The following is a 57352-nucleotide window of genomic DNA, read 5'->3' as shown; positions in this document are numbered from 1 at the left end:
CACGGCAACCCAAGCTCCGACCAGTCCAGCTCCACGCCGATCACCGAACGCTCGGCCGCGAACTGCACGGCCAGCGTCACGGCGACGCAAGGCCGTCCGCTCGCCAGCGAAAGATAAGGATTACTGGCGACCGCCACACCCGGCAACAGCACCGCATTGCGGAAGTACGGCCGATGATCCCATCGCGCACCCCGCGGATCCGCCACCGGATGCAGGGATGCGCCCTCCTTGCTCCAGGCCGGCCCCGGCACCTCGTGACCGATCTGCCGGCCTGAATCGTCGAGGATGAAACAGCTGATGCAGCGCTCGAACGTCGCGAGCGTCGCAAACGCGTCGTCCGCCACGGCGCCGGCCAGCAACGCGTCGGCGGCGAGCCGCAACGCGACCCGGTACGGCTCCACTTCGGATTCGAACAACGCATGCTGATGCGCGCGCCCCTGAGCAATCACGTCGAACGCGTCGTCGATCTGCCGATGCACGAACTCCGGCGGCGCGATCTCGACCGCGGGCCGCCCGAGCAGATAGCCCTGCGCGAAATCCACATTCGATTCCACCGCGAGTATCAGCTCCTCGGTCGTCTCCACGCCTTCGACCACCACCAGCATCCCCGCCTGATGCAGCAGCGAGACGAGCTTGGGCAGGATCGGCTGTTCGGTGCCGTGAGTGGTCGCGCGAATCAGTTCGCCGTCGAGCTTGACGAGGTCTGGGCGGATGCGCAGCAAGCGGTCCAGATTCGACTGCCCGGCACCGAAGTCGTCGACGGCGATCAGGAAGCCGTGCTCGCGGTACGCGGCCGCCGCCCGCGACATATCGTCGACGCTGCCGCCATGCGATTCGAGAATCTCCAGGATCACGCGCTCGGTGTCGAACCCCGAACTGCGCACGAGGGCGGCGAGCTGGTCGGCGTATCCATCGGCGATGAAGGTGGCGGGCAGGATGTTGAGGAATAGCCACGCATCGCCCGGCAGCGACCGGCACGCGTTGCCGAGATGCACGGCATGGCTCGCGCGGTCGAGCGCGCCTTCGTCGTTGGACGGCTTCGGCGCAAACATCACCACGGGCAGCACCAGCGTGCCGTCGTCCTGCTCGCCGCGCAGCAGCGCCTCGAACCCGACCTGCTTTTGATGCGACAGACTGTAGAGCGGCTGGAAGTGCGAGATCAGGTAAAAATCGTCCCACCGATACCGCCGCCCCGCGCCACCCTCGATGGCCTGCGCATCGGCCGCGAACGGCTGCAGCGCGTCGAGCGGCAGCGCGCGTGCGGCGCACACGCGGTTCCTGCCCGAGTGTTTCGCGCGCAGCAACGCTTCGTCTGCGCGGTCGAGCAGCACCATGATGCTTTCGCCGCGCCGATACTCGGCCACGCCGAAGCTCGCGGTCAGATTGCCGTCCGGGCGCTCGATCGCTTCGATCGCGCCGCGCAGGCGCTCGGCCAGGTTCAGTGCGCCGGCCAGGCCGTCGTGCAACAGCACGGCGAACTCCTCGCCGCCGATCCGGCTCACGCTGTCTTCCGTGGTGGTCTCGTCCTTCAGCACCTGGGCGACCCGGTGCAGCGCCCAGTCGCCGAGCGCATGGCCGAACCGGTCGTTCAAGGACTTGAAGTTGTCGATATCGACGAAGATCGCGCTGATGCGCGCTTCGGGCGCAAGCGCGCCGAGGCGGCGCTCCGCCTGCTTGACGAAGGCGCGGCGGTTTTGCAGGCCGGTCAGCGGATCGGTCGCGGCAAGCTGCGCGAGCTGGCTTTCGAGCAGGAAGTGATTGCGCCTGAAGCGGTAAAAGCCGAAGTGAAACACCATCGCAGCCGGCACGCCGATCGCCACGACCCACATCCACACGGCGATGTCGACGTCGTGCGCGAGCGGCTCGCCGAGCAGCAGCACGAAGGCCGCCGCATAGAAGAGCGCGCTGCCGGTGAAGAAGTGCGTCGGCGTGAGCCACAGCGGCGCCGCGCAAACCGGGATCACCACCAGCGCGGGCAGCACCCACAGCAGCGGCTGCGCGAGGCCGGCGGTGTTCAGCGCGAGGCCCGCCACCAGCACCTGCATGTACACGACGCCGATCGCGCCGAACACCCAGGTCGATTTCGCATTCGGAATCGCCAGCACCAGCAGCACGAGCACCAGCGCGCAGAGCAACCGGTAGGTGAGCGGCGCCGCCGGTCCGTCCACCAGATTGCGCGCGCCGACCATGCACAGGAACGCGACCACCGTGAATGCCATCGTCACCGTGGACAGTGGGCGCTGTTGCTCCAGCGAGCGCTCGTGAAAGCGATCGCGCAGACCGGGATCGGGCAGGTGCTGCGTTGAGGTGGCAGACATATCGAGGGTTATCAGCTGGTGGTTCCAGTTACTCCGCCAATGGTTATCGGCAAATGACTCGCGAATATTTATGCCTGCCGCGCAAATAGAGGTAAAAAATTCCGCGGATGCCCCCGTCGATGCCTGTTACGCCGCCGCCATCACGCGATTGCGGCCCGATTCCTTGGCGGCGTACAGTGCACCGTCGGCGCGCGCCATCAACTGGGCGAGCGACTCGGTGCGCCGATGCTGATCCACACCGACACTGAAGGTGTAGCGCAGTCCGCGCGGCAGGCAGGCCGGTGTGGTCGCGACGAGCCGGCCGCGCAGGCGTTCGAGCAGCGCGACCGCGTCGGCGGCGGTGGTCGCCGGGCACAGCACGCCGAACTCCTCGCCGCCCAGCCGGCCGAATACGTCGCCGTCCCGCAGGTTGTCCGCGACGAACGCCGCAAAGTGCACCAGCACCTGATCGCCGGCGGCGTGGCCGTAGGTATCGTTGACGGCCTTGAACGAATCGATGTCGATGATCGCCAACGTCAGCGGCGAGCGGGTCCGCAGCGACGCCTTGAGCAGCGCTTCGCCGATCGCAAGGAAAGCGCGGCGCGACAGCGCGCCCGTCAGGTCGTCGACGTTCGCGAGCCGCTCCAGCCGTTCGGCGAGGCGGTCGTGCGCCAGCATCACGACGCCGATCGACAGACACGGCGGCGCGAGAATGCCGAGCGCGAGAAAGATGATGTTGGAGGGGGTGACCTCCATGAGGCCGGTCTGCGTAAGGATGCCGAAGCCGTACATCACGCCGCGCGACGCATGCCCCGCGCACAGCAGCGTGGCCGCCACCGCGAGGAAGTAGTAGCTGTAGCGCGGCCGGTGCGACGGGCGGCCGCGCACCATCAGCGCGGCGAGCAGCGCATAGAGTCCCGCGTGATACACCGATACCAGTGCGACGCGTGCATTGAAGTCCGGCGCGGCGAAGGTCCAGTACGAAATGCCGATCAATACCGCGACGAGGCCCGCGTACGCCGCCCATGGCCGCGTGCGGCGGCCGAGAAAACGCAGGCAGCCTTCGATCACGAGCAATAGCGACATGGCCAGCAATTCGTTGGCCGCGACGAAGGTCAGCCAGCGCGACGCATGTCCCTGCAGCGCGAATGCGAGCAGCGCGACGATTGCGACCGCGTTGGCCGCGATCCAGTAGCCGACGCCGGGAATCGCCGCGCGCCATAACGACCCGAGCACGGCCATCGCCATCGCGCTGGATAAAACGGTGACCAGCAGAATACTGAGTGGATTGAGCATGGCAAGTGAATGACTCGAACGACGTGACAACGGCACGGACGCTTGTAACGCGTGCCCGCGCACGCGCTTCATACGCGTGATTAATACGCACCCTCCGCACACTCGTGCGCCATTGCATGCGCGCGGCGAGTCGTAGCGTATTCGTCAGCTTATACGGTCTGCGTAAAAATTACTGCACGCTATGGCGAAGCAAGATTTTGTAAGCTCCGCGACGGCGAATCCCCGCGTTGTCTGCAAAGCGTTGCATTTACCACGAAATGTCGATGTTAAAAGAACGGCGCAATGATCCGTTAATGCATCCGGAGCAGACGAATTCCAGGTGCCGCATAGGCCGTGGCACCGTGCGTCCTGCGATGGAATCAGCAAAAATTACGTAATCGCAATGCATCCATTACTCACGTTTTTGCGTATAAGCTGACGAATGGAAAGTGGCTAAAAGCTTATGTCTTAAGTAGACTTCCCCCGAATGTGTCGGACAGACTAGACAGCTTTGTGAAAGTCACTTATGGACGCGTGCAACGCGCGATTTTCCCGAACACTTTGATATCACCCGGCCGTCGCGTCCTTTGTGCGCATCGAAGCAACGGCCATTCCCCGGAAGCCATGGTCCCCATTCTCGATTACCTGCTGGAACGCCAGATCTCGCCACAGTGGCGCGGCATGCTGACCGCGCTCGCCTCCGAGTTCGAAACGCAGATCGGCCGCGACGAACTGCGGCAACTGATGCACCGCGTCGGCAGCCGGTTCGCGGCGGCGCATCCGCTGCCCGCCTGCGGATCGACGGCCGAGCTTGCGCACGCGTTGAATTTCTACTGGCAGGAGATGGATTGGGGCTATGTCGAACTGGCCGACGAAGCCGAGTCACTGCGCATCGTTCACTACTGTGCACCGCTGCAGGCATTCGGCGACGCCGCGCTGACATGGACCCCGGCGTTCCTCGAAGGCGTCTATCAGACGTGGTTGAGCGCGCTGGGCGCGCAAGGTCTGTCGGTCGCGCAAACGAGTGCGTACGGCGAGGACAGCGCGATCGAGTTTCGTCTGGGCCGTCATCCTGCATGAACGGCGTGAACGATGCGGCTCGCGGATCGAGCGAGCGCGACGGGTGCGACGGGTGCGCGTGTCAGGCACGCGCCGTGCCGCCCGCGGCCGGCGCGCCGGGCGAAGCAGCGCAACGACTCCGGGCACAAGACAGGGAAGCAACTCAGTCAAGCAGACGCGCCTGACCGGGGCGCGTGCAGTGCAGTGGCAGCGGCAAGAAGGGTTTAGCGCCGCAAGCAAGCAAGGATGGGGGGCAAGACAAGTCATGAACAAGACGGCGGCATTATGAGTTCATCGAGCGACATCGAAAAACTGTTCGATCATTTTGGCGGCGACGCCAACGCGTACCAGGAAATCGGCCGCGAAAACGAAGCACGTTCGGCGCGCACGCGTTGGCCGCTTCTGGTGACGCTGGATCTGACGCAACCGACGATTCCGGCGATCGGGCAAGCTCGGGAGGCGAGGCCGCAGGCGCCGCCGAGCGCCGCGGCGACGGCCGTCGATCGTCAGGACGCGACGCCCAAGGACGTCGCCGCGGTGACGCGCGCGAAGGCGCCGTTGTTCACGCGCTCGCATCGACGGGATATTCCGCCGGTGGTGGTGGCGGCCGCGCAGCCGGCTGCGCCGAGCGGCGCATCGCGGTTCGGCGCGCTTGAAGCGGAAGATGAAGGCACGGCGCGGGATGCGTCTGCTGGCGGAAGGCTTGGTGAGGCACAGCATGCAGCTTCGGCGTCGTCTGCGCCCGCTGCCGCCGCGACTGCGGCTTCACCTGTCGCTACGCCGGCCGGGCTTGCATCGCTCGCGGCCGTGTCGCACACCGCGCTGGCCACGCCGGTTGGCGGCGGGTCGCCCGCGTTCCTGTTGCGCACGCCTGCTACGCAAACGCCTTCTGCCGCGTCGACGTGGGCGCAAGCGCCGGCACCTGCATTCGCTCCCATGCAGCAATTCGCAACAGCACCTGCACCGGCATTCGCAGGCACTTACGCACCGGCAACCCCGGCCGCCCAACCCACCCCGCCCGCATCCATCCTCGGCAAACTCTTCGCCGCGCCCCGGCAACCCGCGCCGCCGCAAGCCGCCGCGCCCGCCAATGAATCCGCGCCGCTGCAATCGGTCTTCGACCGTCTGCGCGGCGCACCCGCTCCCACTCCCGCCATGCCGGCCGGCGCATCGCGCGCCGCCGCGCCCGGCGTCGCCAATTCATGGCTGGTCAACGGCCCGCGTCGCTCATGAAAGTCATTGCGGTGGTGTCCGCCAAGGGCGGGGTCGGCAAGACCACCCTCGCCGCCAATCTCGCTTCCGTGCTGGCCACCAGTGGCCGGCGCGTGATCGCCCTCGACCTCGACCCGCAGAACGCCCTGCGCCTGCACTTCGGCGTGCCGCTCGACAGCATCGACGGTCTGTCGCGCGCGACGCTCACCGGCGACCCGTGGCAAACCGTGATGTTCGACGGCGTCGACGGCGTGACCGTGCTGCCCTACGGTGCGGTGCTCGAAGACGACCGCCGCCGTTTCGAAGCGTATATCGACCAGGAACCGCGCTGGCTCGCGCAGTCGCTGCAGAATCTGCGGCTCGACGCGTCGGACATCGTCATCATCGACACGCCGCCGGGTTCCTCCGCTTACGTGCGCGCCGCGTTGTGCGCGGCCACCTTCGCGCTGAACGTGGTACTCGCCGACGCCGCCTCGTACGCGGCGATTCCGCAAATGGAGCGGCTGATCGCGACCTACGCGGCGCCGCGCGCCGAGTTCGGCGGTGACGGCTACGTGATCAACCAGATCGACCAGTCGCGCCAGTTGACCAAGGACGTGCTCAAGGTGCTGCGCCAGATGCTCGGCGCGAAGGTCTTTCCGGGCGTGATCCATCTGGACGAAGGCGTGAGCGAAGCGCTCGCGTGCGACACCACGCTGATCCACTACGATCCGCTCAGCCAGGCCGCCGCGGATTTCCGCGCGTGCGGCACATGGCTGATGGCGGCGCTCGACGCGATCGCCGTCTCGCCGAGGAACGTCGCATGAGCACGCAGGAATCGCCGGAATCACAGCAGGCGCCGGGCGGCGAAGGCGCCGAGCCGTCGCGCTTCGAGCGTTTCGTCGACGCCGGCTTCTGGAACAGCCGCATCGTCACCGTGTTCGTCACGGCGTTCGCGCTCGGCATGCTGTACTTCGTGTTCACGGTGCCGCTCGAGTTCTACCAGCAACTCGCGTTCGCGACCTGCTGCTTCCTCGTCGCGCTGCTGTTCCGCCGCCTGCAAGGCCGTTACGCGACGATGGTGATGATCATGCTGTCCGTGGTCACGTCGGGCCGCTACATGTACTGGCGGCTCACCGCGACCACCTACTGGGAGCATCCGCTCGATGCCGCGTGGGGCATGCTGCTGGTGTCCGCGGAAGTCTATTCGACCATCGTGCTGCTGCTCGGCTACTTCCAGACCGCCTGGCCGCTCAAGCGCACGCCGCTGCCGCTGCCCACCTCGCGCGGCGAGTGGCCGAGCGTCGACGTGCTCATTCCGACCTACAACGAGCCGCTGTCGGTGGTGAAGCCGACCATCTACGCCGCGCTCGCACTCGACTATCCGCCCGAGAAAATCTCGATCCACGTACTCGACGACGGCCGCCGTCCCGAGTTCAAGGCGTTCTGCGAGGAAGTCGGCGTCAACTGGACGATCCGCACGCACAACCGCCACGCGAAAGCCGGCAACATCAACGAAGCGCTAAAGATCACGAGCGGCGAGTACATCGCGATCTTCGACTGCGATCACATTCCGACCCGCTCGTTCCTGCAGGTCGGCCTCGGCTGGTTCCTGCGCGACAAGCTGCTGTCGATGTTGCAAACGCCGCACCACTTCTTCAACGCCGACCCGTTCGAGCGCAATCTCGGCACCTTCCGCAAGGTGCCGAACGAAGGCGAGCTGTTTTACGGGCTCGTGCAGGACGGCAACGACTTGTGGAACGCGACCTTCTTCTGCGGCTCGTGCGCCCTCCTGCGCCGGACCATGGTCGAAGAGATCGGCGGCATCGCCGTCGAGACCGTGACTGAAGACGCGCATACCGCGCTCAAGCTGCACCGCCTCGGCTACACCACCGCGTATCTGGCGGTTCCGCAAGCCGCGGGGCTCGCCACCGAAAGCCTGTCCGGCCACATCGGCCAGCGCATTCGCTGGGCGCGCGGCATGACGCAGATCTTCCGGATCGACAATCCGCTGACCGGCAAGGGCCTGAAGTTAGGCCAGCGGCTGTGCTATCTGAACGCGATGATGCACTTCTTCTACGGCATCCCGCGTCTCGTGTTCCTCACCGCGCCGCTGTCGTATCTGTTCTTCGGCGCGCACGTGATCGAAGCCGCCGCCAGCACGATCGCGATCTACGCGCTGCCGCACATGATGCACGCGAGCATCACCAACTCGCGCATGCAGCGCTCGTTTCGCCATTCGTTCTGGGCCGAAGTGTATGAATCGGTGCTGGCGTCGTACATCACCGCGCCGACGCTGCTCGCGCTGATCAACCCGAAGCTCGGCAAGTTCAACGTGACGGCCAAGGGCGGCCAGATCGAGAAGAACTATTTCGACTGGGCGATCTCGCGGCCGTATCTGTTCCTGCTGTTGCTGAACCTGATCGGCTTCTGCGTGGGCCTCGCGCACATCTATCTGAACTGGCACGTGCGCAGCGTGGTCGAGACCACCGTCCTGAATCTGGCGTGGACCACCTACAACATGCTGATTCTCGGCGCGAGCGTGGCCGCCGCGAGCGAGCGGCGCCAGATTCGCGCGGTGCACCGCGTGGCGATGAAGATGCCGGTGATGCTCAAGTTCTCGACCGGCCGCACGCTCGCCTGCGAAACCATCGACTACTCGGAAGGCGGCGTCGGCGTGGCGCTGCCGGCCGCGATCCAGGTGCCGATGCACGAGCGCGTTACGGTGTCGCTGTTTCGCGGCGACGAGGAATACGCGTTTCCCGCGAGCGTCGGCTTCACCGCGCCGGGGCGCGTGGGCCTGCGTTTCTCGGCGCTGACGCGCGAGCAGGAGTATGAGTTCGTCAAGACCACTTTCGCGCGCGCGGACGCGTGGACCGGCTGGGCCGAAGGCCGTCAGCAGGACACGCCGCTGCGCGGTCTGTCGCACGTGCTGAGGGTCGGCGCGCGCGGCATCGGCGGGCTGTTCGAACATCTTTATGCCGACCTTCGCAGTTCGATGAAAAGCCGTCCGGTGGACGTCAAGAAGCTAAAAACCAAAGATTGATCAATGGGCAACAGGATGGCGAAGGACAAGATCGAACGCTCGAAACACGAGCGCGGCAGGACCGGATTACACACGTTGGCAACGCGCCGCGTCGGACGCTCCGGCTCGCGACGGCTGATGCGCGGCCTCGCCTGCTGCCTCGCGTTGCAGACCGCGCTGGCCGCGCCGCTGGCGTCGGCGGCTGAAGTGGTCGCGGCGACTGGCGCAAGCGCCGCGCCGGCCACCGGCCAGGCCGCCGCGCGTGCCGCCACCGGCGTCGGCAGCGTGCCCGCCCCCAGCCCTGCCGTGCTCTTCGACCCGAACGCGATCCAGCAGCCGCAACTCGCCACGCCGACGCCCGCGCTCACCGCGGCCACGGTGAAGGCGTTGGGCGCCAGGACGCCGACCACCGCCGAACCCGGCACGCTAGTGCCGGGCGGCCGCCGCCAAACGCTGACCTTCGCCGACCTCGGCGCGCTCGACCCGCTGCAACTGCGTGGCACCGACGGCCAGAACGGCGTGGCGTTTTCCGTACGTGGCGACGAAGTGGTGACCGGCGCGGTGCTGCATCTGATCTACAGCTACTCGCCCGCGCTGCTCGCCAACCTTTCGCAGCTGAAGGTGCTGGTGAACGGCGAAGTCGCCGCCACGCTGCCCGTGCCGAAAGAACAGGCGGGCATGCTGGTCGCGCGCGACGTGTCGATCGATCCGCGCTTCATCACCGAATTCAACCACCTGAACGTGCAGTTGATCGGCCATTACACGACGAGCTGCGAAGACCCGGCGAATTCATCTCTGTGGGCCACGGTCAGCAATGCGAGCTCGCTCGACCTGACCTATGCGTCGCTCGCCAGCGCACCGGATCTGGCCGCGCTGCCGGCGCCGTTCTTCGACCGGCGCGACGTGCGCCGCCTCGAACTGCCGTTCGTGTTTGCGCAAAAGCCGGGCGCGGGCACGCTCGAAGCGGGCGGCATCGTCGCGTCGTGGTTCGGCGCGCTGGCCGGCTATCGCGGCGCGGTATTTCCCGCGCAACTGGACAATGCGCCGCTGTCGGGCAACGCCGTGGTATTCGCCACCGACGACCAGCGCCCCGCCGGCGTGACGCTGCCGGCGATCTCCGGCCCGACCATCGCGGTGGTGGATCGCGCGGCGCCCGCGCGCGGCAAGCTGCTGCTCGTGATGGGCCGCACCGAAGCCGAACTGAAGACCGCCGCGAAGTCGCTCGGCATCGGCCAGAACACGCTCTCCGGCCAGAGCGCGACGATCACGCAGCTGACCGAACTCACGCCGCGCGCGCCCTATGACGCGCCGAACTGGCTCGCGACCAACCGCCCGGTGCGTTTCGGCGAACTCGCCAATCCGCGCGACCTGACCGTGCCCGGCTACGACGCCGACGCCGTCCACATCAACATGCGCGTGCCGCCCGATCTGTTCATGTGGCACACACGCGGCGCGCCGCTGGACTTGCGCTACCGCTACACCGTGCGGCCGGCGCGCGACCGCTCGTCGCTGAACGTGAGCGTGAACAACGGCTTCGTGCAGGCGCTGCCTATTCCGGCCGAGTCCGCGTCGGTGTTCGAGTTGAGCCATTACTTCGGCCGCATCATGCCCGAGCGCACCGCCGAAGCGCGCCGCACCGTGCGCATTCCGCCGTTGCTGCTGACGCCGCGCGCACAACTGCGTCTGCATTTCTACTACGACATTCCGAACACCGGCGAATGTCATGGCCGCCTGCTCGACAACGTGGTCGGCGCGATCGATCCGAACTCGACCATCGACCTGTCGTCGTTCCCGCATTACATGGCGCTGCCCGATCTGGCCGCGTTCGCCAATAGCGGCTTCCCGTTCACGCGCATGGCGGACCTCTCCGAGACCGCCGTGATCCTGCCGAACGACGCCGGTTCGAGCGACTACAGCCTGTATCTGCTGACCATGGGCCGCATGGGTGAATCGACCGGCTACCCGGTGACGGGCGTGACGGTCGGCACAGCCGACGACGCTGACAAATATGCGAGCAAGGACCTGCTGATTTTCGGTGCGCCGGGCAAGCAGCCGCTGTTGCAGCGCTGGGCCAGGTCGATGCCGTTCTCGAGCGACGGCAACGCAAACACCTTCCGCCTCTCCGACATCGCCTTCTGGCTGCAGGACTGGTGGCATGGCGAACGCGGCGTCGAGCGCACACCGGCGCGCGCCGACCTGACGCTCGTGAGTTCGAACGGCGCCGCCTTGCTGACCGGCTTCGAGTCGCCGTTGCAGAAAAGCCGCAGCGCCGTCGCGCTGGTGAGCGCGGCCGGACAGTCTGACGCCGACCTCTCGAGCGCGCTGCTCGATGCCGACGTGCTGCCGAAGATTCAAGGCGCGATGGCCGTGATCCACGGCCGCGACGTCACCATCACGTCGAATGGCGATGCGTACTACGTCGGCCATCTGTCGCCGCAGGAGTATCTGCGCTGGGCGCTGTCCTCGCATCCGCTGCTGTTGATGCTGGGCGGCGTGCTTGCGGCGCTGATCATCGCAGGCCTCTTCTACCGGACGCTGCGCTCGATCGCCGCGCGCCGCCTGAAGGACTGACAGGACTGATATGCGGGTTCTTCGAATCAACCAGACAATGACCGTTGCGCTGACGCTCGCATTGGCGGCGTCGGCGAGTTTCGGCGGCATCGTGAAAGTCGCGCAGAGCAACGCCGCGCCGGGCGCATGCGGCGAATGGAGCGGCTATCGCACGTTCGTCGAACGCTTCGTACAGGCCGACGGCCGCGTGATCGACTTCTCGACGCCGGCTGAGCAGACCACCTCGGAAGGCCAGTCGTACGGGCTCTTCTTCGCGCTGGTCGCGAACGACCGAGCAACCTTCGACCGGCTGCTCGCCTGGACTCGCAGCAACCTCGCGGGCAATCAGTTCGACGTGCACAATTTGCGCCTGCCCGCCTGGCAATGGGGCAAGAAACCGGACGGCTCATACGGCGTGCTCGATCCGAATTCGGCGTCCGACTCTGACCTGTGGATCGCCTACGATCTGCTGCAAGCCGGCCGCCTGTGGGGCGACGCGAGCTACACGCAACTTGGCGAGGCGCTCGCCGCGCAGATCGCGCGTGAAGAGATCACCACGCTGCCGGGCGTCGGGCCGATGCTGCTGCCCGGACCGCAAGGCTTCAAAACCGCCGGCGTGACGCGTCTGAATCCGAGCTATCTGCCGTTGCCGGTGCTGCGCGGACTCGCGCACGCGTTGCCGGACGGTCCGTGGAGCAAGCTCGCGGACAGCGCCTACAAGTTCGTCAAGACCACCGCGCCGCAAGGTTTCGCACCCGACTGGGCGGCCTGGCAAAACGGCCAGTTCGTGGTCGATCCGAAGAACGGCGACGTCGGCAGCTACGACGCGATCCGCGTCTACCTGTGGGCCGGGCTGGCCGCGCCCGCCGATCCGCTCGCGAAGCCCTGGCTCGCGGCGCTCGGCGGCATGCGCGCGGAGGTCGCGCAAAACGGCTTCCCGCCGGAGAAAGTGTCGTCGACCACCGGCGCGGCCAGCGGCGAAGGCCCGCTCAGCTACTGGGGCGCGCTCGCACCGTACTTCAAGTCGCTCGGCGACGAGCACGGCCTCGGCCTCGCGCGCACGCATCTGGCCGCGCTCGACGTCGCCGTGCCGGGCCGCGAGCCGGTTTATTACGATCGTGTGCTGGGCCTGTTCGGCACGGGTTTCATCGACGGCCGTTACCGCTTCGACGCAAGCGGCCGCCTCGTGCCAAGCTGGAGAAACGCATGCGATTGAGCGCCCTCGCATTGTCATTGCGCTTCGCGCTGAGCATCACCGCGGTCTGCTGTGTGGCGACGGCCGCACCCGATGCATTGGCGCAGGCATCGAAAGATCCCTTGAGCGTGCTGATCGATCAGGGCAAGTACTGGCAGTCGCATCAACGCGGCGACCTCGCCGAGCAGGCGTGGCTGAAGGTCCTGCGTATCGATCCGAAGCAGCCCGACGCGCTGTTCGGCATGGGCATGGTGCTCGCCGACCGCAAGGACGGCGCCGGGGCGCAGCAATATCTCGCGCGCCTGAAGGCGGCCGCCCCGAACTATCCGAGTCTCGATGAACTGGGGCGGCGTCTGGGCGAGTCGAGCCCGCGCGACCAGACCGTCAACGACGCGCGGCGGCTCGCGCAAAGCGGTCAGAGCGCGAGCGCGGTGCAGGAATATCAACGCGCGCTGCAGGGCAAACCGGCGACGCCGCAATTGCAGCTCGAGTACTACCAGGCGCTGTCGGCCACGCCGCAAGGCTGGGATCAGGCGCGCCGCGGGCTCGAACAGCTCGCGCGCGACAACCCCGACGATCCGCGTTACGCGCTCGCCTACGCGCAGCATCTGACCTATCGCGACGTGACGCGCCGCGACGGTATCGCGCGGCTGCAAAAACTCTCGGGTGACGCCACGGTTGGCGCGGCGGCGAAAAAGAGCTGGCGTCAAGCGCTCTTGTGGCTCGATGCGCGGCCCTCCGACGCCGCGCTGTATCAGGCCTATCTGCAAACCGCGAGCGACGACGCTGCCGTCAAGGCGCGCTTCGATTCGATGGTGCAGCAGGACAGCACGGCGCGCGCGCGCTCGCAGGAAAACGCCGCCGTCGATGCGCGCGGCCGCGTGATCGCCGACGGCTTCGCCGCGCTCGAGCGCAACGACATCGCCACTGCGCGCGCGAAGTTTTCTTCGGTGCTCGCGAGCAGTCCGAACGATACCGATGCGCTCGGCGGCATGGGCATCGCCGCGTTGAAGCAGGAACACTTCGCCGAAGCGCGCAACTATCTGGAGCGCGCCTCGCGCGGCGGCAATCCGGCGCGCTGGAAAACCGCACTCGACAGCGCGACCTACTGGACCTACACCAGCGACGCGATCGGCGCGCGCAGCAACGGCGAGTTCGCGAAGGCGAAGGCGCTGTTCGAGCGGGCGATCGCGCTGAATCCGTCCGACGTCACCGCGCAGGTGCTGCTCGGCGAAATGCTGCTCGCGAACCATGACGCGGCCGGCGCGGAGCAGGCGTACCGGATGGCGCTGCGCCGCCAGGCCGACAACCCCGACGCGATTCGCGGGCTGGTTGGCGCACTCGCCGCGCAAGGGCGCGGCGACGAGGCGTTGCAGTTCGCCAATCGGCTGAACACCGAACAGCAATCGAAGGCAGGCGGCATCAACCGTCTGCGCGGCGAGGCGCAGGCCGCCCAGGCGCGCGCCGCCGAAGCGCGCGGCGATCTCGGCAGCGCGCGCAGCCTGTTCGAAGACGCGCTGCTGAACACGCCCGACGATCCCTGGCTGCGCCTCGACCTCGCGCGCATCTACGTGCGCCAGGGCGCGGTCGCGAACGCGCGCAGCATGATGGACGGCCTCCTCGCCGCCCATCCCGACATGACCGACGCGTTGTATGCGAGTGCGCTGCTGTCGGCGGAAACCCAGGACTGGAGCGCGGGTCTCGCGCAGCTCGACCGCATTGCGCTCGCGCAACGCACCGACGCGATGACCACCTTGCAGCACCGCCTGTGGGTGCATCAGCAGGCCGACATCGCGACGCGGCTCGCGCGCAACGGCCAGACCCAGCAGGCGCTCGCCACGCTGCGCGCCGCCGAGCCGGTGGCCGGCACCAGCCCCGAGCTGATCGGCGTGATCGCCGGCGCCTACCAGCAGGCGGGCGACCCGAACCGCGCGCTCGGCCTCGTGCGCGGCGCGATGAACGCGGCGCCCGGCAATACCGATCTGCTGCTGCAGTACGCGGGCATTCTGTCCGCGACAGGACAGGAAGCGGAACTCGGCATGGTGATGCGCCGGCTCGCGTCGATGCAGTTGACGCCGCAGCAGCGCACGGACTTCGGCAACCTGAATCTTGGCATCGTCATCAAGCAGGCCGATGCGGTACGTCAGCGCGGCGATCTCGCGAGCGCCTACGACGTGATCGCGCCGTGGCTCGCGGCGATGCCCGACAATCCGGATCTGCAGGCCGCGCTCGGCCGCCTCTATTCGAGCGCTGGCGACGATCGCAACGCGCTCGCGAGCTACCGCGTCGCACTGCAGCGCCGCCCCGACGACCTGAGCCTGCTGCAGGCGACGATCCCCGCTGCGGTCGGCGCAAAGCAGAATAGCTACGCCGAATCGCTCGCGAATCAGGCGCTCACCCTGGCGCCCAACGATCCCGCCGTGCTGGCGACGGTCGGCCGCATGTATCGCGCGCAAGGCAAGCTGTCGCTCGCGTCAACCTACTTGCAGCGCTCCCTCGTCGCGGCCAACACGCCGATGGGCACCGCCGCGCGCAACAATCCGGCGAGCAACGTGCCGCGCGGGTGGGAAACCGCGATGCGCCAGATCGGCGCGACGCCGCTGCCGGGTGTCAATCCGTTCGAAGGTAAAACGGTCGCGCCGAGCACCGCCGACAACACCGCGCCCGCCGGTGGCAGCTTCAATGCCGCACGCGCAACCAATCCGTATTCGCAGTCCTCCTTGCCGACGCAGACCGTGCCGAACTATCCGCCGCCCACGCAGCCCGCGCCTTATGCCGCGCCCTATACGGCGCCCGCCCAGCCTTATGCGCCGAATGGCGCGCCCGCCGCGCGGCCGTACGACGCGCCGCGCTCGGGCGCGGACGCGGGCGGCTATGGACAGGAGACCTACGGGTCGAGCCAGTCCGGCGCGCCATTGCAGCCTTATCCGGGGCAAGGGCAAGCGCAAACGCAATTGCCGCCGATGCAGCAGCCATACAACCCGGGTTATTCGCAGCAGGCGCCCTATCAGCCGCAGGCGCCGCAGCAGCCGCAATACGGCGCGCCGGATGGCTATGCCGCTACGCCATGGCCCATGTCACCGGCCTCGCGCCAGGCGCAGGACAATGCCGGGTCAGCACAACAACGGCCGTATGCCGCATCAACCGCGACCACGAGGCGCTCGACCAGCAAGAAGCAAAACACGTCGAAGACCGAGCGCAGCGCCCCCGCTTATGCGCAGCAGCAGCCCTATGCGCAGCAGCAGCCCTATGCGCAGCAGCAGCCCTATGCGCAGCAGCAGCCGTATGCACAGCAGCAGCCGTATTACGGCCAGCAGGCTTATCCGCAGCAACAGCAAGGCTACGCGCAGCAGCCTTATCAACCGTATCCGCCGCAGCAACAGGCGTATCCGAATCAGGGCTACTACGCGCAACAGCAGCCGTACATTCCGCAGCCGCCGACCGGCTACGCACAGCAGTACTACCCGCAGCAAGCGGGCGGCAATGGCGGCAACTACGCGGGCGCGAACGTCGCCAACACGCAGACGCTCGGCGTCGCCGAAGAACTGGCGCAGGTCAATCGCGAGCAGGCAAGCACGGTGTCGGGCGGCATCGTGTTCCGCAACCGCGCCGGCGAGGACGGCCTGTCCACGTTGAACGACATCGAAGCGCCGATCCAGGGGCGCATCAAGGCGGGCAACGGCCATGTCGTCGTGACCGCGACGCCCGTCACGCTCGATGCCGGCACCGCGTCCAACAACGTGTCGACGCTCGCGCGCTTCGGCGCGGGCCTCTCCGACAGCGCGTCGAATTCGGCGGCGAAGGCCGGCAACAACGTGTACGGCAACCAGACGGCAAGCGGCGTGGGCCTGTCGGTCGGCTACGAGGGCCGCAGCGTCAGCGGCGATATCGGCGTGACGCCGCTCGGTTTCCGCGAGACGAACATCGTGGGCGGTGCGCGGTACAACGGCGGCATCACCGACAAGGTCTCCTATTCGCTCGCCGTCGCGCGGCGCGCCGTCACCGACAGTCTGCTGTCGTATGCCGGCGCGCACGACGCGGGTTCCGGACTCGAATGGGGTGGTGTCACCTCGACCGGCGGCCTCGGCAGCCTCGCCTGGGACGACGGCACGAGCGGCCTGTACGTGAACGCTTCGTATCAGTACTACGGCGGCCACAACGTCGCGAGCAACAACTCGGTCAAGGGCGGCGGCGGGGTCTACACGCGCCTGCTGAAAGACGCCGACCAGACGTTGACGGTCGGCGTGAACACCACGCTGATGCGCTACAACAGGAACCTCTCGTACTTCACGTATGGCCAAGGCGGTTATTTCAGCCCGCAACAGTACGTGATCCTGAATTTGCCGGTGGAATGGACCGGACGCAATGGCCAGTTCACCTATGACCTCAAGGGGTCGATCGGCGTGCAGCACTATCGGCAGGACCCGTCGAATTACTTCCCGTTGAACGACGCCTCCCGCCGGCAGGGCGCGGCGGCGGACAATGCGGCGTCGATCGGCAGCGGCGTGGATAGCGGCGCGGTGTATCCCGGCCAGAGCAAGACGGGCGTGTCGTACTCGCTCAGCGCGGTCGGTGAATATCAGCTGGCGCCGCAGTTGGCGTTCGGCGCGACCGCGTCGCTCGGCAATGCGTATGAGTATCGCGAGTTCCTCGCCGCCGTCTATGTGCGCTACAGCTTCAGCAAGCAGACGGGCTTGCAGCCGTTCCCGCCGACGCCGCTCAGTTCGCCGTATCTGTCGTTGTCGAATTGAGGGGGGCGCGGGCAGTGACTTGCCGGGTGGCGGTGATCGTTGCAATGCCCAGCTATCCCGGCATTGCAAGATTCACCGGCCGCCAGCGGGCTGCCCCTCAGACCTTGACGACGGAAGCCTGATAAATCTCTTCGACGGCCTTTTCCAGCGTCGCGTCGAATTCACTGTCGCTCATCGGCTTCTTGAGGTCGTTGATCAACGCCCGCGAGAAGCTGGCGATCATGCCGTGATTGGAAGCTAGCCGCGCGCACGCATCGGTTCGCGAGTAGCCCCCCGACAGCGCAACGACCCGCGCCACTCGCGGATGCTCGATCAGCGGACGATAAAAGTCCGCGGTCTCGGGCAAAGTCAGCTTGAGCATGACGCGACTGCTCTGCGGCAACGCGTCGAGCCCCTTGCTCAGCTCCGCGCGCAGCGTGGCCTCGGCGCCCGCTTTGTCGGGACTCTTGATCGACACTTCGGGTTCGAGAATCGGCATCAGGCCGTGCGATTCGATCTGCGCCGCCCGTTCGAATTGCTGCCTCACGATCGCCGCGATACCGGCCGGTGAGTTCTCGTTGATGACCGAACGCATCTTCGTGCCGAAGACGCCGAGCTTCACCGCGCGCTCGAGCAGTGCGTCCAGTCCCGGTATCGGTTTCATCAGCTGGACGCCGTTGGCTTCGGCTTCCAGCCCCTTGTCGACCTTGAGGAACGGCACGACGCCACGCTCCTCCCACAGGAAGGCCGGCACCGGCTTGCCCTGCGCCTGACCATCCATGGTGGCTTCGAACAGGATCGCGCCGATGATCCTCGCGCCGGTAAAAGCAGGCGCGGTGATGATGCGCACGCGCATCTCGTGGATCAGTTTGAACATGCCGGCGGCGTCGCTGTAGGCGGTATCCGGAATGCCGTAGAGCCGCAACGCACCGGGCGTCGATCCGCCGCTCTGATCGAGGGCCGCGAAGAAGCCCTGCTTTTCACATACCTGCGCCATCATTCCGTCTTTAGCCATGAACACCTCTCTCTGTCGATAGCCGGATAACAGCCCGGTGAGTCCGGTCCGGGCCCGTTGAAATCTGCTCCATCAGGGTTCCGCCTGAACTGAAGGGCATAGCCGTATTCAAGCGCATCCGCTGAAGGCGCCGCAAGCCCTATCTACCCGTGTTCGTTCCTGCGTCGGCGCCGTTGCGTAGCCGCTGCCTGCGCCGTCGGGCGCGGACTATGCTCACGAAGATCAGCACGATGGCCAGCAACGTCAATTCGATCAGCGCGGGAATCTGGATAGGGTCATGGAACATGAGGGAAGCCTCCGCCACAAGGTCTGCTCATATTACGCCCGGCGGGCGTTGCTGTACGGCATCCGGTTCATGATTCGGCGTGGTTCGGCTTTGAAGCGGGCGAGCCGGGGCCTGCAAGGGCAGCGACACTTTCGGCAACTGCAAGCCTTTCGGGTGGCGTTATGCGCGGCAGCGCACAGAGTCGTTTGCATCGGCGGCCCTACCCTGCTGGATACCGCAGAAGCGCCTCCCTGGCTCCCCAGGACCCGCCTTTCCGCCTCCCCTTCGCCAGTCCCAGCTCCACCGGCAGTCGGGCCATTATCGGTCCAGCACCACGTCGACATCGGCACGCCGCGCCGCTCCGTGGAAAGTAGCGCTCTCGCCAACAGGTGCCGCCGATGCGTTTCCGATCCATCGCCCATGCATTGATTCTTGCCTGCGGATGCGCGGCCGCCGCCAATGCGCGCGCGGAGGATGCCGCCGGTGTCGTCAAGACCGTCAAGGGCGCGGTGCGCATCGAGCACGCGGGCGCAAGCGCGGGCGCGACGATCGGCACCGACGTGTACAGCAGCGACCGCATCGTGACCGGTCCTGAGTCGTCGGTCGGCATCACGCTGCGCGACACGACGTTGCTGTCCGCGGGCGCCAACACCACGCTCGAACTCAACCGGTTCGCGTTCGACAATACGACCCAGGCCGGCGTGCTCGACGCCAGCGTCAAACGCGGTTCGCTGGCCGTGATCTCCGGCAAGCTCGCCAAGGCGAATCCGGACGCGGTCCGCTTCAGCACGCCGACCACCACGCTGGGAGTGCGCGGCACCGAATTCATCATCGAAGTCGGCGAGAACGGGGGGAATGCGCGTTGACAGCCCTTATCCGATCTCACCGGCCAGCATCGCTATCGGCAACGCTGTTCGCCGCGGCATTCGTCATGCTGAGCTTCCTCAGCGGATGCAGCACGCCGCCGGACCGGATCGTTCTGTTGCCCGATCCCGAAGGCAAAGTCGGCGCGGTCATCGTGCACAGCGCCAACGCGGAGCAGACCATCGACACGGCCTACGCGGGCGTCGACGTGACGAAGAACGGCGCCATGGAAAAGACCATGGACAGTCGCTCCGGCGTGCAAGCCCGCTACGGCGAGCTGCTCGCCGCCCGGCCGCCGCGCCCGATGACCTTCACCCTGTTCTTCCTGTTCGACTCGGCAACCCAGTTGGCCCCGGAGTCGCCCGCCACGGTCGAAAAGCTGAAAGCCGTCCTCGCGAACTGGCCCGCGCCGCAGATCGTGGTGATCGGCCACACGGATCTGGCCGGCTCCCAGGAATTCAACGACAAGCTGTCGCTGCGGCGGGCCAAAAGCGCCGCGGCGTTTCTGGTCAAGGAGGGCATTCCCGCCGGGAAAATCGAAACGGCGGGCCGGGGCAAGCGCGAGCCGCTGGTCCCGACGGCGGATGGCGTACCCAATCGCATGAACCGGCGGGTCGTCATCACCATTCAATGACGCGCACGGGTCGTCGGCGCTGAGTCGCCCTTCCTTCGATGAAACGCTACTACGACCTCTGGCTCGCCCGCATCAAGTCTCTGCTGAAGGCGACGCAGGGGCGTCCGGTCGCGCTCGCGGTGCTGTTCGCGCTGAGCCTGCTCAACCTGGCGAGCGAATGGCCGAGCAACCTCGCGCGTCCGGCCTTCATCACCACGCTCGAGGAGACGCTGCCCGACTCGTTCAAATCCGCGCGGCAACTGCTGTTCGACCAGTACCAGCGTCACTACCCGCGCATGCCGGGCGCGCAGCCGGTGACGATCGTCGAAATCGACGAGGAGACGCTCGCCAGCGTCGGTCAATGGCCGTGGCCGCGCAACCGCCTCGCCGGTCTGATCGACGCGATCGCGGCACACAAGCCGCTCGCGATCGGTCTCGACATCTACATGCCGGAGCCGGATCAAACCTCGCCCGACATGGTGGCCGGCAATCTGCCGGAAACCGCCACGGCGCTTGCGGCCGCATTGCGTGCGCTGCCCAGCCACGACACGATTCTCGCCAGCTCGCTCCATGCCGCGCCGACCATCCTGGGCGCGGCCGCGCTCGATCATGCCGCCTTCGCCACCAGCATCGATCTGCATAGCGCGCCGATTCTCCTGCATGGCGCCGACCCGCTGCCCCGCGTACCGCGTTACGACTACGTGCTCGCCAGCCTGCCGCAATTGCAGGCCGCGGCGCACGGCCAGGCGATGCTGAGCGTCGCGCTCGAACAGGGCGTGGTCCGGCATATTCCGCTCATCATGGGTCTGCGCGACACGCTGGTCCCCGGTCTGCCGATGGAGATGCTGCGCGTCGCCACCGGTTCGGCGGCGCTCGATGTATCGACCAACGGTTCCGGCGTGCAGACGGTCGGGGTCGCCGACGTGCAGGTGCCCACGCAACCCGGCGGCGACATCTGGCTGCATTTCGCATCCATCCGTTCGACGCTGGACCGTTATGTGTCCGCGCGCGAGGTCCTCGACGGCAAGGTCGATGAGGACCGCATCCGCGACAAGCTCGTGCTGGTCGGATTGACCGGCGCCGGCGTGACCGACATGCGCACGACTCCGTTAGGAGAACTGGTGCCGGGCATCGAGATTCAGGCTCAGGTCATCGAGACCATCGTCGAGGGACGCTTCCTGCTGCGTCCCACGTGGCTCAAATGGACTGAGAGCGGGTTCATCATGGGCGTCGGCCTGCTGCTCATCTGGTATGTGCCGCGCAGGCAATCGCGGCTCGTGGGGATGGTACGGGCCGTGCCGAAGGCAGTCACGGTGCTGGGTCTGTGCCTGCATCTGCTGAATCTCCTATGCTGTTTCTATATTTTCATTCGCTTCGGACTGCTCGTCGATGCGGCCGCGATCTTCATCATCCTGTCCGCGGTGATGGGCTGCTTCCTCTCGCCCGCGTTGCTTCATCTCCAGGAACAAACCCGGATGGAAGCCGCCCTCACAGCAGCTCGATCAGACGATCAGGACGGCGCAGGCAAGGCGCCGGGCACTTGATTAGCACTCTTATGAAAGCTCGTTGTCAGCCTGGTGAGAATCGGTAAAATCCGCCATTGCTGGCCCTAAAGCGCGCATTTGCGTTACAGTACATCTGCGGTCGATCAGGCCGCGAGCCCGTTTCGATAATTTTCCAGGTTCTTCCACCGCGTTCTACGCAACGTGCGAGGTGACGGAAATGGCAGATGCGGAAAGTGTTCCGGTGAGCGCGCGTGCAGGTGCTCATGTCTCCCACAAGACAACCGGATGCGAGTTACGAAGAAAAATACAGGCCGCGTGTCACGCGATCGAAACCGGACTCTCGGACGACATCGCGCCATGCCCTATCTAGTCGCCTACTGCGGGCCGGCCGCGCTCCCCGCCGATCTGTGGTTTCGCTGGAACACCGACCCGCTGCTGCTCGCAGCGCTTGCCGTTTTCGCCTACCTCGTTGCGAGCGGCCGCAGCGCCGATGCGCGAGCGGGCTGGGCCGCGCTGGTGCTGATGGCCGTCGTGTTCGTCTCGCCACTGTGCGCGCTGTCGTCGGCCTTGTTCTCGGCGCGCGTGACCCATCACATCATTCTGATTGCGGCCGTCGCGCCCTTGCTCGCACGCGCGTTTGCGCTGCCGCGCCTCGGCTATCCGCCGCTCGTTCCCGTGGTCGCCGCACATGCGGTCATCGTGTGGCTCTGGCATGCGCCCGGTCCGTACACCTGGGGACTCGCCACGGTGCCCGCTTACTGGCTGATGCAAACCACGCTGCTCGGCAGCGCGTGGCTGATGTGGCGCAGCATCCTTGCGCCGACGCTGCAAACGGGCGCCGCCTTGATGGCGCTCGTCGCAACGGTCGGGCAAATGGGTCTGCTCGGCGCGTTGATCGTGTTCGCTCCGGCGCCGCTCTATGTCGTGCATTTCGCCAGCACCGCCGCGTGGGGACTCACCCCGCTTGCCGACCAGCAGCTTGCCGGACTGTTGATGTGGGTGCTGGCGATGATCCCTTATCTCGCAGCGGGACTTTGGCTCGCGTGGTCCAGCCTGCGCGTCAGAGAGCCCGCACTGTGACCACCCTGCTGAAGTTCATCCATCTGGGCGCGATCGCGATATGGTCAGGTGGCCTGATCGTGTTGCCCTACCTGTTCCGGCAACGCCACGCGTTGCCGCCCGGCTCGGATCTCGACCGTCTGCACCGCATCACGCGACTGGTCTACGTGGAGCTGACTTCGCCCGCCGCCTTCGTCGCGATTGCGAGCGGCACGGCGCTGATTTTCCTGCAGGCCACCTTCGTCGAATGGTTTTCTCTCAAGATGGTGCTGGTCGGCATCATGGCGATGCTGCATGTGGTGGCCGGCCTCGTGATGCTGCATCTGTTCCTGCCCGATGGGCATTTCGGCAAGCTGTCCTCGATCGCGCTGACGAGCGCCTATGTGGTCGTGATCGTCGCGATCATCTGGATCGTGCTCGCCAAGCCGCACCTCGACTCAAACCTGTTCGCCCCGCACCTGTTCGAGCCAGGCGGACTCGCCCGCTGGCTGCATCAGTCCTTCGGCGACACCAGAATGCCGACGCCATGATCGAACACGAGCTTGCCCCCATGCCAGCCGGCGAAGCCCGTCATCACCGAGGCGAGAGCCGACAGCGCAAGCCCGTGCGGAAGGATCTGCCCGGGATAGTAGAGACGCACGCCCCAGTTGGCGCCGGCGATGGCGACCAGCGTCATCGCGGCTACCGCGTGGGACCAGCTCGCTTCCCTCAGGCGGATGCCGCGCACGAGCAGAATCTCGCCGGTGCCGACGAGGCTCGCGCCCACGCCGCTCCAGAACGCGAAGCCGGCGGCCCACAGACCCGCCCTCACCCAGAACGGATCGCCCGACCACCAGTAGAGGACGTCGATGCCGAGCGTGGCGACCACGAACGCGATCGGGAAATGCACCATCATCACGTGAATCGGATGCCCGACGAAGGCGACGGCCGAACCCGCATCGAGCCGCAACAGTTCCAGCAACACCTCGCTCTTGCCGTTGGATCCGGCATGGTCTTTCTTTGCCATGGTCACAGTCCCTCGTGTCGAATGCGTGATCGTGCGAACCATCATAGCTGCTTGCGTGGACCGGTCCAAGCGGGATCGATGGCGGCTTTGGGCGCGGCGCTGTCGGGCTGCGCCGGCCCGCTGTCGACGCTCGCGCCGTCGGGCCCCGCGGCGGCGTCGATCGCCGGGCTGTGGTGGACGATGCTGGCGGGATCGGCCGTGCTGTTCGCGCTGGTGCTCGTGCTGTTCGCGCTGGTGATGCGGCGCCCGGGCTGGGGCTCGCAGGTGTCGCCCGCGCGCTGGATCGTGCTGGGCGGCCTCGTGCTGCCCGCCGTGATCCTGATCCCGCTGATCTGCTATGCGCTCCTTGCCGGCGAACGGCTGCTGCCGCTGCCGGGCCATGCGCCCGCGCGCGTCGACGCGATCGGCAAGCAATGGAGCTGGACCTTCCGCTATCCGGACCAGGGCGGTCTCGAAACCCATGACGTACTGCACCTGCCCGCGGGCACGCCGGTCGACATCGTCGTCACGAGCAAGGACGTCATACATTCGTTCTGGATACCGCGCTTCGCCGGCAAGATCGACGCGATACCCGGGCACGCCACGCGTCTGCGTGTGCAGGCCGATCAGCCCGGTCAGTACGAAGGGCAATGCAACCAGTTCTGCGGGCTGGGACACGCAGGAATGCACTTCACGGTGATCGTCGATCGTCCGGAAGACTTTGCCGCCGCCGTCAAGCAGGCGGCCGCCAACGGGGAGATAAAGAAATGAGTGTGCCCGTCGAGCCGCCGTCACAGGGCATGAACGCGTTGCGGCTGCATCGCCAGCTCGCCGCGATCTGGGCCACCGGACCCGGCGTGCAGCGCCTCGCCGCCGTGAACCATACGGTCCTCGGCATGCGCATGATGATCACGTCGTTCGTGTTCTTCGCGATCGCGGGCGTGCTCGGCATGCTCACGCGCGTGCAGCTCGCGACGCCGCACGCGGCCTTCATGGACGCCGAGACCTATAACCAGGTCTTCACGATGCACGGCTCGATGATGCTGTTCCTGTTCGCGATTCCGATGGTGGAGAGCTTCGCGGTCTACCTCACGCCGAAAATTCTCGGCGCGCGCGACTTCGCGTTCCCGCGCCTGACCGCGTACGGCTACTGGTGCTATCTGTTCGGCGGCACGATCCTCACGGTCTCGCTGATCATGCGCGCCGCGCCCGACGGCGGCTGGTTCATGTACACGCCGCTCAGCTCGAACGTCTACACGCCGGGCATCAACGCCGACGTGTGGCTGCTCGGCATTACCTTCGTGGAAATCTCCGCGCTCTCGCTCGCGATGGAAATCGTGGTGTCGATCCTGAAGATGCGCGCGCCCGGCATGTCGCTCGACCGCATGCCGATTTTCGCGTGGTACATCCTCGTCACCGCGATGATGATGATCGTCGCCTTTCCGCCTCTGATCCTCGGCTCGATCCTGCTCGAAGTGGAGCGCGCCTTCGGCCTGCCCTTCTTCGATCCACGGCGCGGCGGCGATCCGCTGCTGTGGCAGCACCTGTTCTGGCTGTTCGGCCACCCGGACGTGTACATCATCTTCCTGCCAATGGCGGGCGTGCTGTCGACCATCATCCCCGTGTTCGCGCGGCGGCCGCTGGTCGGCTACCGGGCCATCGTCGTCGCCATCATCGCGCTCGCGTTCCTGAGCTTCGGCATCTGGGTCCATCACATGTTCACGGTGGGCATTCCGCATCTGGCGCTCGCGTTCTTCTCGGCCGGCTCGGCGATCGTCGCGGTGCCGACCGCGATCCAGTTCTTCGCGTGGCTCGCGACGCTCTCGCACGGACGCCCGCGCTGGGACGTACCGATGCTGTACGTGTTCGGCTTCTTCTTCGTGTTCACGGCGGGCGGGCTGACCGGCGTGATGCTCGCGATGGTGCCGTTCGACTGGCAGGCGCACGACACTTACTTCGTCGTCGCCCACATGCACTACGTGGTGGCCGGCGCGCTCGCGTTTCCAATGCTCGCGGCGTTCTACTACTGGCTGCCGTTGCTGACCGGCCGCACCGCCGTGCACAAGCTGTCGCTGCCGGCGTTCTGGCTGGTGTTCATCGGCTTTAACATGACGTTCTTCATGATGCACCTGACCGGCCTGCTCGGCATGCCGCGGCGCATCTTCACCTATCGCGGCGACGAGGGGTGGAACTGGCTCAATCTGCTGTCGTCGGTGGGCAGCTTCGTGATGACGATCGGCTTCGCGCTAGTGGTGATCGACATCATCGTGCAGGTTCGCTACGGGCGGCGCGTGCGGCGCAATCCGTGGGATTCGACCACGCTGGAATGGGCGATGCCGATTCCGCCCGCACCGTACGCGTTCGCGTCGATCCCGCGCGTGGGCACGGAAACGGAGGACGTCGCGCCGGGCAAACTGGCGGCGCTGCTCGCGCGCGGCGACGGCTATCTCGGCTTCACGCGCAACGGCTGGCAGGAAACGCTCGGCGTGCATATGACTTCCGGCGAGCCTGAACAACTGATCGTACTGCCGCGCGCGACCTATCTGCCGCTCGTCACGGCCATCGTGACCTGCGTGGCGGTGCTGTCGATGCTGTTCGGGTTCTATCTGCTGTCGCTAAGCTTTGCGTTCGTGACCTTCGGTCTCTTCATCTACGCGGGCCAAAGTGCGGGTCACGCGCGCGATTACGGACCGCTTCCGGTGGGCCGCGGCGTCAGCGTGCCGCCGCATACCGAAGTGGCCGGCGCGCCGTCGTGGCTCGCGCTGATCTGCACGTTGGTCGCGAACGGCACGCTGTTCACGTCGCTCGTGTTCGGCACGTTCTATCTGTGGATCGCCGCGCCGAACTGGCCGGCCGCGGCGACCCCCGAGCCGAGCCGCCTGTTCGCGCTCGTGAGCGTCGTCGCGCTGGCCGTCGCGGCGGTGGCGGCGCGCGGGTCGCTGCGCGCGGCCGCGGCGGACCGTCACGCGCATCGCTGGATCAGCGTTGCCGCGCTGGCACTGGTCATCGCGATCGCCGCCGATGTCGCGCTGATCGCCGGCGTCATGCCGCATCCGCGTGAGCACGCGCTCGGCGCAACGGCGGCAGCGTTGCTGACGTATGTCGGCATTCACGCGGGCATCGGGCTTCTGTTTCTGATCAGCAATGTACTGCGCATCGGCGCCGGCTTCGTCTCGCCGCGACGGCTCACGGACCTGCGGCTCACGCGCTTGTGGCTCGACTACACGCTGACGACGGGCATCATTGCGCTGGTCCTCGTGCTCGCGCTGCCCTCGCTGGTCGCGATGCTGGGAGCACGGCCATGAACGGACGGCCGCTTGCGCCACGGCGTTTGTGGTGGCTCGCCGTGGGCTTCACCATCTGGTGCGTTGCGCTTGTGATCCTGTATGCGCTGCACGCGATCGGCTGCGCGTTCGGCTGGCCGAGCGGGCCGCTGCGTGTGAGCCTTGCCATCGTGTTGCTGCTGCATCTGGTCGCGATCGGCTGGCTGTGGCGCTATCGCGCGGCGGCCATGCGCGATCCGGGTCCCGAGCGCATCAGTACGTTCATGCATAGCGTCGTCATCTGGACTTTGATCGCGGCGCTGGTTGCCACGGTTATCACGTTTGGGCCCGCGCTCTTGCTGACTACTTGCATTTGAACGCGACGACCGGCGACGCTTGAAACAGCAGATGACGCAACAGCTCACGCGCTGGCCAGCGCTCTGGTTGGCGCTTCGGTCCGCCCGCCCCGCTTCACAGCCGCCATGCCGGCATGTCTGAATGCTCGAATAGAGAGGGATTTCATGCAGTATCGCGATCTCATGCGCAAGGCCATCTGGTCCGTCATCTATCTGCTGTTCATTCTTGCTCCGCTGTTCGCGCTGCTCGCGGGCAACCTGCCGCCAGCCCGCAATTTCGCCACCGAGTTTTCCGTCGCGCTCGGCTATTCCGGCCTCGCGATGATGGGGCTGCAATTCGGTCTCACCGCGCGCTTTCGCCATGTGACTGAGCCGTGGGGCGAGGACGTCATCTATCACTTTCACCGGCGTATTTCGCTGATGGCGGTCGGCCTCGTCGTCGCGCATCCGTTGATTCTGATCGCGATCCGCTCGCCGCAGCTCGCGCTGCCCGACTCGGTCTGGGACATTCCTTGGGGCGCGCGCTTCGCGGTGCTGTCGATCGGCTCGCTGATCCTTCTCGTGGTCATGGCGCTGTGGCGCAAACAGTTGAAGCTGCGCTACGAGCTCTGGCATCTGTCGCATATCGTGCTCGCGCTGATCGCGATTGCCGCCGGCATGCTGCATATGGTGGGCTGGGGCTTTTATCTGGTCGACCCGCTCAAGCGTACGTTGTGGGTCGGCATGACGATCTTCTGGATCGGCCTCCTGCTTTATGTGCGTCTGTTCAAGCCGCTGTTCATGCTGCGGCGTCCCTATCGCGTCACCGAGGTGCGCGCGGAACACGGCGACACCACGACGCTCGTGATGCAGCCGGAGGGGCACGCGGGCTTTCGCTTCAAGCCGGGCCAGTTCGGCTGGCTGACGTTGTGGGCGAGCCCGTTTCGCATTACCGGGCATCCGTTTTCGTTTTCATCGAGCGCGGAAGCCGCAGGCGGCCGCGTCGAAATGACGATCCGCAACCTCGGCGATTTCACGAGCGCCGTGAGAACGGTGACGGCCGGACAGCGCGTCTATCTCGACGGGCCGTATGGCGCTTTCACGATCGGCCATCCGACCGACATGCACGTGTTGATCGCAGGCGGCATCGGCATCACGCCGATGATGAGCATGATCCGCACGCTCGCCGATCGCGGCGACCGGCGCCCGCTGGTCCTTTTGTACGGCAGCAAGCACTGGGAGTCCATGACCTTCCGCGAGGAACTCGAGGCGCTGAAAACGCGGCTCGATCTGAAGGTCGTGTATGTACTGTCAGACCCGCCCGAAGGCTGGAGCGGCGAAAGCGGACGCATCAACGCCGAAGTGTTCAGGCGTCATCTGCCGCCCGAGTACGCCGAACACGAGTACTTCATCTGCGGGCCCGACGTGATGATGGATGCGATCGAAACCGCGCTGGGCGAGATGAAAGTGCCGCTCGCCCGCTACCATTCCGAGCGGTATAGCTTCGTCTGATTGTGGAGAGGTACGATGCGCCGACTGTTAGCTGATCGACTGGCCGTTGCCACGGGGGTGATCGTGGTGGTGCTGTCGCTGGTGTTTGCGCTGTTGCGGGTGGGTGCGGGGCATTAGTGGGTGAGGTGCGTGCGCGATGGCATCGCTTTTTGATTTATATCGGTTGGCAAGTGGCAAGAGTACGAGAGCCCGCTCTATTTCGCCAATACCGATTGTGTCTGCGTCCATACCATCAGAGCATGGGGGTGCCGGCTATCCGCGAGTGACAGCGTCCGACCTGTCCATGTGTGTTGTATCGCACCCCGTTCCGATACGAATGCGCGATGCGCTGTGTTTTTACACCCGACCAGCGAGCTCAACGCGCGCCGGCGGCGCGCATTTCCCGGTATTCCCGCCGCACGATGTCCATGAGTTCCGACACGGAAGTCAGCGCACTCTTTTGCTCATAGGTCACCCGACCTCGCTGCATCAGCATGATGCGATCGGCGATATCGAGCGTCTGCGCATAGTTGTGCATGATCATGATGATGGACAGGCCGCCCTTTTCCTTCAGGCGCATCAGCAGGTCGATGATAAGCCCCGCCTCGCGTGCGCCCATCGCGGCAAGCGGCTCGTCGAGCAATAAGATCTTCGCATTGGAATGCACGGCGCGCGCCACGGCGATGGCTTGACGCTGCCCGCCCGACAGGCGCTCCACAGGCAAATCCACCGAGGACACGTGCACCCCGATATCGTCGAGACATTGCGCTGCACGCTCGCGCATCTGCTTGTGGTCGAGCAGCCTGAACGGCCCGCGCCGCACGATCTCGCGGTTCAGGAACATGTTGTGGTAAATGCTCAGGGAATTGGCGAGCGCGAGATCCTGATACACACATTCGATGCCGAGCGAACGCGCATGATCGACCGAGCGCAGCAGCGTCTCGTGGCCGTCGATATAAAGCGTACCGCCTGTTGGCTGATGAAAGCCCGTGAGGATCTTGACGAGTGTGGACTTGCCCGCGCCATTGTCGCCGAGTATGCCGAGAATCTCGCCCTTGCCGAGCGTGAGCGAGACGCCGTCGAGCGCGGTCACCGCGCCGAAACGTTTGACGAGGCTCTCGCCGCGCAGCGCGAGCGGCGCAGCGGGCGCGGCCATCGCGCCGGAGGAGGTTTGCGATGGGTCCATTAGCGCCCTGCCTTGCGACGAATGCGCCCGACGTGGATATTGAAGATCATCGCCGCCAGGATCGCCGCGCCGAGAATGATGTTGAACGTGAACGCGTTGATGCCGATGAGCGTGAAGCCGTCGTTGAGAATGCCGAGCACCGCCGCGCCGATAAGGCCGCCCACGATGGTGCCCGACCCGCCCGTGAGCGGCGTGCCGCCGATCACGGCGGCGGCCACGGCAAGGAACATGATCTGGTTGCCGCCCGCCTGCGGATCGATCGAGGTAATGCGAAAGGCTTCGAGCATGCCGGTGAAGCCCGCCAGCACCGCCGCGAGGATAAAGTTGCCGAGGCGCAGCCGGTTCACCTGAATGCCAGCCTCGCTCGCGCCGATTGGATTCGCGCCCGCGGCCTGCGTATGCAAGCCCCATCGGGTATGGCGCAAAAGCACGTGCATCGCGAAAGCGATCGCCACGGTCCAGATGATCTCGCTGTAGCCCCATCCACCCATGAACGCCGAGAACGTAGGCGATCCCGGTGCGGGCGCGGGCGTGCCACGCGAAACGGTGAGCGTGATGCCGTTGATGAGAAACAGCGTGCCGAGCGTGGTCACGAACGAGGGCAACCGCAGCCACACCGTCACGGCGCCGTTCACGAAACCGACGATCGCCGCGGCCACGAGCCCCGCGATTACGGCGAGCCACATGGGCGCGCCTGCGTCGTTGGCAAACACCATCATGAACGGCGCGAATGCGAACACCATCCCCGCCGATAGATCGATGTCGCCGCCGATCATCAACATGATTTCGCCAAACGCGATGATCGCCACCGGCGCGATGAATTGCGACAGGTTGACGAGGCTCGCGTTGGTGAGCAGAAAATCGTGATTGGCGAATTCAAAGTAGGCGGCCAGCAGCACGGCCACGAGCAGAATGCGCAGCTCGGCCGACCAGTGCGACGCGAATGAAACCGCCGCGCGCCGGGGCGCACGGGCCGCTTCGATCTTGCTGGTTTCGTTCACTGTATCCATCACGACCTGATTGCGCCGCTCATCGGAACGATTTGCGGCTTGTTGGTCTTGCCTTCGTAGCGCGTCGAGGTATTCAGGTAGGGCTCGACGGTCTCCTTCGTCACGAATTTCAAGCCCGTGTTGATGTCGGCCGGCCCGACCAGCCCGCCCGAGGAGAGGAACACGAACGCTTCCATCACCGTGTAGAAACCCTGCACGTAGGGCTGCTGATCGATGGTGAAGTCGAGGAAGCCTTCATGGATGAGCTGGATCGTGCTCGGCAGCAGGTCGAAGCCGCCACCGTGCACGCCTTTCGAGGGGAGGTTCGATTCCTTCATCACCTGCGCGACACCCTGCGTGCTGCCCGCATCGACGGCGAACATGCCCTTCAGGTCCTGGTGGCCCAGATAGAACGACTTGATTTTCGAAAGCTCCTCGTTGACGGTCGCGCCCGTCGCCACGGTCTGGATGTCGATCTTCTTGCCGGACTTCTTGATGGCGTCGCTCGCACCATCCAGGCGCGGCTGGATATTGAGCTGCCCCGGCGTCGCGATGAAAAGCGCGACCATGCCGCTGTCGATGAGGCTCACGATGCGCTCGCCCATCTGGTAACCGGAGAGATACAGGTCCTGGCCGATATAGGCGAGGCGCGGGTTCTTTTTGCCGCGCGGCGCGTCGGCGTTATAAGCGAACACCGGAATGCCGGCGTCGAGCGCGGCCTGGATCGGCTTGTCGAAGGCGCCCGGATCGACGATCGGCACGGCGATGGCGTCGGCCTTCGCGGCAATGGCCGAGTTCACGGCGCGGACCATCTCGCCCGCGTCCGACGTGGCCGAGCCGGTCCACTGATAACCCATGCTGAGCAGCGAGCACGCGTCCTGAATGCCGTACTGCGTGGGAACGAAGAACGGGTTCGTGGTGACGTGATTGACGAACACGATCTTCCACTTCTTGTGGGCGGGAAATGCCGCCTCCGCCGCCTGCGCAGTGCCGACCAGCCCGCCCGCGCCGCCTAGCGCGCCCATCAGCGAAAGCGCCGCGCCTAATCCCGTGCCCTGCATGAGCCCGCGCCGCGCCGCGCTGAAACCGTTACGGTGCTGTTCCTCGTCGTCATCCCGTTGCTGTGCCATGTCGTTCTCCGGTTCTCTTCTTCGTTCGTTGATGCGCTCGACGTTGAGTCGATCGCGTGCAGATGCTTGACGGCACCGGGAGTGCGCTGGGTAGCGCGGGGCTGAGGCGTGGAAATGTGCAACCCCGATTCGAAAGCGCTCGATACGCGCCGTACGGTACCGAAAAAATGGTAGTGCAGCGCGGTTGTACCTCCTAATCCATGTATACCCCTAACTAGTCCGACTATTGGGACGCCCGGCTGACGGACCACCAGGCCAGGATACTCGACAAAGCCGATAGGGGCGTCGTAAGGTCGACGAATCAGCCGGGCAAAGATTGCTTCGCCGAGGTTGCGCTGTCGGCTGCGGGTAAGGATTTCGAAATTATTATTACCGCGCCTGGCGCCCGGCAAAATGACATTCAGTGGGTGTTCCACGAAACCGGGCTGGCCGTGCAGGTATCGGAAAGGCTAGGAAACGGATGGGGTGTGGGAGGACTGCTTCGGGAAGGGGGAGCTGCGTCTGTCTCCGCCCAGCGCAGATAGTGGGAACGGGCTGGGCAGCGGCATGTGATTTACCTTGCCGCGATAACACGACTCATCGCTCAATTACCCTGCGCCATCAATGCGCGGAACAGCGCCTGGTGATCAAACGGCTTCTGACAGCGCGGGTAATGACGGTACGGCTGAGCGACCGCGTCAGCGCCATATCCCGTGGCAAACACGAACCGGATACGACGCGACGCGAGCGCGTCCGCCACCGCATACGACTTCTCGCCGTTCAGGTCGACGTCGAGGATCGCGGCGTCGATATGCTCCTTGCCTTCTTCGATCAGCATGACCGCTTCCTGCGCGCGGGAGACCGGGCCGACGACGCTCGCCCCCGCCTCTTCAAGCAGGCTGGACAGCGCGAGCGCCACCAGGTAGTCGTCTTCGACCACCATCACCCTTTGATCCTGTAGCTGTTTTTCCAAGCGGGGCATCTGCCGCCTTTCCTATGGAGAACTGCTGTCGTGCGAGCGGACCGACGGCAACGGTATCTCGATGTGGCACGTCACGCCGTCCGGGCTGAACACCAGTTCGGTGTTCGCCTGAAGCGTGAACTTCAATGCCTTCTCGATCAGTTGCCGGCCGAAGCCGGTTTTGGACGCATCCGGCGTTGTTCGCAAGCCGCTTTCAATCCAGTCGATCACGAGTGCTCCGCCTCCCGCCGCTCCCGGTCGAACATGCCAGTTCAACGCGAGTCGCGCCTCCCTGTCCTTCAGTGCGCCGTACTTGATCGCATTCGTTGCCAGTTCGTGCAGCACGAGCGCTATCGTTTGTACGCTGCGAAACGATAGCGGCACGGCCGGACCATTCACGGTAATCCGGTCACCGTCTGTTACGCCGAGCGCATCGAATTCCAGCCGCACAATATCGCTGAGATCGATCAGATTCCCGTTCGCTTCGCCGATGAGACCCTGAAGGCGCCCCAGCGCGGCCAGAGGGGTCGCGAACGTCTCGAGGGCGGGATCGTCCGCGAGCGTCTGTTGCGCGATCGACTGGATGACGGCCAGCAGGTTGCGCGTACGATGTTGCAATGGCCGCGCCGCTACTCCGTTTCGCTGTCGTCAGTGTCCGCATTGGCGTTCACCGTTTCCTGATTCATGGCGGCGGCCGCCAGCGTCGTGGCGAGTTCCGGATGAGCCTCTTTCCGCTCGCTGTAGCGGTCGGTCAGGTAGTCCGAACGGTCTCGCACCAACAGCGTGAACTTGTACAGTTCTTCCATTACGTCGAGGACGCGATCGTAATAGGCCGACGGTTTCATCCGGCCACTGTCGTCGAACTCCTGGTACGCTTTCGCCACCGAAGACTGATTCGGGATGGTCACCATCCGCATCCACCGGCCGAGAATGCGTAGCGCGTTCACAGCGTTGAACGATTGTGATCCACCGCACACCTGCATCACCGCGAGCGTGCGACCTTGCGTGGGGCGAACGCCGCCGCTTTCGAGCGGTAGCCAATCGATCTGGTTCTTGAATACCGCCGTCAACGTTCCGTGACGCTCCGGGCTGCACCATACGTGCCCTTCCGACCACTCCGAAAGTTTGCGCAGTTCGACCACCTTCGGATGATCGGCCGGCACGCTATCCACGAGCGGCAAGCCGTGCGGATCGAAGACACGTGTGTCCGCGCCGAAATGGCGCAGGATGCGTTCGGCTTCGAGCGTGAGAAGCCGGCTGTACGACGTAGGGCGCAACGAGCCATAGAGCAGCAGAATTCGTGGAGCGTGTGAAGACACCGTACGTGGTTCGAGCTTCTGCACATCCGGTGTGTCGAGGTGCGCAGCGCTGACGTTGGGAAGGTCCTGCATCATTAGATGCATCCTCCTTCCTTCGCTATCGACGACCTGCTCGCCGTCCTCCTTCGTGAACGCGCCCTTCTGCCCGGTGGGCAGGATATCGAGTACTACCTCGGAGGGCCGGCACAGACGTACGCCCAGCGGCGTGACAACGAACGGGCGGTTGATGAGGATCGGGTATCGCACCATGGCGTCGAGCAACTGCTCATCGCGCAGGGAGGGATCGCCCAGGCCGAGCTCCATGTGCGGAGTGCCCTTTTCACGCAGCGCGGCGCGAACCGTGAGACCGGCACGGGCGATCAACTCCTGTAACGTGTCCCGCGCCGGCGGCGTTTTGAGGTATTCGATAACCTCGGGCTCGACACCGGCATGACGGATCAAGGCCAAGGTGTTGCGCGACGTGCCGCACTCCGGGTTGTGATAGATCGTGACGCTCATATCTTATGTCCTCAAACGCTGTGTTTGGCTTCGTACCAGCTAGCGCTAGCGCCTTGCCTGAATGGAAACCGTACGGGCTGACTGCGGCAGCGGCCGCGAATGTGGAGTCGCAAGGCATCTACTTCATTGGCTGTTTCCACCGCAATCGGCGAGGCCGCTCGCGGCACACGCAGCGCCGTCGCAGCAGTTCTCCGTCAGGAAACCAATCAGCCCAGTCATCGCATCGAAGTTAGCTGTGTAGATGACGAATCGTCCGTCCTGGCGCGGCTTCACCAGCTCCGCGTGCGACAGATCCTTCAGGTGGAACGACAAGCCCGAGGGGGAAAGCCCGAGCTGCTGCGCGATCTCGCCAGCCGCCATGCCATCCGGACCGGCAACGACCAGCAGACGGAAAATCGCCAGCCGCGATTCATGGGCGAGCGCGCTCAGTGCGCGTACAACGAGATTCGAGTCCATGGACGCAACGATAGCCCATTGGTTTTTATATTTCAACGAATATTGAAATAACAGCGGGGCGCCGACTGCTGGCGCTTTAGGCGACGGCACGATCTGCTCATTCGCTGTGACTTCCGACTCGTAGACCCTGCGCGTCATGTAGCGCATGACGTAGAAGCTACGGCATGGTCGAGAATTCCCCGCGTCAGAAGACTTAAGCCCACCAGGAACCAACGCGTACAGACCATAAAAAAACCGCCCGACATGGTCGGACGGTTCTTCTGCCTACGCGCGCCGCAAAGCGGCGAAAAATTACTGCCCAGGCGAACCAATTGACGCAGGTTTAAGCGGCTCGGCGATGCCGCCGTGCACGCCAACCACTGCATCGACATAGTTTGGCGCTGTTGTCGAAATGGTATCCCACACTGCGGACACCTTCGCACTGCCGCCGACGAAGACGGCACCAGCATGATTTCCGGCGGCAACGAGGCTGGCATCCGCACCCGAGGCCGTTGCAATCGCTTTCGTCGTGCCGTCTCCCTGCATTGCGCCGAGCGCCGCGCCGTAGTTCATTGCAGCCGCGACATTGCCGTTCGCGTCATAGACGATCACCGCATCGCCTTTACCCAAACCGATCGGATTCGCTGCGTCGCTATTGACGTTCAACATCGCCACGACCGGCACCGTGCCAGCGAGGCCCCAGGTTGTACGGAACGTATTTTCATCCGTTCCGGGCACACCGGGGACAACGACCAGATGTTCACCCGGTGCAAGCATCGTCCCGGCCACGAATGCCGCGCTATTGTTGGCATCGTTGACGTCAGCATGACTGTCGCCCCACTTCCAGCCCGTCAGATCGATTGCCGTGCTGCCGTAGTTATAGATTTCAAAGAAATCCTGGCCCCCGTCTGCATTCGAGTTCACCTCCGAGATCAGCACGGTCGGCGCCGGAGCACCTGTTGCTGCAGTCGTGAAGCTCTGCGTCGTGCCCGCATAGGCGTTGCCGTACAGGTCGGTGATAACGCCGCTGGCCAGTTTTACGGTGTAGCGAGAACTAGCCTGCAACGGCGTCGTCAAGGTGATGCTGACCCGCGTGCCGTTGAATTTGACCTGGGTCGTGTCGTCCACGGACACATTGCGCGTATCGGAGCCGTTGCTGATAACGATATTACCCGTGCCCGCCTGTACGACTTCGTCGAACGACAATGTCATGTGGTTGCCGATGATGCCTGTCGCGCCATCGACCGGCGCCGTGCTGGTCAATGTTGGCGCTGTGTGGTCAACGGTACCCACCGCCTTGAACGAGAATGCCGACAGGTCGGACACGGCGGCGGTATCGCCCCCCGCTGCCGTCTTGATCGCGCCCGTTGGGTACGTGATGTGGTAGGTGGTGCCGGCAACCATGTAGAACTTCGGATGAATCTTCACCACATTACCGCTGAACGATACTTGCGATGCGTCGCTCACAGGAATCGACCGCGTATCGTCCGCGCCGTTAGTGAGAACGATATTGCCCGCACCCGCCTTCACCGATTGATCGAACGTGAGGTAGAGGTTGCTGCCAATGCCGACATTGCTTGTGCTGGTGGTCGGCTTGAAGACGGTCAGCCCCGGCAGGCTCGGCCCTGCGGCCTGTTCACCGACCGCATAAATGGTGCCGTCCGTGTCCATCGTCACACCCTCGTTCTGGGCAGTGGCACTCATATACAAGCTGCTCAGCAGATTGCCGGTACGATCCATCTTGACGATCTTGCCATCCGGCGCGCCGATGATGATGACGTCATCGTAATCCGGCGCCTTGGTCGGTGCGATATTCGACAACGAGAAAACGTCATTGAACGCGGAAAGGCCCGTTCTGGCCGCGTCGAAAAGCACCGGCGGATTATCTGTCGACGGCAGGATGGGCGAGCCGTCCGATGCCGTCGCCGACCCGCCTGCAAAGTTGATTGCGGCCTGGAAGATGCTGGTGGGCTGCGACTGGCGCACGGCAATGTAGCCGCCTGTTCTGGTATCGAAAGTCACGCCCTCGATACCGACGTTGGCCACCGTCGTACCCAGTTTGACGGACTGTACATCTGCTCGGCGCAGCGTTCCGCCCGCAACGTAAGTGAACAGATCGACTTGACGCAGACGCTCTTCCACCAATACGAACTTGCCGCCGCCGACATAGGTGATGCCTTCGGTGTCCTCGAAATCGCCGGCATTGAGCGTCATGGAATCGATCACGTGACCATCGCTCTTTGCAACCTGCACGACCGCGGTCGCACCGTCGCCGACGACATACAGCGAATCGGTATCCTTGTCATAGGTTACGCCGGATGCCTCCGCATTCAACAGATTGGTGCCGGACGTGGCGTACTGCAGAGGAAACATTGCTGTCTGCGTGTAGCTATTCAAATCGTAGGTGCTTTGCGGATCGCTGAATGCGAGCGCAGGAATTTTGCTATCCATTACGGGCACAGCATTGCCGCTATTGCCACTATTGCCGCCAGCAGTGCTGCTGCCATTGTCGCCCACGCCCCCGCCACATGCACTAAGACCGGCTGCGAGAATCGCAGAAATTAAGAGTTCTTTTTTCACGGTACGGTAACAAATTGAAAGGTTTTAAGAATTCGCGACCATATCGGGCTTTTGTTGCATCTTCATGATGGGTTTGTTGCATGTAGCCCTTTTCGGTGTACGGGTAAATGGTGACCGCGACCAGGTCTCTCCTACTATCTCGGCTGGACCGATCACGACGGAGCCGTCTATGCCCACTACCCCAGCATTGTCATCCCAGCCTTGCGCCGATGCGGCGCTCGCCGAGCGCGTCGATGCGGTGCTCTCCCGCGCGCTCGACGCACAACGCCTCGTCGGCGCGGTCGTGCTGATCGCGCGCGAGGGACAGCTCGTCTATCACCGCGCGGGCGGATTCGCCGACCGCGAAGCACGCGCACCGATGCGCGAGGACACGCTGTTCAGGCTCGCGTCGGTGACGAAGCCGATCGTCTCGACGGCCGCAATGGTGCTCGTGTCGCAACGCAAACTGTCGCTCGACGATGACGTCACCCGCTGGCTGCCCGATTTCCGCCCGACCCTTCCCGACGGCCGGGTACCGGCGATCACAGTGCGGCAGCTGCTCACGCATACGGCGGGCCTTGGCTACCGCTTTGCGGAAACCGACGCGAACGGCCCCTATGCGCGCGCGGGGGTGTCGGACGGGCTCGACGGCGCGGCCATCACGCTCGGCGAAAACGTACGCCGGATCGCGAGCGCGCCGCTGCTGTATGCACCGGGGACGAGCTGGACCTATTCAGTCGCGCTCGATGTGACCGGTGCGCTGATCGAAGCTGTCTGTGGGATGCCCCTCGCCGAGGCGGTCGATGCACTCGTGCTGCGTCCGCTGGGCGTTCGCGACACGGCGTTCGTTGCGCTCGATCCCGCGCGGCTCGCGACACCGTACGTGAACGATACGCCGCAGCCGCACCGGCTCGAGGAGAACGAGACTGCACGTGCAGTCGAAGGAATTGTCGGTGTCACGTACTCGCCGGCGCGCGCGCTCGACGCGCATGCTTTTGCGTCGGGCGGTGCGGGGATGGTAGGCCGCGCGAGCGACGTGCTGCATGTGCTCGACACGCTGCGCGCGGGTGGCGGTGCGTTGCTGCCTGCCGCCCTCGTGGACGAGATGGGAAGCGTGCAGACTGGCACCCTCGATTTGCCGGATCGGCCGGGCGTCGGCTTCGGGATCGGCTTTTCGGTGCTGCGCGATCCACGCGCGGCGGCGTCGCCGGAGTCGCCTGGCACGTGGCGCTGGGGCGGTGTCTACGGTCACTCGTGGTTCGTCGACCGCGCGCGCGGGCTAACTGTCGTGTCGCTGTCGAACACGCTTTACGAAGGTATGAACGGCCAATACACAATCGATCTGCGCGACGCCGTTTACGGCGTCAGGTGACGACGTGCTGATACCGTCGAAGACCGCCTCAAATCCATTGGTCGTTCTGGACGGTACGCTCGCTCGTCGCACCGTCGCCGGTGTTCACCACGCCTTGCGGCTCGATCAGCAGCAGCTTGACTTCCGAGTTTGCACGCGGCTTGTGCTCGACGCCCTTCGGCACCACCGCCATCTGCCCGGCGCGCAGCACGATCGAACCGTCGCCCGATGGTGCCCCCCGGAAATCGATACGCAACTCACCTTCGAGGACGATGAACGTTTCGTCGGTATCGGCATGCCGGTGCCACTGAAATTCGCCTTCGACCTTCACGACCTTGAATTGATAGTCGTTCATTTCAGCGACGACGCGCGGTTGCCAGTGACCGTCGATCTGCGCGATCTTGCCGGTCAGATCGATGGTCTGGCACTGCCCACGGTCGACGGGCGCAGTGCGGTTGTTCGAGGATTGAGACATCGTTCTCTCCGTTCAAAGGTTGACGCGTTGAGAATACGCATGCTGCTTGCGGCTGTATTGAACGATCGTGGGCGTTTTCAGCCGCGCTGGATGCCGCCCGCGACCCGGAGCCAGCGCCCCGGCGTCAGCCCGAATGTCTTCGAGAAGTGTCGCGTCATGTGGCTTTGATCGGCAAAGCCAGCACTCGCGGCAGCATGGGCGAGCGAGGTGCCGGCGAGCAACATGCGGCGCACCGCATCGAGGCGCCGCATCGTCAGATAACGGTATGGGCTCGTACCGTAGAACGTGCGAAAGTCGTGCGACAGGCTCCAGCGATCGCGGCCCGTCGCCGCTTCGAGTTCGTCGAGCGTGACGATGCGCGCGCAGTTCACGTGCAGATAGTCGCGTGCGCGGCGCGCCGCGAGGAAGTCGCCTTTCGAGCGCCGTGCGGGCACGCCGGCAACGGCGGCAAGCGCGTGCGCCACTTCGGCGAGCGCATCGCTCTGTTCGAGCGGCTCGAGCGTATAGCCGACGTGTTGCAGCAACGTCGCGGTTGCCGCTGCAAGGCGCGCATCGGTCGTCACGCCACCTTCGAGGAACGGCAGCGCACGTCCGCCGAGCACCTCCTGAAAGATGGCGGGCTCGATGTAGATCATCCGGTATTGAAATCCTTCGGCGGTGCCCGCCTGACCATCGTGAGGCTCGTCGGGATGCAGCACGAGCGTGTTGCCGGGCAGGCTGTTTCGCTGGCTGCGCCGATAGCTGAAACTCTGCACGCCGGCGAGCGTGCGGCCAATCGCATAGGTGTCGTGGCGGTGCATGGCATATGCACGGCCGTGAAACCAGGCTTCGATGCGCTCGACGCCTTCGATCGGCTCGGCATGCTTTACCCAGTCGGCGTGCAAAACCGGTGTTTGTCGGCTCATGATGGATGACCCTGGATGACCTGACGTGTTGCGGGCCCCTTGTTTTTCAATAACCAACAAGAGATCGTGACGTGTTGGAATCGAGCCCACATGCCGCATAGCTCGACTCGCTGCCGCAGCAGAGGCGAAATCAAAATATTCAACTTAAACAGCATGTTACGTGTGCGCCGTGTGCTCGATGCGGGTTTGGCACAGATCGTGAGTAGTCGTTTAGCGAGCGGAAATCGCAACCGCTCACTAAAGCCTACATCTGGTTACCAAACTACTTTAAAGGTGAATCGAAATGAACACACTCACTATTGCCGACCTGCATCAGGAGGAAGAGCTCTCCCGCTCCGCTATGGCGCGTGTTGTTGGCGGGCACGATGTGGAAAAGGAAAAAGCACTCGTCGAACTCTATCGTGTCATAGCCGGGATGGGCGTGGATACACCCGACCCGCCCGTCCATGTATCGATGAAGTTGCCGGGATAATTATCGACCTTTGACAAACTGCGCCGGTAGAAAGCATGGATACGAATGCAAGTAGAAGATTGCCATAAGGGCTGGCTTGCCGGCCCTTATGTTTTGGCCGCTGCTCGCCTCGTGTGCCACTCCCCTCAGAGGACAAAACGTTAGCGACCCAAGCGGTCTTGCGTTCCGGCCACAACCCTCATTCCCCAACTCCGACTTCACTCCCTCAAGCCGAAATATCGGAGTATTGCCGGCGCGGCGTGAATGGGCTTGCGCCGAAAAATTCTTCTGCCGTAAAGTCATTCGCGTGCTTTGCCTCCGGGCTAGGCGTCCACCGCGCGGCCTGGAGGTTCCGATCGCCGCCGTTATGCCAGCGCGCCCCGGCAGACATATTTCAGCGTGGTGTAATCGTCGAGGCCAATCGGCCGCACCGGGCGCAGATTCGCATTCAGGCCGACAATCCTCGAAGTGCTGGATTTGACCGAAAACCCCCGCGCTGCGGTGAGGCCACCCTGACAATCCGGCTTGACGCCAAGACATCATGACGTCATGATGTCTCCTATGACGACCGCCTCCCCGAACCAGCTCCCCCTTTACGCGCAAGTCGAAGCGGCGCTCGCCGCGCGCATCGCCGACGGCACTTACCCGCCGGGCGCGCAACTGCCCAACGAAGCGAGCCTGCTCGAGAGCTTCGGCATCAGCCGCACCACGCTGCAAAAGACCGTCCAGAACCTGATTGCGCGCGGGCTGATCGAAATTCGCCGCGGCAGAGGCACGTTCGTCACGCAACCACGGCTGACGCAGCCGCTCACCGAACTGAGCGGCTTCGTCGAAGACATGCGCGCGCATGGCCGCCGACCCAGCGCGCGGCTGCTCGCCAAGCGCGTCGAACGCGCGGGCGAAGCCGTCGCCGAAAAGCTCGCGCTCAAGCCTGGCGCGCAGGTCGTGCACATCCAGCGCGTGCGCATCGCCGACGGCACCCCGCTCTCGTTCGACGAAACCTGGCTGCCGAAAGACATCGGCGAGAAGATCATCGAAAACGATCTGGAGGCCGAGCCGATCTTCGCGCTGCTCGAAGAGAAGTACGGCGTTCCGCTGATCGAAGCGGAGTACCGGCTCGAAGCGATCGCCGCCGGCAAGGCCGTCGCGCGCGCGCTGGAAATCGCGCCTGGCAGTCCGATCTTTCTGATCGAGCGCACGTCGTATTGCGATGGCAACCGTCCGGTCGACTATGAAAAGCTGTACTACCGCGGCGACCAGATCCAGTTCGTCACCCGCCTCGCGCGGCGCAAGGCGAGCGCTCGATGAGCGGCGCGGCGGCGGCGATGAATCTGCATGACACGGTGTGGCTGTTCGCGGTGTCGCTCGGCGCGAGCGCGTTGGGCGGCATGCTCGGCATGGCGAGCGGCATCTTCATCGTGCCGATCCTGACGATGTTCGGCCACCTCGACATCCATGTGGCGATCGGCGCGAGCATCGTGTCGGTGATCGCCTGTTCGTGCGGCGGCGCCGCGCCCTTCCTGCGCGGGCGCCTGACCAACGTGCGGCTCGCCGTGCTGCTGGAAACGGCCACCACGCTCGGCGCATTGTCGGGCGTGCTGCTGAGCGGCTTCGTGCCGGTGCCGCTGCTCTATTTCATCTTCGGCGTGGTCCTGATTCTGTCGGCGCAGCAGATGCTCGCGCGGCGCGCCGATCCGGCGCTCGCCGTGGCCGGATCTCCCTACGGTGCCGCCCGCGTGTGGGGCGCGTCGCTGCGACTCGATTCAAGCTATCCGGACCGCGCGCTGGGACGCGACGTTGCGTATCGCGTGCAACGCATCCCGCTCGGCCTCTCGCTGATGTATGGCGCCGGCCTGATTTCGGCGCTGCTCGGCATCGGCAGCGGCGTGCTGAAGATTCCCGCGATGGACACCGCGCTGCGCCTGCCGATCAAGGTTTCATCGGCCACCTCCAACTTCATGATCGGCGTAACGGCGACGGCCAGCGCCGGGGCCTACTTTCTGCGCGGCGAGATCGTGACCGCGATCGCGGGTCCGGTGGCGCTCGGTTCGGTCGTCGGCGCGGTGCTCGGCGCGCGGGTGCTGATGCGCGTGTCGAACGACAAGCTGCGCGTGCTGTTCGTCGCGATGCTCGCCGCGCTGGCCGTGCAGATGCTGCTCGAAGCATTCGGCGTCCACCTGTTCGGAGCACCCGCATGAACCGCACGCATGACCCAAGCCGCTTCGAGCGGCCCGGCGCACGGCTCGAACATTGGCTCGCGAGCCTGCTGCACTACGGCACGTGGATCGCCACCGGCACGATCGCCGTCGGGCTCGCGCTCACGCTGCGCACGCACGGCGGCGTCGGGCCGGCCACCATCGGTGCGTCGGTCATGACGGCGGGCATCGCGCTTTTCATTCTGTTGCCGATAATGCGGCTTATATTGATGTTAGGCGTGTTCCTGCATCAACGCGACTACCGGTTCGGCGCGATTGCCGCGCTCGTGCTGGCGATCGTCGCCGCGGGATTGCTGGTCGGCGCGGCGTGATCCGCCTGAGCAGCATCTGGGGCGGGTATGATGCCGGGCGTGCCCTCATCTGAGCGGCGGGCGCCGCCGCTCCTTATGCAGCATTTTCTAGTCACGAGAACCATCATGCCTGCCCAACACGACGAAACGCCCACCACCACGCCGGGCAACGCCACGCGCAAGACGATGTCCATCACCACGCGCAATCTGCTGATGATCGCCGTCGGCGTGGCGGTGTTCGCGATCGTGGCTACCGTGGTGCTGTACAGCACGATCATGTACGGCGACCAGATTCCCAATTTCGGCATCATCCTGATGATGACCGTGCCGGTCATCGCAGGTGTGGCGTTTCGGGTCGGACTGGATGCGTGGCTGGACCGCGGCTGAGCGGCGCGAACCGGCAAACGCCGTAACGGCAGCGGTGACGGCGACGCGCCGGTAAATCGCGTCGCGTGGCGCACCCCGCCGTCAAACGGGCGTCACCGGCAGCACCACCCAAACCTCCAGCCCCCCACCCTCGCGCGAATGAAACTGCAAGCCACCGCCATGCAGCCGCGCAATCCGCTCGACGATCGACAACCCCAGCCCCGTGCCGCCGCTATGCGCGCGCGCATTGCGGCCGCGCTGAAACGGCGCCTTCAGTTGCTCCAGCTCCTGCGCCGAGAGCCCCTTGCCCCGGTCGCCGACCGCGACCGTCACCGTCCCGGCGGTGGCCCACGTGCGCACCGTAAGACCGCTGCCGCCGTACACGATCGCGTTCTGCATCAGGTTCATCAACAGCCGCATCATGCTGATCGGCCGGTACGCGAGCGCCGGCAGCTTCGCGAGCGATAGCTCGAACTCGTGCCCGAGCCCTGCGAAATCGCCCGCGAGCCGTTCGATCAACGCATTCAGATCGCCGGGTTGCGGCGCCTCGCGTTCGCCGCTGCCCGCGTAGTCCATGAACTGCTGCAGGATCGTTTCGATCTGGTCCAGATACGACTCGGCCGCCACCACGAAGCTGCTGTCGCTGCCGTGCGGCATCGCCATCGCCATCGAAAGGCGCAGCTTGGTGAGCGGCGTGCGGATGTCGTGCGAGATGCCCGCGAGCATCAACGCGCGCGTCGCTTCGGCTTCCTGCAACACCTGGGTCATCTGATTGAACGCGCCGCTCACCGCCGCGATTTCAGTGGGGCCGTCGGTCGGCAACGGCGCGGGCATTTCGCCGGCGCTCACGCGGCGTGCGGCGCGCGCCAGTTCCTGAAGCGGCTCGTTCAGGTGCAACTGGATCGCGTAGCCGGCCAGCGCGGCGAGCAGGCCCAGACCCAGCGACAGGAAAATCGCCGCTTCGAGTCCATTGCCCTGCGCGTCCTCGGGAATCGGCAACGCGATCCAGTATGGCGTTTGCGGCGCGTCGGCCGGCGCGTGCATGCGGATCCACATTCGCTGCCCGCCTTCGGTTTGCCAGCGCACCGGCATGTCGGCGGGCAGATGCGCGCGCAAGCTGTCGAGAAACATATCGTGCTGATAGGTGCGATAGGCGCGCAGAAGACTGCGCGGCGGCGCTTCGGTGGCCTCGGGCGGCAGTTGCGCGTGCGCGTCGAGGCGCGCGGTCAACGCGGCGCGCGTGCTGGACGGCGTGGCAGCCAGCAGGTTGTCGAGCGTGGTCACATAGGTGGCGAACACGGCCGCCGCGCGCTCCACGCGAGGCCGCTGCACGTAGTGCAGCAGCACGCCGAGCGAGCACGCCTGGCTCAGCATCACGAGCACGATCAGGAGCGCGATATTGCGCGCGAGCAGCGTGCGCGGCAGCACCCTTCGCACCAGCGAGCGCGCCATCACTCGAGGTCCGCGGCCAGCATGTAGCCGACGCCCCACACGGTCTTGATGAAGCGCGGCTTCGACGGATCGTCCTCGACGATCTGCCGCAGGCGCAGCACTTGCACGTCGATGCTGCGATCGAGCGCATCGTGATCGCGGCCCCGCGCGCGCGCGAGCAGGTTGTCGCGGCTCACCGGCCGGTTCGGCGACGAGGCAAGCGCGACCAGCAGCAGCATCTGCGCCGAATGGATCTCCAGCGGCGCGCCCGCGCGCGACAACTCCTGCTTGCCGACATCGAGCGTGAAGTCGCCGAAGCGCACGCATTGCGACGTCACGGTGACCTCGCCCGACGCGATTTTCTGGCGGCGCAGCAAGGCGTTGATGCGCGCCACCAGTTCGCGCGGCAGGAACGGTTTGGCGAGGTAGTCGTCGGCGCCGGTTTCGAGGCCCACCACCCGGTCGAGCGGATCGCCCTTCGCGGTCAGCATCAGGATCGGCAAGGTCTGGCCCTGCTCGCGCAATCGCGCGCAGATTTGCAGGCCGTCTTCGTCGCCGATCATCAGATCAAGCACCAGCAGATCGAACGGCTCACGCTCCAGATAACGGTCCAGCCGCTTGGCGTCCTCGGCGACGCGCACGTCGAAGCCGTGCCCGCGCAAAAACCGCTGCAGCATGTTGCGCAATTCGATTTCGTCGTCGAGCACGATGATTTTGGCGGGGCGATCCATATGAAAGCTCCTCGGTTTAAGCGTCCGGCGGCGTGTCGGGTGACATCCCGGATGACGTCCGCCTCGCCGCTTGCCGTTCGGAAAGACGCTGCAGCAGCACGTAAAAAGACGGAATGAACAGCACGGCGATGCAGGTCGACGCGAGCATTCCCGAAAATACCGCAATTCCGAGCGACCGGCGCGCGCTCGCGCTAGCGCCGGTGGCGATCACGAGCGGCACCACGCCGAGAATGAAGGCGAACGAGGTCATCATGATCGGCCGGAAGCGCAGCCGCGCCGCTTCCACCGCCGCCTCGGCGATGCCCACGCCGCGTGCGCGCAGATGCCGCGCGAATTCGACAATCAGGATCGCGTTCTTCGCCGACAGCGCGATCAGCAGCACGAGACCGATCTGCGTGTACAGGTTGTTGGCGGCGCCGAGCAACGCGAGCGTGCCAGCTGTGCCGAGCAAGGCGAGCGGCACCGCGAGCACCACGGCCACCGGCAGCAGCCAGCTTTCGTATTGCGCGGCCAGCACGCAGAACACCAGCAGCACGCCCACGGCGAATACCCAGTACGCCGAGTTACCGACCAGCTTCTCCTGATACGACATCGCGGTCCATTCATAACCGATGCCGGACGGCAGGATGCGCGCGGCTTCCTGTTCAAACGCGGCGATGGCGTCGCCGGTGCTGAAGCCGGCCGCCGGATTGCCGTTGATCGCCGCGGCCGGCGCGAGGTTGTAAAGCGTCGCGACGGCCGGGCCGACGCTCGGACGCGCGTCGATGAAGGTACCCAGCTCGACCATATGGCCGCTGTTGCTGCGAATCTGCAGACGGCGGATGTCGTCGGTCTGACGGCGGAACGCGCCGTCCGCCTGCACGAACACGGGGAACGTGTGGTTGAACGCGGTGAACTGATTCACGTAGCTCGACCCGACATAGTCCTGCAACAGATCGAACACGTTGCCCACCGGCACCTGCAGCGACTCGGCCTTTGCACGATCCAGCGTCAGTTCGACGGTCGGCACCGCCGCGCGGAACGGGCTGAACACGCGCTGCAATTCAGGGCGCTTCGCGACGCTCGCGATCAGCGCGTCGGTGGCTTCCTGCAGGCGCCGATAGTTCTGCGTGCCGTCGGTGAGGAACACCTGCAGTTGCACGCCGCCGCTGTTGCCGAGGCCCTGGATCGGCGGCGGCACGATCACCACCGAGCGGACGTCGGGCAGCGTCGCCAGTTCGCTATTCATGCGCAAATACAGCGAGCGCAGATCCTCGCGTTTGCCGCGCTTGCTCCAGTCGTCGAGCGTCACGTAGATCAGCGCGGAATTCGGCAGTGAGGCGTTGTTGTCGAGTGGCGAGATGCCGCCGATGAACACCACGTGGTTCACGCCCGGAATCGCACCGATCCGCTTTTCGATCTGCCTGCTCGCCTCGCGGGTGCGCTCGAGCGAGGCCGCGTCGGCCAGTTGCGCGGCGATCAGCACATAGCCCTGATCTTCGAGCGGAATGAAACTGGTCGGCACGCGCGTGAACAGGAACACGGACGCCGCGCCGAGCACCAGCGCAATCACGAGCGCGAGGCCGCAGTGCCGCACGAACCACGACACCACGTGCACATAGACGCCTTCGACGCGCGCATAGCCCCGGTCGAACACGCGATAAACCACGTTCGGCTTGCCGGGCCGCGCGTGCCGCAGCCAACGCACGCTTTGCACCGGCTTGAGCGTGACCGCGTTGATCGCGCTGATCACGGTGGTCGCCACCACCACCAGCGCGAACTGCCGGTACATCTGGCCGGTGACGCCGCCCAGGAACGCCGACGGCAGGAACACCGAAATCAGCACCAGCGTGATGCCGACGATCGGCCCGAGCAGTTCGTGCATCGCGTCGATCGCGGCCTGCTTCGGCGCCTTGCCCTGCTCGATGTGCTGCGTGATGCCTTCGACCACCACGATCGCGTCGTCGACCACGATGCCGATCGCCAGCACGATCGCGAACAGCGTCAACAGATTGATCGAGAAACCCAGCAGGTAGATCGCGCCGAACGTGCCGATGATCGTCACCGGAATCGTCGTGGCGGGCACGAGCATCGCGCGCCAGTTTTGCAGAAACAGCAGGATCACCGCGAGCACCAGCAAGGCCGCTTCGAACAGCGTCTTGTACACGTCGACTACCGATTGCCGCACGAAGGTGGTCGTGTCGAACGGCAACTGGTAGCTGATGCCCTGCGGCATGTTCTTTGCAAGACGCGCCATGGTCGCCTTCACCGCGTTGCCGACTTCCAGCGCATTTGCTTCGGGTAACTGATAAATGGCGATGCCCGTCGCGGGCCGGCCGTCGAGATTGAAGAACTGCCCGTAGCTGGACGAGCCCTGTTCGCTATGCCCGACGTCGCGAATCCGCACGAAGCGGCCGCCGTCATCCGGATCGGCCTTGATGATGATGTTGTCGAACTCGGCCGGCGTGGAGAGCGCGCCCTGCATCGTCACCGTGAGCTGGAATGCCGCGCCGCCAGCGTTCGGCTCGGAACCGAGCTGCCCCGCGCTCACGTCCCGGCTCTGGCTCTGGATCGCCTGCATCACGTCGGCGGCGCTCAGATTGCGCTGGCTCAGTTTGCGCGGGTCGAGCCACACGCGCATGCTGTACTGGCCGGTGCCGAACACGGTCACGTCGCCGACGCCCGGCAAACGCGCGAGCGTGTCGCGCAGATTGATCACCGCGTAGTTGCTGAGAAACAGCGAGTCGTAGCCTGGGTCAGGCGATTCGAGCGTGTAGAGCTGCAGGATCGCGGTCGAGCGTTTGCGCACGGTCACGCCCTGCTGCTGCACCGCTTGCGGCAATTGCGCGGTAGCGGCCTGCACGCGGTTCTGCACTAGCACCTGGGCCTTGTCGACATCGGTGCCGACGGCGAACGTGACCGTGAGCGTATAGGTGCCGTCGTTCGTGCTGGTCGACTGCATGTACAGCGCGTTTTCCACGCCATTGACCTGCGATTCGATCGGCAGCGCCACGCGGTTGATCAGCGTCGCGGCACTCACGCCAGGGAAGCGCGCGACCACTTGCACGGTGGGCGGCGTGATCGGCGGATATTGCGCGATCGGCAGATTGATGAGCGCGACCGCGCCCAGCAACATCACGATCAGCGCGATTACATTGGCGAAGACCGGCCGCTCGACAAAGAAGCGGATCATGAGCGGCCCTGCGCGGCGGCGGCGATCACCTGCACCTTGACGCCGGGCGACACCGCCAGCGCGCCGCCCGTCACGACCCGGTCGTTGGCGTCGAGGCCCGCCGTAATCGCGCGCTGCGCGCCGAACAGGCCGCCCGTCGTCACCGCGCGCCGTTCGATCACGCCCGCGCCGTTGACGACCAGCACGAACGCGCCCGCCTGTTCGCGCAGCAAGGCGGTGTCGGGCACCAGCAGCACGTCGTGCGGCGCCCCGGCGGGGATGTGCACCTCGACCGACATGCCCGGAATCAGATGCGCGTCCGGGTTCGCGATATCGGCGCGCAGCCTGAGCGTGCCGCTGTCGGAAGTCACCCGCGTATCGACGAATTCGAGCGCGGCGTCCTGGGCTTGAGCGGCGGGCGCGCCGGGCACGTTGACGCGCACCGTGCGCGGCGGTCGCGTGAAGAGGCCAATGCGGTTCGCGTCGCGCTCGTTCAGCGTGAAATTCACATAGCCCCGGTCAGCGCCGCACTGAGCGAGACGATCAACGACGCGCTGACGATGCGCAGGCGGCGGGACGTGGCAGGTTTCATCACGCGTTTTCGCAGACTTCAAAGTGCGGCTGATGGTTCGACAGCATGGCGCGGCGCGCGCGGCACGGCGCAAGACGAAGCAGAACAGACCACGGGTAAATGGCGGCGCCACGTTAGCGGCGTTACGCGTCGGCCACGGGCTTCGCACGGTGACGGCCCGAGCTGATCAAGCGGCGAGGCGGCCAAGGCGGTTGCGCACGCCGCACCGCGCCACCTTCTACGATCCCGCCGATGCTCGCGCGGCTCAGTGCGCTGCCGCGCGTTCCTGCATGAATGCCGCAATTTGCGGCAACGTGACGTAGCCCGCCTTCTGCGTATCGATTTCGTCGAAATGCTGCGCGACCCTCGGCATGCCCGCTTCGGCTTGCGCCCTGGTGAGCTTGCCGTCGTGCGTGGTGTTAGCGTTTGAAAAGCGCGTTTGCAACTGCTGCGCCATGCGCTCCATACGCTGCGGGTTGGCGCCTTGCGGCGCGGCGCTCTGCGCGAACGTGACGGTAGAGGCGCAGCACAGCAGCATCGCGGCGAGCAACTTTTTCATGACTGACTCCTTCGACTGAGGTTGAGCCATCTTGCGTCGCCTGCCGATGCCGCGATCCGTTTCGATGACAGGCCGAATTCTTGTGGATGCGCCGCCGGCTGGCAATTGCAGAATCATGTCGAGTTATGTCATGGGCTTTCGCGAGCGCCTGCGCCGCCTTTCACGCGGCCCTTGCGCGTCCCTTCGCGCGGGCTTCCCGGCGACGCACAGCACTTGCTTCACACAGACGAATACGAGGCCACGCACCTGATCGCAGGCGGTCTCGTCGCGACATCGAATGAAATGAGTTTGCCGTGCCGTTTTGCGCGCACGTTGCGTATCTTTGGTTTGCCGGCGCAGCAGGCATTAGCAAGCACCACATGCGCCGCCGGCACCCTTCGCGCCACACGCGCCCTCACGGAACGGCCGAGCTTCCACGCGAATCCGGACCACAGTCGAGCGGCCGCTTCGCCGGAAGACGCGCCGCTCAACGCCTCAGGAGTACCAAGTGACTATTCGTCTTGTCTGCGCCTCTACTTTTGCCGCCCTCGGTCTTGCCTGTTCGTCGACGGCATTCGCGAGGGGCGTCGTGTATATGCCCGCGGCCGTGGTCTACGCGCCGCCGCCGCGGGCGGTCTATTACGCGGTGCCGGTCAGTCCGGTGTATGTGATGGCGCCGCCTCCGGTTGCCGCGCCTGTGGCGGTGCCCGTCACGGCGGCCGTGACAGTGCCGCCGCTCGAGCCGGCGCCGATGTACACCACGGTCGTCGTGCCCCCGCCCACCACCTATGCGGTCGCGCCCGCTCCCGCCGTCAGCTACGCGCAACCGGTCGTGATGATGCCGCGCTGAGCGTGCGCTCGGTGTGCGGGCTGTCCGGTGTGCGGATCACGGCAAAAGACCGCCGGTGCCCGCATGGAAGAGACTGTGCGCAGACCCGCCGACAAATCGTTGCGATGGAGAAGAGGCCACCACCGGCGCGCGCCGCACGGGCCCTGGAATGGCGCTTGCTGAACGCTTTCAGGCAGCATCGGCTACAGCGGCATTCTTTTGGAAACATCAGATGGGACATCAAGACATCGACAAGGAAATTGGGCACCTCGAAGTCGTCTTCGGGTTGATCACGACGCGCGACCGCTTTCCGCTGTCGTACTGGCATCAGCGTCTACGCGCGCTGCTCCGCGAGTCGATGATGCCCGCGCAACGGGCGCGCATCGCGCGGCTCGAAGCGACGCTGCGCTCGTTGAGCGCGGCGGAGGAAACGACCCGCGCGGAGCGGCAGCGGGGTTCAACCGCGACGCAGCGGTGAAGCCCGCGCCGGGGAGCAACCCGCCCGCAAGGCTCGACCCGAGCCGCCTGGCCGCTCAGCCGGTCAGCCGGTCAGCCGGTCAGCCGGTCAGCCGGTCAGCCGGTCAGAAGAGAAGCCGCGCGCCGAGCGCCAGCACAAGCGCGGGCACCATCACGAGCACGCCGACCTTCAGAAACTTGATAAAGCTCACGTCCTCGCCTTCGCGGCGAATCGCGTTGAGCCAGAGGATTGTCGCGAGCGAGCCGGTGATCGACAGGTTCGGGCCGAGATCGACGCCAATCAGCAGCGCGTCGATCACCCGCTCCGGGCTCTGCGCCTGCAACACCGTCGAACTGGCGATCAGCCCGGCCGGCAGATTGTTCATCAGGTTGCTGCCGAACGCGATGATCGCGCCGGCCCAACCCGCCGTCGCCAGTTCGTTGTGTTCGGTCGCGCGCCGCAGCGTCGTGGCCAGCACCGTGATGACGCCGGTGTGATCGAGCATCTCGACCAGCACGAACAGCGCGGCGACCAGCGGCAGCACGCTCCACGAAATCTCGCGGATCATCGGCAGCGGCGACTTGCGCTCAAGGATCAGCACGACCAGCGCGGTCAGTGCGCCGAGGATCGCCGTGGGCATGCCGAGCGGGACATCGTAGGCGGAGACCGTCAGCAGCACGCCCGCCGTCACCGCGATGCCGGCCAGCGCGACGCGTCCGCTCGACGACAGTTCGACGGCTTCGAGATTCGCCTCACAGATGCCCGCGAGCGCGCCGCGCTGGGTCCAGCGCAACATCACGTAAGTCGCGACGATCGACAGCACCGACGGCAACGTGAAGCGCATCATCCACGCGCCGAGCGCGGGCGTGTGATTGCCGTACAGCACGATGTTGGCCGGGTTCGAAATCGGCAGCACGAAGCTCGCCGCGTTGGCGACGAACGCGCAGACGAACAGCAACGGCAGCGGCCGCGTCTTCGCTTTTTTGGCTGCGGCGAACACGGCTGGCGTGAGCACGACCGCGGTGGCGTCGTTCGACAGAAACGCGGTGATCACCACGCCGAACAGGTACACCAGCACGAACAGCCTGCGCGGCGAACCTTGCGCGTGGTTGACCGCCAGCACCGCGACCCAGTCGAACAGACCTTCGCGGCGACCCACCTCCGACAGCAGCATCATGCCGAACAGGAACAAGTAGACGTCGGTGCCTTTGCCGATCGCCTCGAACGCGAGGTGCGCGGGCAAGAGCCCGAGCGACACCAGCAGGAGCGCGCCGGCGACGGCCCACACGGCTTCGGGCCATTTGAAAGGCCGCGTGATGACGCCGGCCGTCGCGATGGCGGCGATACCCCAAGACAGGAAAATGGAATTCACGGCATAGGCCCTGGATGATGGCTTGTGAGCGAACACAGTGGCATCTTGCCGACGCCGCGCAAGCGCGCTAGAGCCGGCGACAGCGGCGAACCATGACGCTGAGCAGCGCTCCATTCACGTTGCAGCACCGCGTCGAACTCGCGGCGATTGCCGACCGACGTGAGGCCGTCCTTGAACGACAGCGCTTCGAGTTCGAGCTGCAACGCGGCCAGCTTCTCTTCGACCTTCTTGCGCTCGCTGATGTCGAACATGAAACCGACCAGCGCCGACACCTCGCCGCGTTCGTCGCGCACCACGTGCACGACGTCGCGCAGCCACACGTATTCGCCGCGGCTCGTCAACGCGCGGTAGTCCGCTTCGTGATCGGTGCCGGCCTTCGACTGCGCGACGCAGAACTCGACCACCTTGTCGCGGTCTTCCGGATGCATGCGCGCTGCCCAGTCCTGCACGCTGTTCCAGCTCGACGGTGCCCAGCCCAGCAGGGCTTCGATCTGCGGACCGATATAGGCGAACTCCATGCTGGCCCAGTCGATCTTCCACGGAATCGCCCGGGTCGATTCGAGCAGGGTCCTGTAGACGGCCGCGTCGTGCTCCATGTAGCCTTCCACGCCCGTCGCGCGAGGCGCCGCTTCCTGCAACTCGTGCCGCAAAAAATCCGCGCGGAGCGCGGCGGATTGCTTTCCCGTACGGGTCATCGGTGGTCGTTCCTCATTGCGAGTCAGCCGGAAAATTACCACAGCGAGAGCGTATTTCAATCACATTAGCGTTACTACCACAACAATCTGTTCTCTTGCACCCGCCTATTCAGTTTTCATCAGCCTCCCTACCATCCGCTTTCACACGCGACATCCACACAAGACCTCGCCATGCACGAGCACAAACATGCCATCACGTCCTTCCGGTAACAAAGAACGCTACAACGGCGGCGCGATTGCGCTGCACTGGCTGATCGCGGTGCTGATCGTCTGCGGCTTCTATATCGGCTGGATCATGACCGATATCCCCGGCTTCACGCCCACCAAGCTGAAGTACTTCTCGTGGCACAAGTGGATCGGCGTGACCGTGTTCGTGCTCGCCGTGCTGCGCGTGCTGTGGCGCGCGAGCCACCGCGCGCCGCCGCTCGAGCACGCCACGCCCGCGTGGCAGAAGGCGGCCGCGCATCTGGTGCATGGCCTGCTGTACCTGCTGATGCTGGCGATTCCGCTGTCCGGCTACTTCTACAGCTCGGCGGCGGGCATCCAGGTGGTGTATCTCGGCATCGTGCCGCTGCCCACGATCATCGGCCCGGATCAGGCGCTCAAGGCCACGCTGCGCACGCTCCACGTGCTGCTCAATTACACGCTGCTTGCGCTCGTGGCCATGCACGTGCTGGCCGCGCTCAAGCATCAGTTCGTCGATCGCGACGGACTGCTCGGCCGGATGATGCCGTTCCTCAAGTGACGATTACAGCGATTACGCCGTGCGCCGTGCGGTAACCGGCGCCGGCGTGGCCGTGATTGGCCACGGCTCATTGGCAATCTAATTCCCTGCGGTGTGCAATCAATGCACGCGGGTTCGATAGGATGCGTACCACCATGAAATCAACCTCTTCCCATACCATGCGTCTTCAATCCGTTCGCCGCGCGACGCTCGCCGGCCTCGCCTCACTCACGCTGTTCGGCTCGGGCCTCGCGCACGCCGACGTCGATCTGAGCAAAAGCACGGTCATCGCCACGACGAAGCAGATGAACGTGCCGGTCGACGGCAAGTTCAGGAAGTTCTCCGCGCAACTGAATTTCGATCCGGCGAAGCCCACCGCCGGCAGTGCCAACGTGTCGATCGACACCGGCAGCTACGACCTCGGCGCCGACGACTACAACAAGCAGGCGCAAGGCAAGGAATGGTTCGACAGCGCGGCCTTCCCCGCCGCGACTTTCGTGTCGAGCGCGATCGCGCCGGCCGGCGGCAACCAGTACCGGATTACCGGCAAGCTGACCATCAAGGGCAAGTCGCAAACCGTCGTGGTGCCGGTCGCCATCGCGAGCCAGGGCGCCATGCAAACCTTCGACGGCGCGCTGCCGATCAAGCGCTCGCAGTTCGATGTCGGCACCGGCGAATGGAAAGACACGTCGGTCGTCGCCGACGAAGTCGTCATCAAGTTTCACCTCGTCGCGGCAAAGAAGTAACGCACAACACCGAAACACCGCAGCACTTTTCTAAAACCTGGAGTACAACTTGAAGAAACAATTTTTGCTCGCCACGGGCGCGCTGGCCGCTGCATTGTCGTTCAACGCGATGGCAGCCGATACGTATCAGCTCGATCCGACCCACACGTACCCGAGCTTCGAGACCGACCACTTCGGCGGCATCTCGACCTGGCGCGGCAAGTTCAAGAAGAGCAGCGGCACCGTCGTGCTCGATCGCGCCGCGAAGACCGGTACGGTCGACGTGACGATCGACATGACGTCGGTCGACATCGGCAATGACAAGCTCGACGCGGAGCTCGTCACCGACAAGTTCTTCGACACCGCGAAGTTCCCGACCGCCACCTACCAGGGCACGCAGATCCGCTTCGACGGCGACAAGCCGGTGGAAGTGATCGGCACGCTGACGATGCACGGCATCTCGAAGCCGGTCAATCTGAAGATCGAATCGTTCAAGTGCTTCGTCAACCCAATGCTCAAGCGCGAAGTGTGCGGCACGGAATCGACCGCGACATTCAACCGCGACGATTTCGGCGTCGACTTCGGCAAGGCCTACGGCTTCAAGATGCAGACCACGCTGCACATCCAGGCTGAAGGCATCAAGCAGTAATCGCCTCGGCGGACGCGGCAAGGCACTCAAGGTAATATGACGGTTTGGCAGCGGGCGCGCGGCGAATCGTCTTCCGCGTTGGCCGCTGCCCGACGCAGCAGGCCATTCCGCACGGCAGCACGGCACGCGCATCGAATGAACTGTCCGCTGCCGTGGCCGTCATCCGTCGTTACCACCCATGAGTACTCCCGCCCGCCGCATCGCGCACCTCGACATGGATGCGTTCTACGCATCTGTCGAGCTGTTGCGCTATCCGGAGCTGCGCGGCCAGGCGGTGGTGATCGGCGGCGGGCGCAACGCCGCGCCACAAACGCTCGAAGACGGCAGCCGCCGCTTCGCGAAGCTGCGCGATTATGCCGGCCGCGGCGTCGTCACCACCTCCACCTACGAAGCGCGCGCGCTCGGCGTGTTTTCGGCAATGGGCATGATGAAGGCGGCCGCACTCGCACCCGACGCGGTCCTGCTGCCCACCGACTTCGATTCGTACCGTCACTACTCGCGCCTGTTCAAAGCGGCGGTCGCGGCGTTCACGGACCGCATCGAAGATCGCGGCATCGACGAAATCTATATCGATCTGACGGGCTTGCCGGGCGAGTCGAGCGAGATCGGCGCGCGCATCAAGCAGGCGGTCAATCAGGCGACCGGGCTCACCTGCTCGATCTGTGTCGCGCCGAACAAGCTGCTCGCGAAGATCGGCTCCGAACTGGACAAACCCGACGGCCTCACGATCCTCACGCCCGCCGACATACCGTTGCGCGTCTGGCCGCTGCCGGTGCGCAAGGTCAACGGCATCGGCCCGAAGGCCGCGGAAAAGCTGACCGCGCTCGGGCTCGCCACCGTCGGCGATCTGGCGGCGGCGGACGCGGGACTGTTGCAGGATAATTTCGGGCGCAGCTATTCGGGCTGGCTGATGCAGGTCGCCCAAGGTTATGACGAGCGGCCAGTGGTGGTCGAATCGGAACCCAAGTCGATGAGCCGCGAGACCACGTTCGAGCGCGATCTGCATCCGCGTCACGACCGGCCCGCGCTGTCCAGTTCGTTCACGGGGCTATGCGTGCGGGTCGCGGAAGATCTCGTGCGCAAGGGTTATGTGGGCCGGACCGTGGGCATCAAACTGCGTTACGACGATTTCCGCACGGTCACGCGCGATCTGACGCTCGACGAGCCGACCGCGGACGCCATCGAAATCCGCCGTGCGGCGACCGAGTGCCTGCGGCGGGTGGAATTGAATCGCAAGCTGCGCCTGCTCGGCGTGCGCGTAAGCGCCTTGACGCCCGCCAACGCGCCGGCGCTGAAGCCGCGTGTGCCGGTTCAGGCCGACTTGCCTTTCGCGAGCGACGAGTAACCGCCCGCGACCGTCGCGCCGGCATTCGGGCCATTCGGGCGCGCGATCTGCGCGTCTGCGCCGATCTGCGATACCGCGACCGAAAACGCAAACGTGTTGATCCCCTGCTCGCTGTGCGCCGATACGGTGCCGCGATGCATCTCCGCAATCGCCTTCACGATCGCCAGACCCAGCCCGTGGTTTTCGCGGCTGTTCGTGCGCGAGACTTCCGCGCGATAGAAGCGGTCGAACAGATGTTCGAGCACGTCCGGCGCAATCGGCTCGCCGGGGTTCGCCACCGCGATGCGCACCTGATCGCCGTCGCGCA

Annotated in this window: 50 protein-coding genes and 2 pseudogenes (2 of these 52 running past the window's edge); 28 read left to right on the top strand and 24 right to left on the bottom strand. The window is 65.2% G+C overall.

What is annotated here, in order from left to right; genetic code table 11:
- Both B0G69_RS23130 and B0G69_RS23125 read right to left on the bottom strand, forming a co-directional pair.
- Window positions 1-2318 carry the 5' portion of a bifunctional diguanylate cyclase/phosphodiesterase gene (locus B0G69_RS23130; RefSeq protein WP_121321356.1) on the bottom strand. 16 nt of this gene lie to the left of the window's left edge, so only the first 2318 of its 2334 coding nucleotides appear in the window; the start codon lies at window positions 2316-2318; its stop codon lies off the left edge, out of view.
- Window positions 2319-2444: 126 nt separating this feature from the next.
- Window positions 2445-3593 (bottom strand): GGDEF domain-containing protein, encoded by a 1149-nt coding sequence (locus B0G69_RS23125; RefSeq protein ID WP_121323837.1) that lies wholly within the window; start codon window positions 3591-3593, stop codon window positions 2445-2447.
- A gap of 603 nt (window positions 3594-4196) precedes the next feature.
- Here B0G69_RS23125 and bcsD point away from each other — a divergent pair.
- The 7 genes from bcsD (at window position 4197) to B0G69_RS23090 (ending at window position 17343) form a co-directional block, all read left to right on the top strand.
- On the top strand, window positions 4197-4652 hold the full coding sequence (gene bcsD / locus B0G69_RS23120; protein WP_121321354.1) for a cellulose biosynthesis protein BcsD: 456 nt from the start codon (window positions 4197-4199) through the stop codon (window positions 4650-4652).
- Window positions 4653-4916: 264 nt separating this feature from the next.
- Window positions 4917-5864, top strand: a complete 948-nt coding sequence (gene bcsP, locus B0G69_RS23115; protein ID WP_121321352.1) for a cellulose biosynthesis protein BcsP — start codon at window positions 4917-4919, stop codon at window positions 5862-5864.
- The gene (gene bcsQ, locus B0G69_RS23110) at window positions 5861-6649 is read left to right on the top strand and encodes a cellulose biosynthesis protein BcsQ (RefSeq protein WP_121321350.1); all 789 of its coding nucleotides are present in this window, start codon (window positions 5861-5863) and stop codon (window positions 6647-6649) included. Before bcsP ends, bcsQ begins: the two co-directional genes overlap by 4 nt.
- Complete coding sequence (bcsA, locus tag B0G69_RS23105; protein ID WP_121321348.1) at window positions 6646-8868, top strand: UDP-forming cellulose synthase catalytic subunit; 2223 nt, start codon at window positions 6646-6648, stop codon at window positions 8866-8868. The genes bcsQ and bcsA overlap by 4 nt, the downstream gene beginning before the upstream one ends.
- A 3-nt stretch (window positions 8869-8871) precedes the next feature.
- The gene (bcsB, locus tag B0G69_RS23100; protein WP_121321346.1) at window positions 8872-11418 is read left to right on the top strand and encodes a cellulose biosynthesis cyclic di-GMP-binding regulatory protein BcsB; all 2547 of its coding nucleotides are present in this window, start codon (window positions 8872-8874) and stop codon (window positions 11416-11418) included.
- A gap of 10 nt (window positions 11419-11428) precedes the next feature.
- A complete protein-coding gene (gene bcsZ, locus B0G69_RS23095) occupies window positions 11429-12613 on the top strand; it encodes a cellulose synthase complex periplasmic endoglucanase BcsZ (RefSeq protein ID WP_121321344.1) in 1185 nt (394 codons plus the stop codon).
- The gene (locus B0G69_RS23090) at window positions 12604-17343 is read left to right on the top strand and encodes a cellulose synthase subunit BcsC-related outer membrane protein (RefSeq protein ID WP_121321342.1); all 4740 of its coding nucleotides are present in this window, start codon (window positions 12604-12606) and stop codon (window positions 17341-17343) included. The genes bcsZ and B0G69_RS23090 overlap by 10 nt, the downstream gene beginning before the upstream one ends.
- 97 nt (window positions 17344-17440) lie before the next feature.
- Here B0G69_RS23090 and B0G69_RS23085 read toward each other — a convergent pair whose 3' ends face one another.
- Entirely contained in the window at window positions 17441-18337 is an 897-nt protein-coding gene (locus B0G69_RS23085) for a fructose bisphosphate aldolase (protein ID WP_121321340.1), read from the bottom strand.
- A 139-nt stretch (window positions 18338-18476) separates the two neighbouring features.
- Window positions 18477-18623 (bottom strand): hypothetical protein, encoded by a 147-nt coding sequence (locus B0G69_RS41460; protein ID WP_199731322.1) that lies wholly within the window; start codon window positions 18621-18623, stop codon window positions 18477-18479.
- 377 nt (window positions 18624-19000) lie between these two features.
- Between B0G69_RS41460 and B0G69_RS23080 the strand changes: the two genes are divergently transcribed.
- From B0G69_RS23080 to B0G69_RS23060, 5 genes are all read left to right on the top strand, one after another.
- Window positions 19001-19468 carry a FecR domain-containing protein gene (locus tag B0G69_RS23080; RefSeq protein ID WP_121321338.1) on the top strand — a complete coding sequence of 156 codons (468 nt, stop codon included), beginning with the start codon at window positions 19001-19003 and terminating at the stop codon, window positions 19466-19468.
- A gap of 65 nt (window positions 19469-19533) precedes the next feature.
- Window positions 19534-20100: an OmpA family protein gene (locus B0G69_RS23075; protein ID WP_121321336.1), complete on the top strand. Its 567-nt coding sequence runs from the start codon at window positions 19534-19536 to the stop codon at window positions 20098-20100.
- A 38-nt stretch (window positions 20101-20138) separates the two neighbouring features.
- Window positions 20139-21623 (top strand): CHASE2 domain-containing protein, encoded by a 1485-nt coding sequence (locus tag B0G69_RS23070; RefSeq protein ID WP_121321334.1) that lies wholly within the window; start codon window positions 20139-20141, stop codon window positions 21621-21623.
- A gap of 318 nt (window positions 21624-21941) precedes the next feature.
- Window positions 21942-22664, top strand: a complete 723-nt coding sequence (locus tag B0G69_RS23065) for a cytochrome c oxidase assembly protein (protein WP_199731321.1) — start codon at window positions 21942-21944, stop codon at window positions 22662-22664.
- Window positions 22661-23173 carry a CopD family protein gene (locus B0G69_RS23060; RefSeq protein ID WP_121321332.1) on the top strand — a complete coding sequence of 171 codons (513 nt, stop codon included), beginning with the start codon at window positions 22661-22663 and terminating at the stop codon, window positions 23171-23173. Before B0G69_RS23065 ends, B0G69_RS23060 begins: the two co-directional genes overlap by 4 nt.
- Here B0G69_RS23060 and B0G69_RS23055 read toward each other — a convergent pair.
- Window positions 23137-23649: a DUF2231 domain-containing protein gene (locus B0G69_RS23055; protein ID WP_121321330.1), complete on the bottom strand. Its 513-nt coding sequence runs from the start codon at window positions 23647-23649 to the stop codon at window positions 23137-23139. The genes B0G69_RS23060 and B0G69_RS23055 overlap by 37 nt on opposite strands.
- A gap of 78 nt (window positions 23650-23727) precedes the next feature.
- Here B0G69_RS23055 and coxB point away from each other — a divergent pair, with 78 nt between their 5' ends.
- From coxB to B0G69_RS23035, 4 genes are all read left to right on the top strand, one after another.
- Window positions 23728-24399 carry a cytochrome c oxidase subunit II gene (gene coxB, locus B0G69_RS23050; protein ID WP_241991442.1) on the top strand — a complete coding sequence of 224 codons (672 nt, stop codon included), beginning with the start codon at window positions 23728-23730 and terminating at the stop codon, window positions 24397-24399.
- Window positions 24396-26933, top strand: a complete 2538-nt coding sequence (ctaD, locus tag B0G69_RS23045) for a cytochrome c oxidase subunit I (protein WP_121321326.1) — start codon at window positions 24396-24398, stop codon at window positions 26931-26933. Before coxB ends, ctaD begins: the two co-directional genes overlap by 4 nt.
- Complete coding sequence (locus B0G69_RS23040; RefSeq protein ID WP_121321324.1) at window positions 26930-27268, top strand: hypothetical protein; 339 nt, start codon at window positions 26930-26932, stop codon at window positions 27266-27268. The genes ctaD and B0G69_RS23040 overlap by 4 nt, the downstream gene beginning before the upstream one ends.
- Window positions 27269-27412: 144 nt before the next feature.
- Window positions 27413-28738, top strand: coding sequence for a ferric reductase-like transmembrane domain-containing protein (locus tag B0G69_RS23035; protein WP_121321322.1), 1326 nt, complete (start codon window positions 27413-27415; stop codon window positions 28736-28738).
- A gap of 355 nt (window positions 28739-29093) precedes the next feature.
- Here B0G69_RS23035 and B0G69_RS23030 read toward each other — a convergent pair whose 3' ends face one another.
- The 9 genes and pseudogenes from B0G69_RS23030 to B0G69_RS22995 form a co-directional block, all read right to left on the bottom strand.
- Window positions 29094-29903 carry an ATP-binding cassette domain-containing protein gene (locus B0G69_RS23030; RefSeq protein WP_121321320.1) on the bottom strand — a complete coding sequence of 270 codons (810 nt, stop codon included), beginning with the start codon at window positions 29901-29903 and terminating at the stop codon, window positions 29094-29096.
- Window positions 29903-30913, bottom strand: coding sequence for an ABC transporter permease (locus B0G69_RS23025; protein WP_121321318.1), 1011 nt, complete (start codon window positions 30911-30913; stop codon window positions 29903-29905). Before B0G69_RS23025 ends, B0G69_RS23030 begins: the two co-directional genes overlap by 1 nt.
- On the bottom strand, window positions 30913-32022 hold the full coding sequence (locus B0G69_RS23020) for a sugar ABC transporter substrate-binding protein (protein WP_121321316.1): 1110 nt from the start codon (window positions 32020-32022) through the stop codon (window positions 30913-30915). The genes B0G69_RS23025 and B0G69_RS23020 overlap by 1 nt, the downstream gene beginning before the upstream one ends.
- 583 nt (window positions 32023-32605) lie before the next feature.
- Window positions 32606-32983: a response regulator gene (locus B0G69_RS23015; protein WP_121321314.1), complete on the bottom strand. Its 378-nt coding sequence runs from the start codon at window positions 32981-32983 to the stop codon at window positions 32606-32608.
- Window positions 32984-32995: 12 nt separating this feature from the next.
- Window positions 32996-33580 carry an HWE histidine kinase domain-containing protein gene (locus B0G69_RS23010; protein WP_121321312.1) on the bottom strand — a complete coding sequence of 195 codons (585 nt, stop codon included), beginning with the start codon at window positions 33578-33580 and terminating at the stop codon, window positions 32996-32998.
- A gap of 11 nt (window positions 33581-33591) precedes the next feature.
- The gene (arsH, locus tag B0G69_RS42020) at window positions 33592-34356 is read right to left on the bottom strand and encodes an arsenical resistance protein ArsH (protein ID WP_241991542.1); all 765 of its coding nucleotides are present in this window, start codon (window positions 34354-34356) and stop codon (window positions 33592-33594) included.
- Between the two features lie 90 nt (window positions 34357-34446).
- Window positions 34447-34779 (bottom strand): annotated as a pseudogene (gene arsC, locus B0G69_RS42015) (arsenate reductase (glutaredoxin)); the annotation flags it as partial.
- Window positions 34780-34902: 123 nt separating this feature from the next.
- Window positions 34903-35235, bottom strand: a complete 333-nt coding sequence (locus B0G69_RS23000) for a metalloregulator ArsR/SmtB family transcription factor (protein ID WP_121323835.1) — start codon at window positions 35233-35235, stop codon at window positions 34903-34905.
- 291 nt (window positions 35236-35526) lie between these two features.
- A complete protein-coding gene (locus B0G69_RS22995; protein ID WP_121321308.1) occupies window positions 35527-37794 on the bottom strand; it encodes an SdiA-regulated domain-containing protein in 2268 nt (755 codons plus the stop codon).
- Window positions 37795-37963: 169 nt separating this feature from the next.
- Here B0G69_RS22995 and B0G69_RS22990 point away from each other — a divergent pair, with 169 nt between their 5' ends.
- Window positions 37964-39145 carry a serine hydrolase domain-containing protein gene (locus B0G69_RS22990; protein ID WP_121321306.1) on the top strand — a complete coding sequence of 394 codons (1182 nt, stop codon included), beginning with the start codon at window positions 37964-37966 and terminating at the stop codon, window positions 39143-39145.
- Window positions 39146-39173: 28 nt separating this feature from the next.
- Here B0G69_RS22990 and B0G69_RS22985 read toward each other — a convergent pair whose 3' ends face one another.
- Together B0G69_RS22985 and B0G69_RS22980 are read right to left on the bottom strand one after the other, a co-directional pair.
- Window positions 39174-39599, bottom strand: coding sequence for a cupin domain-containing protein (locus tag B0G69_RS22985; RefSeq protein WP_121321304.1), 426 nt, complete (start codon window positions 39597-39599; stop codon window positions 39174-39176).
- 77 nt (window positions 39600-39676) lie between these two features.
- A complete protein-coding gene (locus B0G69_RS22980) occupies window positions 39677-40504 on the bottom strand; it encodes an AraC family transcriptional regulator (protein WP_121321302.1) in 828 nt (275 codons plus the stop codon).
- 283 nt (window positions 40505-40787) lie between these two features.
- Here B0G69_RS22980 and B0G69_RS22975 point away from each other — a divergent pair, with 283 nt between their 5' ends.
- The 5 genes from B0G69_RS22975 (at window position 40788) to B0G69_RS22955 (ending at window position 43848) form a co-directional block, all read left to right on the top strand.
- On the top strand, window positions 40788-40976 hold the full coding sequence (locus B0G69_RS22975) for a hypothetical protein (protein WP_121321300.1): 189 nt from the start codon (window positions 40788-40790) through the stop codon (window positions 40974-40976).
- Between the two features lie 540 nt (window positions 40977-41516).
- Window positions 41517-42263 (top strand): GntR family transcriptional regulator, encoded by a 747-nt coding sequence (locus tag B0G69_RS22970; RefSeq protein WP_121321298.1) that lies wholly within the window; start codon window positions 41517-41519, stop codon window positions 42261-42263.
- On the top strand, window positions 42260-43153 hold the full coding sequence (locus B0G69_RS22965; protein ID WP_241991441.1) for a sulfite exporter TauE/SafE family protein: 894 nt from the start codon (window positions 42260-42262) through the stop codon (window positions 43151-43153). The genes B0G69_RS22970 and B0G69_RS22965 overlap by 4 nt, the downstream gene beginning before the upstream one ends.
- The gene (locus B0G69_RS22960) at window positions 43150-43482 is read left to right on the top strand and encodes a DUF1634 domain-containing protein (RefSeq protein WP_121321296.1); all 333 of its coding nucleotides are present in this window, start codon (window positions 43150-43152) and stop codon (window positions 43480-43482) included. The genes B0G69_RS22965 and B0G69_RS22960 overlap by 4 nt, the downstream gene beginning before the upstream one ends.
- 105 nt (window positions 43483-43587) lie before the next feature.
- The gene (locus B0G69_RS22955) at window positions 43588-43848 is read left to right on the top strand and encodes a hypothetical protein (RefSeq protein ID WP_121321294.1); all 261 of its coding nucleotides are present in this window, start codon (window positions 43588-43590) and stop codon (window positions 43846-43848) included.
- Between the two features lie 81 nt (window positions 43849-43929).
- Here B0G69_RS22955 and B0G69_RS22950 read toward each other — a convergent pair whose 3' ends face one another.
- The 5 genes from B0G69_RS22950 to B0G69_RS22930 form a co-directional block, all read right to left on the bottom strand.
- Complete coding sequence (locus B0G69_RS22950) at window positions 43930-45279, bottom strand: ATP-binding protein (RefSeq protein WP_121321292.1); 1350 nt, start codon at window positions 45277-45279, stop codon at window positions 43930-43932.
- Window positions 45279-45989 carry a response regulator gene (locus tag B0G69_RS22945; protein WP_121321290.1) on the bottom strand — a complete coding sequence of 237 codons (711 nt, stop codon included), beginning with the start codon at window positions 45987-45989 and terminating at the stop codon, window positions 45279-45281. Before B0G69_RS22945 ends, B0G69_RS22950 begins: the two co-directional genes overlap by 1 nt.
- A 16-nt stretch (window positions 45990-46005) precedes the next feature.
- Window positions 46006-49161, bottom strand: a complete 3156-nt coding sequence (locus B0G69_RS22940) for an efflux RND transporter permease subunit (protein WP_121321288.1) — start codon at window positions 49159-49161, stop codon at window positions 46006-46008.
- Window positions 49158-49754, bottom strand: coding sequence for an efflux RND transporter periplasmic adaptor subunit (locus B0G69_RS22935; RefSeq protein ID WP_241991440.1), 597 nt, complete (start codon window positions 49752-49754; stop codon window positions 49158-49160). The genes B0G69_RS22940 and B0G69_RS22935 overlap by 4 nt, the downstream gene beginning before the upstream one ends.
- A gap of 222 nt (window positions 49755-49976) precedes the next feature.
- A complete protein-coding gene (locus B0G69_RS22930; protein WP_121321286.1) occupies window positions 49977-50270 on the bottom strand; it encodes an EF-hand domain-containing protein in 294 nt (97 codons plus the stop codon).
- Between the two features lie 487 nt (window positions 50271-50757).
- Here B0G69_RS22930 and B0G69_RS22925 point away from each other — a divergent pair, with 487 nt between their 5' ends.
- Window positions 50758-51099 (top strand): hypothetical protein, encoded by a 342-nt coding sequence (locus B0G69_RS22925; RefSeq protein ID WP_121321284.1) that lies wholly within the window; start codon window positions 50758-50760, stop codon window positions 51097-51099.
- A gap of 211 nt (window positions 51100-51310) precedes the next feature.
- Window positions 51311-51556: a hypothetical protein gene (locus B0G69_RS22920; RefSeq protein WP_121321283.1), complete on the top strand. Its 246-nt coding sequence runs from the start codon at window positions 51311-51313 to the stop codon at window positions 51554-51556.
- A 103-nt stretch (window positions 51557-51659) separates the two neighbouring features.
- On the opposite strand, the gene B0G69_RS22915 is transcribed toward B0G69_RS22920, so the two are convergent.
- Window positions 51660-52907: an arsenic transporter gene (locus tag B0G69_RS22915; RefSeq protein ID WP_121321280.1), complete on the bottom strand. Its 1248-nt coding sequence runs from the start codon at window positions 52905-52907 to the stop codon at window positions 51660-51662.
- A 77-nt stretch (window positions 52908-52984) separates the two neighbouring features.
- Window positions 52985-53602: pseudogene (locus tag B0G69_RS22910) on the bottom strand (PAS domain-containing protein); the annotation flags it as partial.
- Between the two features lie 187 nt (window positions 53603-53789).
- Between B0G69_RS22910 and B0G69_RS22905 the strand changes: the two are divergent.
- The 4 genes from B0G69_RS22905 to dinB all read left to right on the top strand — a co-directional run bounded on the left by B0G69_RS22905 (window position 53790) and on the right by dinB (window position 57045).
- On the top strand, window positions 53790-54347 hold the full coding sequence (locus B0G69_RS22905) for a cytochrome b (RefSeq protein WP_121321278.1): 558 nt from the start codon (window positions 53790-53792) through the stop codon (window positions 54345-54347).
- Between the two features lie 134 nt (window positions 54348-54481).
- Window positions 54482-55072 carry a YceI family protein gene (locus tag B0G69_RS22900; protein ID WP_241991439.1) on the top strand — a complete coding sequence of 197 codons (591 nt, stop codon included), beginning with the start codon at window positions 54482-54484 and terminating at the stop codon, window positions 55070-55072.
- Window positions 55073-55121: 49 nt separating this feature from the next.
- The gene (locus B0G69_RS22895; protein ID WP_121321274.1) at window positions 55122-55700 is read left to right on the top strand and encodes a YceI family protein; all 579 of its coding nucleotides are present in this window, start codon (window positions 55122-55124) and stop codon (window positions 55698-55700) included.
- A 178-nt stretch (window positions 55701-55878) separates the two neighbouring features.
- Window positions 55879-57045, top strand: a complete 1167-nt coding sequence (gene dinB / locus B0G69_RS22890) for a DNA polymerase IV (protein WP_121321272.1) — start codon at window positions 55879-55881, stop codon at window positions 57043-57045.
- Here the strand turns inward: dinB and B0G69_RS22885 are convergent.
- Window positions 57012-57352, bottom strand: partial view of a heavy metal sensor histidine kinase gene (locus tag B0G69_RS22885; RefSeq protein WP_121321270.1) — the final stretch only. It continues 1120 nt past the right edge of the window; only the last 341 of its 1461 coding nucleotides appear in the window; the start codon falls outside the window, past its right edge; it ends in the stop codon at window positions 57012-57014. The two genes, dinB and B0G69_RS22885, sit on opposite strands and share 34 nt — an antisense overlap.

It is taken from the genome of Paraburkholderia sp. RAU2J (assembly GCF_003634845.1).
Classification (GTDB): Bacteria; Pseudomonadota; Gammaproteobacteria; order Burkholderiales; family Burkholderiaceae; genus Paraburkholderia; species Paraburkholderia fynbosensis.
Note: the sequence above shows the minus strand (reverse complement) of the source record. Positions and strands in the feature narration are given on the sequence as shown.

Bases quoted from the DNA above. Each gene is read 5' to 3' on its own strand.
- B0G69_RS23125 (WP_121323837.1), bottom strand. From the start codon at position 3,593: ATGCTCAATCCACTCAGTATTCTGCTGGTCACCGTTTTATCCAGCGCG.
- bcsD (WP_121321354.1), top strand. From the start codon at position 4,197: ATGGTCCCCATTCTCGATTACCTGCTGGAACGCCAGATCTCGCCACAG.
- bcsP (WP_121321352.1), top strand. From the start codon at position 4,917: ATGAGTTCATCGAGCGACATCGAAAAACTGTTCGATCATTTTGGCGGC.
- bcsQ (WP_121321350.1), top strand. From the start codon at position 5,861: ATGAAAGTCATTGCGGTGGTGTCCGCCAAGGGCGGGGTCGGCAAGACC.
- bcsA (WP_121321348.1), top strand. From the start codon at position 6,646: ATGAGCACGCAGGAATCGCCGGAATCACAGCAGGCGCCGGGCGGCGAA.
- bcsB (WP_121321346.1), top strand. From the start codon at position 8,872: ATGGGCAACAGGATGGCGAAGGACAAGATCGAACGCTCGAAACACGAG.
- bcsZ (WP_121321344.1), top strand. From the start codon at position 11,429: ATGCGGGTTCTTCGAATCAACCAGACAATGACCGTTGCGCTGACGCTC.
- B0G69_RS23090 (WP_121321342.1), top strand. From the start codon at position 12,604: ATGCGATTGAGCGCCCTCGCATTGTCATTGCGCTTCGCGCTGAGCATC.
- B0G69_RS23085 (WP_121321340.1), bottom strand. From the start codon at position 18,337: ATGGCTAAAGACGGAATGATGGCGCAGGTATGTGAAAAGCAGGGCTTC.
- B0G69_RS41460 (WP_199731322.1), bottom strand. From the start codon at position 18,623: ATGTTCCATGACCCTATCCAGATTCCCGCGCTGATCGAATTGACGTTG.
- B0G69_RS23080 (WP_121321338.1), top strand. From the start codon at position 19,001: ATGCGTTTCCGATCCATCGCCCATGCATTGATTCTTGCCTGCGGATGC.
- B0G69_RS23075 (WP_121321336.1), top strand. From the start codon at position 19,534: ATGCTGAGCTTCCTCAGCGGATGCAGCACGCCGCCGGACCGGATCGTT.
- B0G69_RS23070 (WP_121321334.1), top strand. From the start codon at position 20,139: ATGAAACGCTACTACGACCTCTGGCTCGCCCGCATCAAGTCTCTGCTG.
- B0G69_RS23065 (WP_199731321.1), top strand. From the start codon at position 21,942: ATGCCCTATCTAGTCGCCTACTGCGGGCCGGCCGCGCTCCCCGCCGAT.
- B0G69_RS23055 (WP_121321330.1), bottom strand. From the start codon at position 23,649: ATGGCAAAGAAAGACCATGCCGGATCCAACGGCAAGAGCGAGGTGTTG.
- coxB (WP_241991442.1), top strand. From the start codon at position 23,728: ATGGCGGCTTTGGGCGCGGCGCTGTCGGGCTGCGCCGGCCCGCTGTCG.
- ctaD (WP_121321326.1), top strand. From the start codon at position 24,396: ATGAGTGTGCCCGTCGAGCCGCCGTCACAGGGCATGAACGCGTTGCGG.
- B0G69_RS23040 (WP_121321324.1), top strand. From the start codon at position 26,930: ATGAACGGACGGCCGCTTGCGCCACGGCGTTTGTGGTGGCTCGCCGTG.
- B0G69_RS23035 (WP_121321322.1), top strand. From the start codon at position 27,413: ATGCAGTATCGCGATCTCATGCGCAAGGCCATCTGGTCCGTCATCTAT.
- B0G69_RS23030 (WP_121321320.1), bottom strand. From the start codon at position 29,903: ATGGACCCATCGCAAACCTCCTCCGGCGCGATGGCCGCGCCCGCTGCG.
- B0G69_RS23025 (WP_121321318.1), bottom strand. From the start codon at position 30,913: ATGGATACAGTGAACGAAACCAGCAAGATCGAAGCGGCCCGTGCGCCC.
- B0G69_RS23020 (WP_121321316.1), bottom strand. From the start codon at position 32,022: ATGGCACAGCAACGGGATGACGACGAGGAACAGCACCGTAACGGTTTC.
- B0G69_RS23015 (WP_121321314.1), bottom strand. From the start codon at position 32,983: ATGCCCCGCTTGGAAAAACAGCTACAGGATCAAAGGGTGATGGTGGTC.
- arsH (WP_241991542.1), bottom strand. From the start codon at position 34,356: ATGATGCAGGACCTTCCCAACGTCAGCGCTGCGCACCTCGACACACCG.
- B0G69_RS23000 (WP_121323835.1), bottom strand. From the start codon at position 35,235: ATGGACTCGAATCTCGTTGTACGCGCACTGAGCGCGCTCGCCCATGAA.
- B0G69_RS22990 (WP_121321306.1), top strand. From the start codon at position 37,964: ATGCCCACTACCCCAGCATTGTCATCCCAGCCTTGCGCCGATGCGGCG.
- B0G69_RS22985 (WP_121321304.1), bottom strand. From the start codon at position 39,599: ATGTCTCAATCCTCGAACAACCGCACTGCGCCCGTCGACCGTGGGCAG.
- B0G69_RS22980 (WP_121321302.1), bottom strand. From the start codon at position 40,504: ATGAGCCGACAAACACCGGTTTTGCACGCCGACTGGGTAAAGCATGCC.
- B0G69_RS22975 (WP_121321300.1), top strand. From the start codon at position 40,788: ATGAACACACTCACTATTGCCGACCTGCATCAGGAGGAAGAGCTCTCC.
- B0G69_RS22970 (WP_121321298.1), top strand. From the start codon at position 41,517: ATGACGACCGCCTCCCCGAACCAGCTCCCCCTTTACGCGCAAGTCGAA.
- B0G69_RS22965 (WP_241991441.1), top strand. From the start codon at position 42,260: ATGAGCGGCGCGGCGGCGGCGATGAATCTGCATGACACGGTGTGGCTG.
- B0G69_RS22960 (WP_121321296.1), top strand. From the start codon at position 43,150: ATGAACCGCACGCATGACCCAAGCCGCTTCGAGCGGCCCGGCGCACGG.
- B0G69_RS22955 (WP_121321294.1), top strand. From the start codon at position 43,588: ATGCCTGCCCAACACGACGAAACGCCCACCACCACGCCGGGCAACGCC.
- B0G69_RS22950 (WP_121321292.1), bottom strand. From the start codon at position 45,279: ATGGCGCGCTCGCTGGTGCGAAGGGTGCTGCCGCGCACGCTGCTCGCG.
- B0G69_RS22945 (WP_121321290.1), bottom strand. From the start codon at position 45,989: ATGGATCGCCCCGCCAAAATCATCGTGCTCGACGACGAAATCGAATTG.
- B0G69_RS22940 (WP_121321288.1), bottom strand. From the start codon at position 49,161: ATGATCCGCTTCTTTGTCGAGCGGCCGGTCTTCGCCAATGTAATCGCG.
- B0G69_RS22930 (WP_121321286.1), bottom strand. From the start codon at position 50,270: ATGAAAAAGTTGCTCGCCGCGATGCTGCTGTGCTGCGCCTCTACCGTC.
- B0G69_RS22920 (WP_121321283.1), top strand. From the start codon at position 51,311: ATGGGACATCAAGACATCGACAAGGAAATTGGGCACCTCGAAGTCGTC.
- B0G69_RS22905 (WP_121321278.1), top strand. From the start codon at position 53,790: ATGCCATCACGTCCTTCCGGTAACAAAGAACGCTACAACGGCGGCGCG.
- B0G69_RS22900 (WP_241991439.1), top strand. From the start codon at position 54,482: ATGAAATCAACCTCTTCCCATACCATGCGTCTTCAATCCGTTCGCCGC.
- dinB (WP_121321272.1), top strand. From the start codon at position 55,879: ATGAGTACTCCCGCCCGCCGCATCGCGCACCTCGACATGGATGCGTTC.